Here is a 57,671-nt window from a genome sequence, read left to right as displayed (position 1 = left end):
GCCGTTGACACCGGCTCCGACGCCCGCCTTCTCCGGCGGGATCGCGCTCATGATGGCGTTGGCCATGGCCGGCATCGACAGGGAGACGCCCGCCCCCATGACGACCAGGCCGAGCAGCATCCCGCCGTAACCGCGGGAACCGAGGAGGGCGATCGACGCGAGGCCGCCCGAGACCAGGGCCATGCCGAGGGCGATCGTGAGGGGAGTGCCCAGCTTCGGCAGCAGGCGGGCGCCGACGCCGCTGAGGTTGAGCACCACGACGGTCAGCGCGAGCGGCGCCGTCCGCAGGCCGGCGTCGAGCGGGTCGTACCCGAGGACGAACTGCAGGTGCTGGGTCAGCAGGAACAGCGACCCGGTCATGCCGAACGCGACGAGGACCGCGCCCGCGACGGCACCGACGAACCGCTGGTTGCGGAAGAAGTGCATGTCCAGCATCGGGTACGGGGTGCGCAGCTCCCAGAACGCGAAGGCCCCCGTCGCCAGGAGGCCCACCGACACGGCGACCAGTACGCGGCCGGACAGCCAGCCGTGGTCGGGACCGTTGATGATCGCGTACACGAGGGCGGTCATGCCGATCGTGGACAGCACCGCGCCCAGCAGGTCCGGCCGGTCGCCCTGCCCGTGCCGGGACTCGGGGACCATGACCGCTACCGCGACCAGGCCGAGCGCGGCGACCGGAAGGTTGATCAGGAAGATCGCACCCCACCAGAAGTGGTCGAGCACGAAGCCGCCGAGCAGCGGGCCGGCGGCGAAGCCGAGCGAGCTGACGGTCGACCAGATGGCGATGGCCTTGACGCGCTCGGTGTCGTCGAAGATCTGGACGACGACCGCGAGGGTCGTGGTCATCAGCAGCGCCCCGCCGACGCCCATGCCCGCGCGGGCCGCGATGAGCTGGGCGGAGCTCTGCGCGAGACCGGCGGCGAGCGAGCCCAGGCCGAACAGCGCCAGGCCGGTCAGCAGCATGCGCTTGCGGCCGTAGCGGTCGGCGGCGTTGCCGGCGGTGAGGAGGAGGCCGGACTGGACGAGCGCGTAGGCGTTGATCATCCACTGGACGTCGGCGGTCGAGGCGTCCAACTCCCTGGTGAGGGAGGGGATGGCCACGTTCAGGACGGTGTTGTCGAGCAGCACGGTCAGCTGGGCGAGGCAGATGACGCCGAGGATCAACCAGCGCTGCGGGTGGCCGCCACCGGACGGGGCGGCGGGGTTCGGGTTCTCGGCGGTCGTCGCCGTCAACGGGACTCCTTGTACGGTGTAAGGGAAATCTCCCTTACACCGTACAAGGACTTCCTCCGCACCGCGCGCCGTTATGTCCCCGGCGGTCGGATCAGGCCACTCCGCCCCTCACCGACCGGTCGGGGCGACACCGCCGAACGTCCTGCCCACCGGCGGCCGGCGGGCGGGTGGCGGCGGTTTCGGCGGTTCCGCACACCGGCGACCGGAGGAGGGCCGGGCACCACGCCGCACCGGAGGGACGGGGCCGGCACTCGCGAGGCCGGCCGTCGGCACGGCCGGTGTCAGGATTCCTTGACAAGGATGTCGTGTCAGGGCAGCCTGACAGACATGGGAGCTGAGGAGACCCCCGCCTCGCTGGCCGGAATGGTCACCGACAAGGACCCCGCCGTCGGTTTGCAGGCCGTCGTCGCGTTGCGCCGCCTCCTGGAGGAACTGGAGCGGCTGCACGTCGACAACGCCCGGCAGCAGGGCTGGTCGTGGCAGAGCATCGCCACGCACCTGGACGTCAGCAGGCAGTCGGTGCACGAGAAGCACGCGGGCAGGCGCAAGGCCATGGGCATGGAGGAGTAGCAGTGTTCGAGTTCTTCACCGATCACGGCAAGCAGGCCGTGGTGGCCTCCCAGGACGAGGCGATCGCCCTGGGGCACGACTTCATCGGCACCGAGCACCTCCTGCTCGGCCTGATCGCCGCGGCGGACGGGACGGCCGCCGGTGTGCTGCGCGGGCAGAACGTCGACTTGACGCAGGCCCGGCAGGAGACCGCCCGCGTCCTGGAGGCGGCTGGGATCGTCGCTGCGGGCGGGCAGCCCGCACGCGACGCCCTGTCGTCGATCGGCATCGACGTCGCGGAGATCCAGCGCCGGGCCGACACCTCCTTCGGACCCGGCGCCTTCCGGTTCCCCCGGCCGGCCTACACCCCCGAGGCCCGCCGGGCGCTGGAGAACACCCTGAGCGAGGCTCGGGCACTGGGTCGCGACAGGTTCGGCACGGAACACATCCTGCTCGGCCTGCTGACCGTGCCCGAGGGTCACGCCCTGAAGGTCCTGGCCGCCTTCCGGGTCGACCCCGCCGCCCTGCGCGAGGCGGTCATCGCCCGGGCCGGCTCCGAAGGGCCGTGACCGCAGGCCGCATCACCGCGGCGAGCCGCAGCGCCTCGTACTCGTTCGTCGGCTGTCGCCGCGGTAGACGGTCGGCGTCTCGCCGGCCGGTTCCCCGCGGACGCCGCCGACCGCGACGACCCGCCGTCCGCGGTCCGGGGGCTCCTGCCGTGCTGCGCCCCGGGCCTCACATGGAAGTCGATCGACTTCGACACCGGCGGGCTGTACGCGGATCACCGGATCCACGGGCCGGACGGCAGATCCTCCACCACGAGACCAGGACCGGGGACTCCGACGCCTCCCCCTCGCTGCCGGCGCTCTGCCCCAGGGCGTTCCGAACGCGTCGGGCCCGGCGGACCGGGGGCCGGGAGGCGGCCGGAGTCCTGTGGCAGCACAGCCACCATCCGATCTCCACGATGACGTACGGGACGCCGACTTCACGACGACGTACGGGACGCCGACTTCACCACGACGTACGGGGCGCCGACCGATCCGGACGACCTGACCCGCGTGTTCGCACTGCGGGCCCGCCGCACCGGCCTGCGGAGCTCCCGCTCCGGAACACCCGCCACACGTGCGACTCACCCCTGGTCGCCCTCAAGGTCCACCCCGAGGTGGCGCAGCGCATCCCGCGGCACTCCCGGACCGCGATGACCATGGAGGTGTACGCCGCGGCGAGCGGCGAGGAGGTGCGGGCGGCGATCGGCCGGCTCTCCGGCGCGGTGGGCAACAGGGCCGGCTGAAGCTGGTTGCTGTACTTCGCTGCCGTACGGCCCGGCAACGCAAGAGGCCCGGACTCTCGTCCGGGCCTCTCAGCTGTGTGCACTCGGCAGGATTCGAACCTGCAACCTTCTGATCCGTAGTCAGATGCTCTATCCGTTAAGCTACGAGTGCCTGCCAGTGATCTTACTCTCTGGCTTCCTCCCGGGCTTTTCGGCCCGGTCGGCGTTGCGAGAACAACATTACATGACCTGCGCCGCGACGCGAAATCCATTGGCCGAACCCCTGCAAAACCGGACAAACAACCCGCTCGACCTTCGGGTTCTCCAAAAGGACCGGGGAACGGCGGAAGCCCCGGCCGTCGGGCCGGGGCTTCCGTGGGGCGGAGGCGGAGGGATTTGAACCCTCGATGGGCTTTAAGGCCCAAACCGCATTAGCAGTGCGGCGCCATAGACCGGACTAGGCGACGCCTCCAGCGCACCCGCTCACGCGTGTGGTGCGTGCAGATGATGACACAGTACGGGGCCGCGCCACCAATCGCCGTCCACGGTACTAGGCGCCCGGGCCGCACGGCAAAGGCTTTCGGCTGCGCAACGCGGCGGCCGGTTCGGCGTTAGAGGAGTGGGGAGCCGGTCGCTCGGCGCCCCCGTACGGTTCCCGAGCCTTGGAGTGCACATGCTGCGCCGCCTCGTCCTGACCTCCGTCGCCTCCGCCGTCGCCCTCGGCGTCGGTACGCCCCTCGCCGCGGCCGCCCCCCTGCCGNNNNCCNCNGCCCCAGCTGCCCCCGCTGCTCGCCGCCCCNGACTCCCTGACGATCACCGTGGAGCGGTCCGGGAACCCCGCCGCCGACGGAACGTTCAGGCTGGAGTGCGACGACGACCGGGGCAGCGGCACCCACCCGCGCGCGAGCCGCGCCTGCGCACGGCTGGAGGCGCTGTCCGAGAACGGCCGGGACCCGTTCGCGCCCGTCCCGCAGGGCCGGATGTGCACCCAGCAGCACGGCGGCCCGGCCACCGCCCACGTCACCGGCACCTGGCACGGCCGGAAGGTCGACGCGCACTTCTCCCGGGCGAACGGCTGTGAGATCGCCCGCTGGAAGAATCTCCAGCCCGTGCTCCCGATGGCGCGCTCGTAGTACCGCAACGCGTTCACCAGCGGCTACGGGCAGGGGGTGCACGCCACGCGCACACAACCCCACGCAGAGCTCCCCCTCATCCGCCGCTCCGCGTGCATCCCCAGCCCTTAGACTCCATATCCGTAAGCGGCAGTAGGCAAGTGGGAGGAAGCGTCGTCGTGAGCAGCAGGCCATCCCGAGGCGCTGCTCGCCTCGCAGCCATACTCGACGCCCTGCCCGACGGGCTCGTCCTCGTCAACACCAACGGCACGGTCGTCAACGCCAACACCATCGCGCTCGAAATGTTCGAGACGCCCGGCACGGCGCTGGTGGGGCGCGGCCTGTTGGACCTGCTGCCCTCGTTCGACTCGCGCCTCATCCCCGGCTCCATGCGGCGCCCCGAGGCCGTGGACCGGCTGGGCCGGACGAAACCGGCCCGCATGGTGGCCCGGCGGACGGACGGGAGCGAGTTCCCCGTCGAGGTCACCAGCGCCGGCCTGGAGGACGGCTGCGAGGCGTACGACTCGTACGGCCCCAGCTCGTACAGCGGCCACGAACTCCTGATGATCGTCGTCCGCGACCTCTCCGGGACCATCGACACCGAGGCCGAGCTGGCCCGTTCGCGGCGCCAGACCGAGATGATCCTGCGCGCCGCCTCCGAGGGCGTCGTCGGCACGGACACGGACGGGCGCATCGTCCTGGTCAATCCCGCAGCCGCCCAGATGCTGGGCTGGCGCGCCAGCGACCTGGGCGGCAAGGAGCTCCACCCGCTGATGCTGCACTCGCGTGCGGACGGCGAGCCCTTCCCGTACGACGAGTCGCCGCTCGCGGACACGCTGCGCTCGGGGCGGAAGCACCGCGTCCGGGGGCAGGTGGTCTGGGCGAAGGACGGTTCCGCCGTGCCGGTGGACCTGACGACCGCTCCCGTGCGGGACGGGGACCAGCTCGTCGGCGCCGTCATGACGTTCGCGGACCGGCGGCCGTACGAACAGCTCGCCGAGGAGCACGCCGAGCGGGTCGCCGCGCTCCGGGAGGAGCACGCCGCGGAGGCGGCGGAGACCGCCGAGAAGCACCGGGCGGAGATCGACGCGTACGAGGAGCGGCTCGCCGACGCCGGGAAGCGGTACGCCTCGCTCGCCGGACGGCACGCCCAGCTCGCCGCCGTCCTGGGCGAGTCGCTGCGCGGACCGCTGGAGGAGCTGCGGCGCGAGCTCGGCACGCTCGCCGCGGATCCCGCCGGGCAGCTGTGGCCCGAGGCCAACCAGATCCTCCACCACCTGGCCGCCGGGTACGCCCGGATGACGACCCTCGTCGACAACGTCCTCGGCTTCCAGCGGCTGGACGTGGGCGAGGAGGAGCTCCGCAAGGAGCCGGTGCTGCTCGACGCGGTCGTGGCGGGCGGTGTCGACGGCGCGGTCGAGCTGATCGGTCCGGGGCGCGTGCAGTTCGCGGTGCACGCCCCGCCGATCGAGGCGGAGATCGACGGCGCACGCCTGGCGACCGCCCTGGCGCACCTGATCGCCGATGTCGCGGGCGTCGACTCCACGGGCAAGCGCGTCGTGCCGGACGGCGGCTACGCCGGCTCGACGATCGTGGTGGCCGCGGCGCAGCGCGGTGAGGTCGTACGGATCGAGGTACGCGGGCCGTACACGGGCGGCGACCCGGTGCACGAACCGATCGTGCGCGGGATCGTGCGCGCCCACGGTGGTGTCCTCCAAACCCACGAAGTGCCCGGCACGGGCGGCAGCGCGTACGTCCTGGAGGTGCCGCTGGGCGCGGGGAGGGGAGCCGACGCACCGGCCTCTCCCGAGGAGGAGGGCGACGCCGCCACCGGGTCGGAGCGGACCGCGGGCGGGACGGGGGCCGTGGCGCTGCCCGCCCGGCAGCCGGAGCAGGGCGGCGCCCCCGGGCCGGACTCCGTGCCCGGCGACACCGCCGCGAGCGGGGGGCGCCGACGGGCGCGGCGTTCCTCGACGGACGCGTTCCTCGACAGCCCGGTACGTGCCGAGGACCCCGTGGCGGCGCCGCCGACCGGACGCCGCCGCGCCGCCGCGCCCACGGGCGACACGGGAGAGCAGGCGCTCGTGCCCGCGCAGGGTTCCGGGAGCCCCGAGCCGACCGGGCGCCGTCGCGGACGGCCCAGTCCGGCCGAGGCCGTACCGGCGGAAGGTTCCGTCGTGATGGCCGCCGAATCGGCGCAGCCCCGTCGGGCGGCGCTCGGGGACACCGTCCCGCCGCAGGGCGTCGCTCCGGCGGGTGACGCCGTGCCGGCGCTGCCACCCGCTCCGGTACCGGCGCAGTCGCCCGCGGGACGCCGCGCGCGCCGGGCACTCGCCGTGGGTCAGAACCGCACCGGGGCCGCCGACGGAGGCGCGGCGCGTCCGGCCTTCGCCCTGCCCCCGGCGGAGGCGGACCGCGCCCGGCCCGCGCCGTCCGGCCCGGGCGCTCCGGCCGAGGACGCCCGCCACGACACCGGGCACACGGCACCGGGCGTCCACCGCACGCCGCCCCGCCCCCTTCCGGTACCGCCGGGCGCCGTTCCGCCCCCGGGCGGGGCCGGTGCCGCGGCGGGCTCCGGTGCCGTCGGTGCCCCGGTGCCGCCCGGTGTTCCGGGTGCGCCCGTGCCCACGGCCGCACCCGCCGCTCCCGGATCCGGTGACGCGCCCGTGCCGCCGACCGGAGCCGTTCCGGTGCCCCCCGGCNNNCAGCCCGCACCCCCCGCCGGCNCCCCCGGGTCCACGCAGGGCCGGGCCTTCAGCGTCCGCACCCTCGGCCAGGGCGTGCCCTTCGCGCAGCCGGGCGCCGCGGCCCAGCACCCGCCCGCCCAGAGCGCCGCCACCGGCTCNGGNTNACGCCGCCGCAAACTGGCCGCGCCCCCGGAGACCGATCCGCAGCCCGACGCGGTGGCCGCCGGAACGCCCGCGACCGGAGCCGCGCCGGCGTCACCCCNGTCCCCCGCTCCCCAGCGCCTCGGCGCCCCCGCCGAGGGACGCGCCTACGAGATAGGGGCACCGGACGAGGGCGCGGACGAGGGCCCCGAACCGCTGGACGGGCCGGGTGGCGCCGTCGAGGTCGCCAACGAACCGCAGCCGCAGCCCGTCGACGACGAGATGCCGCCCGAGCCGCTGGACAATCCCCGCCGCCTCCTCGTCTGGCCGGCGCCGGACGTCGCCACGCAGCAGGCGCTGACCGACCGCGGCTACCGGCCGGTGATCGTGCACTCCCGCGAGGAGGTCGACGCTCAGATCGCGGCGTTCCCCGCGGCGTTGTTCGTGGACCCGCTGACCGGGCCCATCACCCGCACCGCCCTCCAGTCGCTGCGCCAGGCGGCGGTCGCCGCCGAGGTGCCCGTGCTGCTGGCGGCCGGACTCGGCCAGGCCAGCCGCGAGGCCGCCTACGGCGCCGATCCCGCCGTACTCCTCAAGGCGCTGGCGCCGCGCGACAGCGAGCAGCACCCGTCGCGGGTCCTGCTGATCGAGGAACACGACGAGATCGCGCACGCGTTGGCGGGCGCCCTGGAGCGGCGCGGCATGCAGGTGCAGCGGGCGGCGGTGGACGGCGAGGCGGTCGCCCTCGCCACACAGCTGCCGCCGAACCTCGTCGTCATGGACCTGATGCAGGTGCGGCGCCGACGGGCCGGGATCATCGACTGGCTGCGCGCCAACGGCCACCTGAACCGCACACCGCTCGTCGTCTACACCTCGGCCGACCTCGACGAGGCGGACCTGCCGCGACTGGCGTCGGGGGAGACCGTGTTGTTCCTGGCCGAGCGGTCCACCCACCCCGAGGTGCAGTCACGGATCGTCGACCTCCTCGCGAAGATCGGCACCAACTGACCCGACGAGTCCCGCCTCATGTGGCGGGCCGGCCGGTCAGAGCCGGGTGACGTCCAGTTCGCCGTCCGCGTACTGCTTGCGGATCACCTTCTTGTCGAACTTGCCGACGCTCGTCTTCGGCACCGCGGGGACGACCGCCCAGCGTTCCGGCAGCTGCCATGCGGCGACGCCCGAATCGGCCAGGAACGCGCGCAGCGCCTCGTGATCGGGGGCCGCGCCCTCCTTGAGGACGACCGTCGCGAGCGGGCGCTCGCCCCACCGCTCGTCCGGGACGGCCACGACGGCGGCCTCGGCGACGTCCGGGTGGCCCATCAGGGCGTTCTCCAGCTCGACCGACGAGATCCACTCACCGCCGGACTTGATGACGTCCTTCGCCCGGTCCGTGAGGGTGAGGTACCCGTCGGGGCTGATGATGCCGATGTCCCCGGTCTTCAGCCAGCCGTCCTCGCTGAACCTGTCCCCGGGGCGCAGCGGCTCGCCCGTCGCACCGCCGTAGTAGGCGCCCGCGATCCACGGGCCGCGGACCTCCAGCTCACCGGCCGACTCCCCGTCCCACGGCAGCACCTCGCCCGCCGGACCTGTCAGCCGCGCCTCGACACCGGCCGGGAAACGGCCCTGTGTGACGCGGTACGGCCACGCCTCCTCGTCGGACAGGCCGGCCGGCGGGAACGCCATGGTGCCGAGCGGGGAGGTCTCCGTCATGCCCCATGCGTGGCAGACGCGGACGCCCAGTCCGTCGTACGCCTCCATGAGGGAGGGCGGACAGGCGGCGCCTCCGATGGTGACGTCGGCCAGGGAGGAGAGGTCGCGGGGGCGCGCCGTCACCTCGGCGAGGAGACCCTGCCAGATGGTGGGGACGGCGGCGGCGTGCGTGGGCCGCTCCTTCTCGATCATCTCGGCGAGCGGGGCGGGCTGGAGGAAGCGGTCCGGCATCAGCATGTTCGCCCCGCTCATGAAGGCGGCGTGCGGCAGGCCCCAGGCGTTCACGTGGAACTGCGGGACGACGACGAGGGTCGTGTCGCGGTCGGTGAGGCCCATGGATTCGGACATGTTCACCTGCATCGAGTGCAGGTAGACGGAGCGGTGGGAGTAGACGACGCCCTTGGGGTCCCCGGTGGTGCCGGAGGTGTAGCACATGGCTGCCGCCCTGCGCTCGTCCAGCTCCGGCCAGTCGAAGGCGTCCGGACGGCCCGCTATCAGTTCCTCGTAGTCGTGCACGCGCGGAGCGGAGCCGTCGAGGACGGAGCGGTCACCGGGGCCGGAGACGACGACGTGCCCGACCGTCGGCAGGTGCGGCAGGAGCGGTGCGAGGAGGGGCAGGAGGGATCCGTCGACCAGGACCACCCGGTCGGCGGCGTGGTTGACGATCCAGATCAGCTGCTCGGCGGGCAGGCGCAGGTTGAGCGTGTGCAGGACGGCGCCCATGGCGGGAACCGCCAGGTACGCCTCGACGTGTTCGGCGTTGTTCCACATGAAGGTCGCGACCCGGTCGTCACCGACGACCCCGAGTTCGTCGCGCAGGGCGCCGGCCAGCCGTGAGGCCCGGACGCCGGCTTCGGCGAAGCTGCGGCGGCGCGGTTCCGGCCCTCCGGTCCAGGTGGTGATCTCCGACTTCCCGTGGATCGTCATCCCGTGACGGAGGAGACGGGTGACAGTCAGCGGTACGTCCTGCATGGTGCTCAGCACGGCGTCCTCCAGATGGGCGCTCGCCACGCGGCGATGCGATCCGGCGATTCTGCGCACGTACCGAGCGCCGTGTCACTATCCGTGGGAACGCGGTTTCACGTGAAACCCCCGCGCGGGCACCCGGTCATCCGGGAGAACGCGGTTTCACGTGAAACGACGCGCACGGGCACCCGGTCCACCGCGTCTCCGTCTCCGCACGGACGCCGCTCTCCTCACCGTGCCGGCGTGAGATCCGGATCCTCCCGGAGCTTGCGGAGCGCACGGGAGACGGCGCTCTTGACCGTGCCCACGGAAACCCCGAGCACCGCCGCCGTCTGCACCTCGCTGAGGTCCTCGTAGTACCGGAGGACGACCATGGCGCGCTGCCGGTCGGGGAGCCGCATGACCGCGCGCCACATCGCGTCGTGCAGGGCCTGCCGCTCGGCCGGGTCGGACCCCGGCGCGCCGTACGGCTCGGGCAGCTCGTCACATGCGAACTCGTCCACCTTGCGTTTGCGCCACTGCGACGTACGCGTGTTGATGAGGGCGCGGCGCACATAGCCGTCGAGGGCACGGTGGTCCTCGATGCGCTCCCAGGCCACGTACGTCTTGGTGAGGGCGGTCTGCAACAGGTCCTCGGCATCGCTCGGGTTGGCGGTGAGCGAACGGGCGGTACGCAGCAGGAGTGGTCCCCGTGCCCGCACGTAGGAGGAGAAGGACGGATAAGCGGTGGTGGCCGTGCGGGCTCCGGCGCAGAAGGAGCCAGTAGTCGCGGTCATGCGACCACGCTAGGAGCGGGCGCCCGCCGGGGGATCGCCCCCAGGTCCCGAAACGGTGTCCCCCTCAGGTCGTAGGGGTGGCGCGGGCCCCACCTCCTGTGGGGGGAGGAGGCGGCCGTACGACCCGAGTCCCGGAGCACGGGCGGGACGCGGAACCTCCCGCGCTGTTGTACGTGCCACCGGATCCCCGCCTCGCCCCGCACCTCGGGACGAAGCCCTACCGGAACCCCGCGGGATCATGATCACTCACCCCGGAGCAGTTCCACTCCGAGGCCGTTCCGCCGGCCTACTCCTGAATCGGCAGGTCCGGATGGGCGGATACGAAGAGCGCGTACGCAACGGCCGCCGCCGTACCCAGGGACGAGAGCGCCAGACCGGCCAGGGGCTGCGCACGGCTGACGCCCTGCCGTGCGGCAGCGCGGTATTCGACGGCACCCAGGACGAGGCCCGTGAAGCCGAGCGGCAGGGCCAGCGCCCAGACGAGCATCCAGAACGGGCAGCAGAACCAGAACGCAACGGAAGCCGCGCCGAAGACGACGGAACGGCTCATCCGCCCAGACCCGTCACCGGCCGGACCTCCGATGGGGGCCACACTCCGGCCGAAACAGCAGGGCAAGGAGACTCAGCCCCCCGGCAATCACCGCACCCCTCACCTGCCTGGTCCAACGGGAAGTCACGCGGCGCATCGGACCGTCACGCTGTCCGGACATGCGCATGGCCCCCGGACCATTCGACCGGTCGAGGGCCATGCGCAGGGCGGTGGGTGTGGGATTTGAACCCACGGTGACTCGCGCCACGACGGTTTTCAAGACCGTTCCCTTAGGCCGCTCGGGCAACCCACCTTCGCCCCGTGTCGCTGCGGAGCGGGCTACAGACTACCGGCTGCCCGGCGGGCGTGGGCGCGCACCGGTCGGCGTGAGGAACGGGGTGAGGGGGCCCGGGGAGCAGTGGCGCGGGGTGCCAGGGAGCCGCGGCGAACTTCCCTGCGCGGGAATCCTGTTGACCTCACGGGGACGGTTCGCCACCGTGCCTCGTGGCCGAGGTGCGTCTCCGAGGTGGGGAGGGCCGCCGTGTGCCCCTCGGCCGGAAGTGGGCATCACGCGACCCGAGCGTCCTGCGCCGGAACGGCTCGTAACCGATGCGGCGGCACACACCCCCGCTCCGGGTGCGTCACCGGGCGGGACGTTCCCCATCCGCCGCCGGCACGCCTCGGCGGTCTCCCCCGCATCCGCCGACCACCGAGGTTCACAGCCCTGTGCCCCGATCGCTCCCACGGGCTCCGCGTCCATGGCGTCCTATGGCTTCCGCGCGTCGGCACATCCGCCCGGGCTCGATCCGTGGATCAGTGCCGGTCGAAACCGAAAAGAAAGCGGCATCGAGCGAACACGCCGCATCCGGGACCCAGGGATACGCCGGCTTCCGAGGCCCGTGGAGCGGGACCTCTCCTATGACATGTTCCACGCCCGTTTCCTCCCTCCGCCCCACGGCGAGAACGTCCGCCGGGCCCGTGGCCGCAGGAGGGGCCCCAGGAACGGAGCCGGACGAGACGGCCACCGCGGGACCCGCGGCCGACGCGGGCACGGCCCCGTGGAACGAACGGGGGTAGGCACGCGAGGTGCGACACGACGGCTCCTCACCGCCCCTCGTTACCGACCTGAGCTGTCCCCCGGTCCGGCAGCAGCGAACGTGACGGACGACGGCGGCAGTGGTCATGGGAGGCGGCGGCGCCCCGCCACCCCCACCCGTCGTATGATGTGTATAGGAGACAGGCCCGACCCCCCCNGCTACCACGTCCGCAGGCCGCGGGCATGCCGCTATCCGGCGTTCCGGGGCGAACACACGGGTCGATGCACACGTACGGGGTGGCGGTACACGAAGCAGCATCATGCGTACGGGTGAGCGTCGGGCCCGGGGAGCGGGGTAGGGGGCCGCCTTCCCGAAGGTTGCCGCGGATCAGGTCCGATGAGCGCTCAAGGAGTGAAAAACCCTCGGAACAAAGGCGTTTCCGAAAAGAAGCGACACCCTGAAACATCTTTCCGGTCGTCTTCGACCAGCAGCGTGCGCGTGTCTACACGGGCGTAAACGTCCTGATTGTTCAGAATGTTGCCAACTGCCCCAGTTGAAACTATGAAGTTTCGTTGCCGAGGAGCATGACATGCAGGTTCGCAGGTGGCTCCCAGACCAGCCCACCCGTATCGGCCGGCACGACTGGCCGGACGAGGGTGACAACGGAACGCACATGCGACTGCGGGCCGGCTCCATCGTGGTACTCGACCGGCAGGCGTGGCGGATCCTGGAGATCAACGGCTATACCGGCGACCGGTGGCCGGACTCCTACGAGAAGGCGTGGCGCGACCACGTGGAGCTGTGGTGGCACGCCAACGAGCTGCGGCGGGCCAACAACCAGGCGGTCAAACCGGCCCCCGAGCGGGCCGAGTTCTACAAGCGCCCGGTGATCCTGGTGCTGCGCAACGAGAACCTGCCCCGGTCCACCCCGAAGCACTGGTGCGCCCCCGCCAGCCACGACTGGCAGGTCCTCCCCGAGCACTACGCCGTCTGCCGGGCCTGCGGCGAGCTGCCGCCCTGCCGCCACGGGGAGTACCGGTGGGAGGGCGGCCCCCGCTGGCCGGAGCAGAACGGCGGCATCCCGCTCATGGTGCCGGAGTACTGCTGCATGGGGTGCGCCGAGCCGATCAGGCCGCGCATGCGGACCGTGCGCTTCCCGGGCCCGAACCTCTGGTACCCGGACCTCGGGGAGGACACGGCCGTCTTCCACGCCCGCACCGCCTGCGCCGACCAGGTCGACTGCTACCGCGTGCAGTGGCAGGCCGAGTACGACCCGCGTTCCTCCGGGCACTCCGCCACCCCGGCGTTCCCGGGTTTCGAGCAGTTCGTACTGCCCCGGACGCGCAACGCGCCGGACGTCCCCCCGCACGGCCGGCCGAACGGCACGGTCCCGGCCGACCCCGAGCCGGCGCACCGGCCCGCCCACCAGGCGTCCGCGGCCTCCGGCGTGCCCGCGGCGGACCCGGCGGCACCGACCCACCCGGCCGCGCCGGGACCCGCTCCGGCGACCGAGACGCCCACCGCGGTCCCCGCCGCCGAGAGCGCCGGGATGGCCCTCCGGGCGGCGGAGGAACTGGGGCTCTCCCTCGCCGAACGCCCGGCCTTCCACAACGCGGAGCAGGCGGCCCGGGTGATCGAGGAGCTCACCGCCGCGGTCCGCAACATCGCGCTCTGCCTGAACGACCCGGCCGCCCGCGCGCGTTCCTGACCGGCGGGGACGGGCGCCACGTCCCCGCCGCCGACCGGTCCCGCCGCGGCGCCGCCGACCGGTCCCGCCGCGGCGCCGCCGACCGGTCCCGCGCCGCGGNNGNCCCGGCGNNNNCGGCGGCCACCGGGCGGAAGGCCCGGCCGCCGGACCCGTCCGGGTCCCCCGCCGACCGGTGCCCGCCGCCCGCCGCGCCGGGCGGGTGCTCCGTACCGGGGACCCCCGCCGGGGAGCCGCGGACCGGGAGGGAACGGCGGGGTCAGTCGCCCTTGCGTTCGCCGAGGGTGACCTGGACCTGCTTCTCCTGGCCGCCGCGCTTGTACGTCAGGGGCACCGTGTCGCCGGGCTGGTGGGTCCAGATCTCGCTGATCAGCGTCGGGCCGCTGTCGATGATGCGGTTGCCGAAGCGGGTGATCACGTCGCCCGGACGCAGACCGGCCTTGGCCGCGGGGCCGTTCGGGGTGATCGACGGCGTGCCGCCCGTGCCCTCCTCGACGATCGTGGCGCCCTCGCCCTCCTCCGACATGTCCACCGTCGCGCCGATCATGGGGTAGACCGGTTCGCCCGTCTTGATGAGCTGCTCGGCGACGTTCTTCGCCTGGTTGACCGGGATCGCGAAGCCGAGGCCCACCGAGCCCGCCTGGGACTGGCCGAGCCCGCCCGAACCGGGCGACTGGATGGCGGAGTTGATGCCGATCACCGCGCCGCGGCCGTCCAGGAGGGGGCCGCCGGAGTTGCCGGGGTTGATCGACGCGTCCGTCTGGAGGGCGCTCATGTACGAGTTCTTGCCGCCGGAGCCGTCGCCGGAGGCGACCGGACGGTTCTTCGCGCTGATGATGCCGGTCGTCACCGTGTTGGACAGGCCGAACGGCGCGCCGATCGCGATCGTCGGGTCGCCCACGGCCACCTTGTCGGAATCGCCCAGCGGCAGGGGCGTCAGACCCTCGGGGGCGTCGCGGAGCTTCAGCACGGCCACGTCGTACCCCTGGGCCCGGCCGACCACCTCGGCGTCGAACCTCCTGCCGTCCGAGAAGGTCGCCGTGACCGTGCCCGCCTCGGCCGCCGACGCCACCACGTGGTTGTTGGTGAGGATGTGGCCCTCCCGGTCGTACACGAAGCCCGTGCCGGTGCCGCCCGTGCCGCCCTCGGCGTCCGAACCGGCGGCCTTCGCCTCGATCGTGACGACGCTCGGCAGGGCCTTGGAGGCGACCGCCGCGACCGTGCCGGGCTCGCGCTTGAAGCTCGCGGGCGTGTCGCCGGCGGAAACCGTCGTCGAGGTGCTCGCGCCGTCGTTGCGCTCCGCCGCCCAGTACCCGATGCCGCCGCCGACGCCCCCGGCCACCAGGGCGGCGGCCAGCATCGTCGCGACGAGCCCGCCGGAGCGCCTGCGCGGCGGCGGGACCGCGGCGGGAACGGCGGGATGCGCGTGCCACTGGTCACCGGGGCCGCCCGCCGGACCGTGGGCGTACGCCTGGGCCGCATGGGCGCCGCCCGGCGTCCCGTACGGCCCGGCGGGCGGCGCGGNCGGGNGTGGGGNCTTTGGGGTAGGGGGTCCCGGACGGACCTGCCGCGGGGACGGTGGGGTCCTGCTCCCGTGCCCCGCTCGGCGTCCCCTCCGGCGTCCGCCCCGCGTCTCCGGGAGGGGGCGCGGACGCCGTGGGCTTCGCCGGGGCGCCCTCCGGAGCGGACGCGGACGGGGCGTCGGGGGCGGACGGAACCGCAGTGCCCTCGTTCTCGGTGCTCACAGCTCGTTCTCCTCGGTATCCACGTCGTCGTATCGGCACGAACCCGCCGTGCAGTCTCCGCCCCCAGCTTTTCCTACCGCTCGTCAGGCCACTGTAAGCGGGACCCGCGCCTTCGCCTCCTCTCCTTTATCTCCGACAATCCGGACGCGAATCCGCGCGGCCGGAGCCGGCCTCCGACCGGTCCCCACCCGCCGGGCGAACGGTGGCACCATGACGCGGTGACCCACCCACGCAGGCACAGCCCCCAAGTCGTCGCCCACCGGGGCGCCTCCGAGGAAGCCCCCGAGCACACCCTCGCCGCGTACGTGAAGGCGATCGAGGACGGAGCGGACGCCCTGGAGTGCGACGTGCGGCTCACCGCGGACGGCCATCTGGTCTGCGTGCACGACCGCCGCGTGAACCGCACCTCCAACGGGCGCGGCGCCGTCTCGGGCCTGGAACTGGCCGACCTGTCCGCCCTCGACTTCGGCTCGTGGAAGGACAGCCGCGAGAGCCCGGACTGGGAAGGACCCGAGTACACCTCGGTCCTCACCCTGGAGCGGTTGCTGGAGCTGGTCGTCGACGCGGGCCGGCGCGTCGAGCTCGCCGTCGAGACGAAGCACCCCACGCGCTGGGCGGGCCGGGTGGAGGAACGGCTGGTCCGGCTGCTGCGCCGGTTCGGCCTCGCCGACCCTCCGGCGCCCGCCGAGTCGGCCGTGCGGGTCATGAGTTTCTCGCCCCGGTCGCTGCAACGGGTCACGGCGCTCGCGCCCGCCCTCCCGACCGTCTACCTCACGCAGTTCGTCGCGCCCCGGCCGCGTGAGGGCCGCCTCCCGGGCGGTGCCCGGATCGCCGGGCCCTCGATCCGGATCGTCCGGAACCACCCCGCGTACGTGCAGCGCCTCCACGACGCCGGGCTCCAGGTCCACGTGTGGACGGTCGACGCCCCCGAGGACGTCGACCTCTGCGCCCGCCTCGGAGTGGACGCCGTCATCACCAACCGCCCGGGCCGGGTCCTGGCCCAACTGGGCCGCGCGCCCCGGTAGCGGCGGCAGCGCTCCGGTGCGCCCGGCGCGCGGCGGATCGTGCCGGATGTGCCGCCGTGCGCGGATCGGCCGGTTTCCGGCCCGGGCCGGAGGGGCATTCACACCGTGGCGTGGGGCGAAGGAGGTCTCGGGGGTGACGTTGGTGGTGGCACAGGGAGTGCCGACGTCGTCGAGCATGGCCGTACCCCACGGCCCTGCGGGCGTGGGCGAGGCGAGGCGCCGCATGCGGGAGCAGCTGCGGCGCGGCGGCGTCCCGGAGGCGGTCGTCGACGACGCGGTGCTGGTCCTCTCCGAACTGCTCAGCAACTCCTGCCGGTACGGCAGGCCGCTGGACGCCGCCGGGATCGGCGAGGGAGCCGTCCGGGCCGCCTGGCGGATCGACGTCCACGGTGCCCTGACCGTCGAGGTGACGGACGGCGGTGGCCCCACCCGGCCGGTCCCGTCCACGCCCTCGGTCACCGCACGCGGCGGCCGGGGACTCAACATCATCGACGCGCTCGCCCGGGACTGGGGGGTACGCGACAGCGCGTCCGGCGAGGTCACGGTGTGGGCCCTCATGGGAGAGGCGCCACCGCGCCACGAGGGCACCACCGCACGCGCCGCCGGCCGGCGCGACGGCTCCGCCGGCGGGCCCCTCCCCCGGGTGAACGGCGCGCGCCACCTGCGCGCGCCCGGCAGGGCGGGCTCCCGGACGGGCGCGGTCGCGAACACGGCGCCTCCGCCGGGCGGGGCGGGGTTCCTCGGCGGGTACGAGGACACGGACTGACGCCCGCCGCCCTCCCGTGCGGCTAGGCTCGCGGCCGACAGACGACCGCGTTCCATCGGGAGACCCACGCATGGCCAAGAAGCGCCCCCAGAAGAAGGCCGCCGGCGCACCGCAGGTGACGGACGGGGAAGTACCGGTCGTCGGCGCCCGCGAACCCTGCCCGTGCGGTTCGGGCCGCCGTTACAAGGCCTGCCACGGGCGGGCCGCCGCGCACGCGGTGACCGAACTCGTGCAGCGCCCGTTCGAGGGTCTGGCCGGCGAGTGCGACTGGGTGGCGCTGCGCGAGCTGGTGCCGGCCGCGACCGCGCCGCTGCGCCTGAAGGGCGGACTGCCCGAGGGCGTCCCGTCCGTCACGCTCGCGACCGTCCTGCCGATGGCGTGGCCCGCGCTGCGCCGCGAAGACGGCTCCGTACTGCTGGCACTGCAGAACGACACGTCCTCCGGTGACCTGAGCCGCGACCTGGCGGACACGCTCCGGCGTGCGCTGGAGGCCGAGCCCGGTACGCCGGTGCCCGCGCGCCGGGTGCCGGCGCAGGGGCCGCGCCTCCAGGACCTCCTCGACCCGGAGGCGGGATTCGAGCCGGTCGTCCACACGGGCTTCGAATTCTGGGTGCCCGAGTCCGCGGAAGCCGCGTCACCCGAGGTCACCGCGTCGCTGGAGCGGGCCAACACCGCCGCGATCCCGACGGTGCGGCTGCCGGGCGCGGAGGCCGCGTACTGGTGCGAGACGCCGGAGAAGAACCACCTGCGCTGGGTCATGCCCCACCCGGAGGAGAAGCTGCTCGACGCGCTCGCCCGGTTGCACGCCGCCGGGGCGTCCTCGCTCGGTGAGGGCACGCGTCTCGTCGGGTCGTTCCGGGCCCACGGCCTGGTCGTGCCGGTGTGGGACCTGCCGAGCGGCATGACGGCGGAGGACTGCGAGAAGCCGGCCGCCGGGTTCGCGGAGCGGCTCGCGGGGGCGCTGGCGTCCGATGCGCCGCTGACGGCGGAGGAGCGGCGGGCGCGCGGCGGGCTCACCAACCGTCAGGTCACCCTCAGCTGAGGTCCCGGCGGGCGGTGGCACCGCCCCGGTGACGGGTCCCGACGGCTTGCGGAACCGAATCCCCGCCGAATCCCCGCCCCTCGATAAAACGGCTGTCCGAATAAGAGAGATCGAATTTGCGAAACACCGATCTCTTGTTACCGTTCTGGAGGCCCGGCCGCTGGTGCATCCCCCGTCGCCAGCGGTCGGGTTCTTGCATTTCCGCAGGATCGGTTCTTCCGATAGCGGTACTCCTCCCGGCCCGTCCGCCCCTGCGGATGGTCGCCCCCGGCATCGGTGACGAACGGCTTTCCCGGTCTTCGCTCCGACGGCTCCACGGCCGCCGCGCGGTCACCGATTTCACCGGCACCGCCGTCACGTGGGATTTCGCGGATGCCGGGCCGCCCCCGGCACGGGACCGCGCGCGGTGCGGCCGGCCGTGCCCGGAGCAGCGCACGGCTTCGCCCCCGGTACCGCCTGCCACCGTCCGCGCCCGCGCGCCGGCTCCCGTCGGCGGAAGCGCACGCCCGCGCCTCGTCCCCGCCCGGAAATGGCGGGCGGAACCGCACCGCACCATGAGGACCACCCCTTCGGACTGCCGTCGGTTTCGGCCAGAAAAACGGCGGAGCCGGACGTACGGCCGGGACGGAGGTTCCGCGAGGGACGAACGGGGCGGATGCGGAAGCGTATCCGCCGACGGGCCGGGTCCGTGCGGAGGTCCTGCGGCCGGAGTCGGCGTGGTGGTCGCGGCGGCGCCGAGCCGGACCGCGGCCGGGCCCTCTGCCGTCCCGTCCGGCCCGCCGCGCTGCCCGACGGCGGAATTCCGGTGGGAGGCGTGTGCCCGGGGGAAGCGCGCCCGTCCTCCCGAGACGGGCCCCGCCTCCGTACGGGTGGCCCGCCGGGCCGCGGACCGACTCGTGTCCGCGGCCCGGCGTGCCGCCACCGCTCAGTACCGCAGCCGACTGCCGCCGTCCGGGGCGCCCGTGCTCGCCTCGACCAGCGCGTCCACGACCGCCTCCACGTCCGGGAGCCACAAACCGCCCGGCGCGGGCGGCCGCTCCCAGCGCACCCCGCCCGCACCCGTCTGCGACGGCGGCAGCACCAGGTACCCGCCCTCGCCGTGGAAACGGAGCGAACTCGGCACGCAGTCCTTCGCGTACAGCAGCTCACCCAGCCTTTCCAGGGAGTACGGCGCCACCAGCAGCGACCAGCGCGTCGGGGTCGCCACCACGGGCCCGATCCGCAGCCCGCGCCGGTCGAGGACGGTCAGGGCGCGGGCCGCGGCGGTGCCCGGAAGGCTCACCGCGCAGGGGGCGCGCCCGCCCGTGGCGAGCAGCACGGGTGCGTCGGGGCGGTTCGTCCACCACCAGCGCACCATCCGGGGGTCCGCGGTGGCCGCGAGCAACCCGGGGTCGAAGGGGTGTGCGCCGGGGACGACGCAGTCGGGGTCGGGGCAGGCACAGGCGCGCACCGGCCCTCCGGAGCCGCCCACCACCTTGCCGGTCTTCGTCGTCCAGGCCGTCCAGGCCGTCCTGGTCGTCCTGGTCGTCTCGGCCGTTTCGAGTCCCACACCGGGGAGCACGGGCCAGTGCCATTCGGTGGCGCAGTGCAGCGCCGCGTCGAGGAGGGCCGGTCCCTTCTTGCGCCCGAACCGGAGCCTGCGCCGCATTCCGAGGATCTCGCGCATGAGCGCTCGTTCCTTTCCGTTGAACGCCGAGGTCCACATCACAACAGGTGTGCGTCAGTTCACTGTGCGTACGGGGCGGCGAAGCGCCACCCGGGCCGCCGGCAGGGATGCCGAGCGGTCGGACAATACCGCCGGGAGCCGACATCGGCCGGGCCCGTCGAGCGGCCGCTGGAGAACGGCGTGCTCAGGACGCCGCTCGCGCCGGGGCCGTGCGCTCCCGGCGGAGAAGACGCCAGGACCCGTGCGGAGTTCCGGGACCGCTCCGGCCTCCCCGACCCCGACGACGCATCCCGTCCGCCGAGGACGCGGCCCCGGACCCACCGGATGTCGTTCGGGGCGGCACCCCTGGTCGAACGCGCTCAGTCGACCGCAAATCCTCTCCATAGAGACTGTTTTTCAGCCAAGTTCGATATCAGACGGACACCACGCCCCTCACCGGACAATGCTGGACATCTCCTTACGTGTACGTGTACATCTGGATGCAGCGGTGGCAGGCATCACGACATGCGGATTGACATGGGGGTTTGCGATGCTGTTGAGCGATGGGGAGCAGTCGGGAAGCCGACTGCCATGAGTGTCCCCCGCCTGCCGAAAGTGGCCGGAATCGGTTCAGTGGTTCCTTCCCCCGCCCACACTGCCTCGTCCCTCCCGGGTATCCCCGCTGCGGCTTGTGAACCCGATGCCCCGAACCTGAACGGGCTCGCGGACCGGGTGTCGGACCTGACGGACCTTCACCGGTTCGCCGAGCGCCTCGCCCGTACGCGCACCCTCGACGAGGCGCTCCGGGAACTGCTGAGCGCCGGTGCGGCCCTCGTCGGAGCCCGGCGCGGCATGGCCGTCCTCGAACCGGCCGACGGACAGGGGCCGACCGCCACCGTCGGGCTCGGGCTCGCCCACGCCGACCTCGGCACCATCGAGACCCTTCCCCGCAGCGCCACCCCCCACGGGCGCATCCTCGACGGCCTGCCCGGCGGTCCGCTCCCCGACCCCCGGCCGTCGCCCCCGGACCACGCACCGCCTGTGTATAAGAGCCAGACCCGGTGGCCCCCCCGCNCGGCATCCCCGGCGCCGTCGCCGTCCCCGACATCCCCGGTGACGAGCGCCTGGACCCCCGTCACCGCGAGGTCGCCGCCCGCCTCGGCTTCGCCGCCAGCTACGCCCTGCCGCTCACCGCCCAGGAGGACGGCCGGCTGGGTGCCGCCGTCTGGCTGTACGACGAGCCGGCCGAGCCCGACGGGCACCGCCGTCACCTCGTCGGCCTCTACGGGCGGTACGCCTCCGAGCACCTGGCCCGGCTCCGGGAACTGGAGCGCGGACGCGTCGAACTCACCGCCCTCACCAAGGAACTGCTGCCCGTCCGGCTGCCGTACCTCCCGGGCGTCCGTCTGGCGGCGCGCCGCGTCGCCGGGGCGCAGGGCGGCGACTGGTACGACGCCCTGCCGCTGCCGGAGGGCGCGTTGGGCCTGGCGGTGGGGTCCGTGTCCGGCACCGGGCCGGACGCCTTGGCGGCGACGGCACGGCTGCGCGCCTCCCTCCGGGCGTACGCCGTGATGGAGGGCGAGGACCCGGTCGCCGTGCTGTCCGACCTGGAACTGCTGCTGCGGCTCACCGAACCCGCGCGGTCCGCCACGGCCCTGTTCGCCTACGCGGAACCGGCGCGGCGGAGGATCACCCTGGCCGGTGCGGGGCACGCGCCGCCCCTGATCGTCGGCGACCGGCGCACCGAGTACGTCGAGACGTCCCTGTCGGCACCGCTGGGCATGCTCGCCTGCTGGGAGGCGCCGAGCGTGGAGTTCGACGTGCGGCCCGGGGAGACGGTGCTCCTCTACACGGACGGCCTGCTGCGCCGGATCGGCGGCTCCGCCGATCGCGCCTCCGTCCTGCTGCACGCCGCGGCGGCGAGCGTGCCGAGAGCCGACCGGGCTGACCCGGGGAAGGTCGCGGACCACGTGCTGCGCCTCGTGCATGCCGGGGGGCGGGGCGGCGAGGACGTCGCCGTGCTCGCCGCCTGCTTCGCCTAGGACCGGAGCGGGACGGCGGACGAACCGCCTCACCTGGGGCGTCTTCCCACACACCCGTACGATGGTGGTACCCCGGGCTCTCGACTCGGGCAGGGGTCCAGTGTCAGTACCGAAGGAGGCGGACCCGTGGCCGATGAGCTCACTGCGCAGACCCCGGACAGCGGTGAGGAGCCGATCGAGCAGCGCAAGAACGGCTTGTACCCGGGCGTCTCCGACGAACTCGCCGAGAACATGAAGTCGGGCTGGGCCGACACCGGGCTGCGCGACCTGAAGCCGATCGCCCAGGCCGCCCATACGGCCGCACGCCGCGACGCGCTCTCGGCCCGCTTCCCCGGCGAGCGCCTGGTGATCCCCGCGGGCAACCTGAGGACGCGCGCGAACGACACGGAGTACCGCTTCCGCGCCGCCACCGAGTACGCGTACCTCACCGGCAACCAGACCGAGGACGGTGTCCTGGTGCTGGAGCCGAGGGCCGGCGGCGAGGGCCATGACGCGACGCTGTACCTGCTGCCGCGTTCCGACCGGGAGAACGGCGAGTTCTGGCTGTCCGGCCACGGCGAGCTGTGGGTGGGCCGCCGCCACTCGCTGAGTGAGGCCGCCACCCTGTACGGCATTCCCACCCGCGATGTGCGCGAGCTGCCCGGCCTGAGCGGGGCCACCGGCCCGGTGCGTGTCGTGCGCGGCTATGACGCGGGCGTCGAGAAGATCCTCGACGGCAGGACCGACGCCGAGCGGGACGAGGAGCTCAGGGTCTTCCTCTCCGAGGCGCGGCTCGTCAAGGACGACTTCGAGATCGCCGAACTGGAGAAGGCGTGTGCTTCCACGGCGCGCGGTTTCGAAGACGTCGTGAGGGTTCTCGACAAGGCCGAGGCGACCTCCGAGCGCTACATCGAGGGCACGTTCTTCCTGCGGGCCCGCGTCGAGGGCAACGACGTCGGTTACGGCTCCATCTGCGCGGCCGGTCCGCACGCCTGCACCCTGCACTGGGTCCGCAACGACGGGCCGGTCCGCTCCGGCGACCTGCTCCTGCTGGACGCGGGTGTCGAGACCAACGAGCTGTACACCGCGGACGTCACCCGGACACTGCCGATCTCCGGCACGTTCACCGACCTCCAGCGGAAGATCTACGACGCCGTCTACGAAGCGCAGGAGGCAGGCATCGCGGCGGTCAGGCCGGGTGCCGCGTTCCGCGACTTCCACGACGCCGCGCAGCGCGTGCTCGCCGGGAAGCTCGTCGAGTGGGGTCTGCTGGAGGGACCGGTCGAGCGGGTCCTGGAACTGGGTCTCCAGCGACGCTGGACCCTGCACGGCACCGGTCACATGCTCGGCATGGACGTCCACGACTGCGCGGCGGCACGTACCGAGGCGTACGCGGGCGGCACCCTGGAACCGGGCATGTGCCTGACGGTCGAGCCGGGGCTGTACTTCCAGGCGGACGACCTGACCGTGCCGGAGGAGTACCGGGGCATCGGCGTTCGGATCGAGGACGACATCCTGGTGACCGAGGACGGGAACCGGAACCTGTCGGAGGCGCTTCCGCGCCGGTCCGACGAGGTCGAGACATGGATGGCGAGCCTGAAGGGCTGATGCCTGCGGAGGGTTCGGCCACCTCGGTGCCCGGCGGGTTCCCCACGACGTTTCACGTGGAACGGACCGGGACGGGCCCACGTTTCACGTGAAACGGCCCGGTGTTTCACGTGAAACGCCGGGCCGGACTCAGGTCGTCAGCGCCAGAGGCGCGTCCGCTCGCCACTTCACGTTCTTGTCGAAGGACACGACGGCGCCGCCCCGCCCCGCCCGGTTCCCGAAGTGGACATGATCGGCGAGTTCCTCGATCAGACGCAGGCCGCGTCCGCTCTCGGCGTCGGCGGGCACCGGTTCCGGAGTGATGACGCAGACCGGTTCCTGGGGAAAGCCGGGGCCGAAGTCGGCCACTTCGATGCGGCACTTCTCGCCGTCCAGGTAGGCCGTCACCCGGAACTCGGCGGATCCTTCTCCGGCGTGCTCCACCGCATTGGCACAGGCTTCGCCGAGTGCCAGCGAAAGGTCGTAGGAGGTGTCCGGATCGACTCCGGCGGTCTCCATGGTGCCGAGCAGGAGCCGCCGGGCGAGCGGAACGCTCGCAGCCTCGCGCCGCAAATGGAGAGACCACCAGATGCTCATGCTCCAGCCTCCTGGCTGCGGCTCGACGTACCGTTACGTATTGCCCCGTATGCGACATATAAGCGCCGCGCCGACGCCTGATCCCTCGATCAGTGGACCCGTTTGCTCCGGACGCCCGGGCACCGGAGTCCCCTTTCGGGACACCGGCACCAAAGAAGACGTACCGGACCTGCCGTCGGGGCCGCCGGACCCTGGTGGGATGATGGCCCGGCCATGTCCTCCCCCCTGTCACGACTGCTGAGGACCGCGGTGTTCACCGCGGTCTGCGTCGTGCTGTCCGCGGTGGGGCACTCCCTCGCCTCGGGCTCGGCCGTTCCCTGGTGGGCGCTGGGCACCGGCTTCGCCGGCATCCTCGTCCTCGCCCTTCCGCTCTGCGGGCGCGAACGCTCGCTGCCGGTGATCACGGCGGCTCTGACAGGCGGGCAGCTGGCCCTCCACGCGGTCTTCGGCATCGGGCAGGGACACGCCGCCCGTGCCGGCGGGCCCGCGGACGACGCACTGATCCGGGCCGCGGCCCGGCTGGTCTGCGGCGACGGAGCAACGGAGCGGATCACTCCCGAAGAGGCGCACCGGATCCTGACGACAGCGGGTCTCGATCCGGCGGCCGCCGGTCCGCTGCCCGCCCCCCTGGATCCGCCGATCCTGCCGAGCCTGTCGATGGTCCTGGCGCACCTGCTGGCGGCGCTTCCCGTCGGCTGGCTGCTGCGCCGCGGCGACCTGGCGCTGCTGCGGCTCCACCGGCTGGCCGAAGCCACGGCCCGGGGCGCCGTCGAGGCCGCCGAGGAGACGCTCGTACGGGCGCTTCGTGCGGCCCTGCTCCTCGTACGGGCGCTGTTCGCCGGGATGCCGCCGCTCGCGGCGGGGCTCCGGGCGGCGCGAGCCGGGGAAGACGACCCGCCGGCCCCGGCGGGCGTGACACTCCAGCACACGGTGGTCAGGCGCGGCCCCCCGCTCGTCCCGGCCTGATCCGGTCCGGCTTTCCCGGCCCCTGCTCCGAGGCACCCGTGACGGCGTGCCCCGGCCCGGCCCTCTCGGCGCACCCGGTCCTCGGCGTGCCCGGCGGGTCGGGCGACGCCCGCGGGGAGGTGTGTCCGCGACCGGACCGACGCCACCGCGCCCGTGCGCGCGGCGCCCTCACGTCCTTCCCCCCGTGGAGTGTTCCGACATGAACGTCACCCGTCCGTCCTCGCGTCTCGCCCTCGTCGGCGGTGCCGCCCTCTCGTCCGTCCTGCTGCTCTCCCCCGCCGCCCACGCCCATGTGACCGTCCAGCCGCAGGGCGAAGCCGCCAAGGGCGGCTACGCGACGGTCAACTTCAAGGTCCCCAACGAGCGGGACGGCGCCTCCACCGTGAAGCTGGAGGTCACGCTGGACCGGGACCACCCGCTGGCGTCCGTGATGCCGCAGCCCGTCCCCGGCTGGACCGTCAAGGTCGAGAAGACCAGGCTCGCCACCCCGCTGGACCTGCACGGCAAGAAGATCACCGAGGCCCCTTCCAAGATCACCTGGACGGCGAGCGGTTCGAAGATCGAGCCCGGCCAGTTCCAGCAGTTCCCGGTGTCGCTCGGCCGCCTGCCCGAGAACACCGACCGGCTCGTCTTCAAGGCCCTCCAGACGTACGACAACAAGGAGGTCGTGCGCTGGATCGAGGAACCGCGGGGAACCGAGCCCGACTCCCCCGCGCCCGTCCTCGAACTCACCTCCGCCGAGGACGGCGAGACGGGCGGCGAGACGGACGGTGAGGCGGAGACCGCGGCGGCCTCCACCGACACGAGCGACACCACCGCCCGGGTCCTCGGCGCCGTCGGCATCCTGGTCGGAGCCGTGGGCATCGCCTACGGCGCCCTGGCCCGCCGCCGTTCCGCCTGAGCCCCGACGACCACCCCTACCGATGTGAGAGAACACGTGATGCGCGACATCCTCGACACCACGCGCCCCCGTCGCACGGCCCGGCGCACCCGGTCGGCCGCCGCGGCACTCGCCGCCGCGGCGGCCCTCGCCCTGTCCGCGTGCGGCACCGGCCCGGCCGCGAGCGGCGGCCCCGTCGCCGACGTGTCGGTGGCACCGGACGCGGGAAAGCCCGGCACGGTGCTGGACCGCCCGTTCGAGAAGCCCGACCTCGTCCTCACGGACACCACCGGCAAGCCGTACGACCTGCGGGAGCGCACCAAGGGCAGGCCGACCCTGGTCTACTTCGGCTACACGCACTGCCCCGACGTGTGCCCGCTGACCATGAGCAACCTCGCCGAGGCGATGAAACGGCTGCCCGCGGCCGACCGCGACAAGCTGGAGGTCGTCTTCGTCACCACCGACCCCGAGCGCGACACCCCCGCCGAACTCGCCAAGTGGCTGCCGTCCGCGGGCGCCCCCGACTTCGTCGGCCTCAGCGGCGAGTTCTCCAAGATCCAGGCCGGCGCCCGCCGGCTCGGCATCGGCATCGACCCGCCGTCCAAGGACAAGGACGGGAAGGTCGTCTCCATGCACGGTGCGCAGGTGATGGCCTTCTCTCCGAAGACCGACCGCGGCTACGTCGTCTACGGCGAGAACACCACCGCCGAGCAGTACGCCGAGGACCTGCCGGAACTCATCCGCGGGGAGAAGCCGTGACCCGCACCGCGGCGCTCTCCACCGCGTTCGCGCTCCTGGCCGGCCTGGTGCTGGGCGGCTGCTCCTCCGCCGGTCCGGCGGACGGCGAGCCGCGCCCAGAGGTCCGCGGAGCCTTCGTCCCGGAGCCGGTGAACACCGACATGGCGGCCGGCTTCCTCACCGTCACCAACACCGGCGACGCCGGTGACACGCTCACGTCCGTCACCAGCGACCTCTCCGACGACGTGCAGATGCACGAGACGAAGGACCGCAGGATGCGGCAGGTCGACTCCTTCGACCTGCCCGCACACGGCGAGCTGAGGCTGGAACGCGGCGGCGACCACCTGATGTTCATGGGGTTGAAGCGCCTTCCCAAGCAGGGCGACAAGATCAAGGTCGAGCTGCGCTTCGAGAAGTCCGGCCCGATCGAGGTCGAGGTCCCGGTGGAGGACAGGACCCACGATCCCCGGCACCCCGGCGAGCACGCGCCGCACGGCGGACACGGCCGCCCGCACCCGTCGCGGCAGCACGACGGCACACGGCACTGAGCGACGAGGACCCCCCATGACGGCCAACGCCCCCNCACCCCGGAGCCGTGCGCCCGGTGCCCCGTCCGCCGGTCCGGCGGAGGGGGCACCGGGTCCTGGCCCTGCTGCTGCTCGCCGCGGTGCTGTTCGGCACCGGGGCCGGCACGGCGTCGGCGCACTCCGTGCTGACCGGCAGCGACCCGGCGGACGGGGCGGTGGTCGCCACCGCGCCGCAGCGCGTGACGCTCACCTTCTCCGAGCAGGTCGCCCTCGGCGACGACGACATCCGCGTGCTCGAACCGGGCGGCAGGCGCGCCGACGGCGGGGAACTGCGCGACCTGTGCGACGGCTCGGTCGTCAGGTACGGCGTGGATCTGCGCGACGACCTGCCGGAAGGCACGTACACCGTGGCGTGGCAGGCCGTTTCGGCGGACAGCCACCCGATCTCCGGGGCGTTCAGCTTCTCCATCGGCAGGCCGTCCGAGACGAAGGTCGTCCTGCCCCGGCAGGAGACGGGGGGCGGGCCCGTCGGCCTGCTGTACGACGTGGGGCGGTACGTGTCGTACGCGGGTTTCGTCGTGCTGGTGGGCGGTTCCGCGTTCGTCCTCGTCTGCTGGCCGCGCGGCGCGTCCGCGCGGCCGGTGCGGCGGTTCGTCGGGTACGGCTGGGCGGCGTTCACCGCGGCCACCCTGGCGCTGCTGGTGCTGCGCGGGCCGTACACCGGGNNCGGGGGGGCCGGGCGACGCCCTCGACCCCGGTGTCCTGCGGGAGGTGCTGGGCACCGGGACCGGTGCCGCGCTCGTCTCGCGGTTGCTGCTCGCCGGGGTGGCGGGGCTGCTCCTCGCGGTGCTCTTCGGGCCGTACGCGCGGCGCGGAGGGCCGGGCGCACGGCGGGCCGCGGCGATCGTCCCGGTGGCCGCCGGAACGGTCGTCGCGGCCGGGGCCGCCGGTACCTGGGCCCTGTCGGAGCACGCGTCGACCGGGGTGCAGACCTGGCTCGCCATGCCGCTGGACGTGCTGCACCTGCTCGCCGTCGCGGGCTGGCTGGGCGGCCTGGCGACGCTGGCCGTCGCGCTGTACCGGGAGCCGTCCGTCGACCGCGCCGCCGTCCACCGGTACTCGCGGCTGGCGTTCGGCTGCGTGGTGGTGCTGGCGGCGACCGGGCTGTACCAGTCGTGGCGGCAGGTCGGCACGTGGACGGCGCTGACCGGCACCGCGTACGGGCGGCTGCTGCTGGTGAAGGTGGGGCTCGTCGTGGTCCTGCTGGGCCTCGGCCTGGCTTCCCGGCGCTGGACGCGGCGGCTCGCGGAGGCGGCGGACGTCCCGGCGGACGTCCCGGCGGACGCGGAGGACGACGGCACCGGGCGGGACGGGGCGGACACGGCACGGGACGCGGCGGACACGGCTCCCCGCGGCGACGTCGATCCGGTACGCGCGGCTCAGCTCGCGCGGCAGCGGGCCGCCGTCGCCGTCGCCCGCCGGCGACGCGCGCGCGACGCCGACCCGGCGCGGGCCGGTCTGCGACGTTCCGTACTCACCGAGACGGCCGTCGTCGTGGTGCTCCTCGGGGTGACCACCGCCCTCACCACGACCGAACCGGGCCGCGCCCAGGAGCGGGCCGACCGGATGCGGGCCGCCACCGCGACCGCCGTGCCGGACCGGCCGGTCGACATCGGCCTGCCCTTCGACACCGGCGGCCGAGGCGGCACCGGCACCGTGCGGCTGGTCCTCGACCCCGGCCGGTCGGGGGGCAACACGCTCCGGATCGCCGTCGACGGTCCGGACGGGCGGCCGCGCGACGTGGCCGAGCTGAAGGTGTCGTTCACCCTCGACGCGCAGGGCATCGGGCCGCTGCCGGCCGTGCTCGACCGGGACGCCGCGGGCCGGTGGACAGCCCGCCCGGTGCGGCTCCCGATGCCGGGGGAGTGGCGCATCCGGGTGACGGTGCGGACGTCCGACATCGACCAGACCACCATCGAAGAGAACGTGAAGATCGGTTGAATCGACATGAGTGACGACCTGGAGATCTCTAGGCGCCGGCTCCTCGGCACCGTGGGCGCCGCCGGGGCGGCGGGGCTCGCGCTCGGCGCGGCCGGCGGCGCGGCCGGGTACGCGGCCCTCGACGACGGCGACGGCGGGCCGGCGCTGACGGCGGTGGGCTCGGCGCGGGTGCCGTTCCGCGGCGCCCACCAGGCGGGGATCGTGCAGCCGCCGCAGGCGCGCGGTCACCTGGTGGCGTTCGACCTGGCGCCGGGCTCGGGGCGCAAGGAGGCCGCCGCGCTGATGCGCCGGTGGTCGGCGGCGGCCGAACTGCTGATGGCGGGCGAACCGGCGGGCGACACCGACGGCGGGGTGGCGCGGGACGCGGGCCCGTGCTCCCTGACGGTCACGTTCGGGTTCGGCGCCTCCTTCTTCGACCGCACGGGGCTGGCGGCGCGGCGTCCGGAGCAGTTGGAACCGCTGCCGGTGTTCTCGTCCGACCGTCTGGACCCGAAGCGGTCCGGCGGCGACCTGTGGGTGCAGATCGGCGCCGACGACGCGCTGGTCGCGTTCCACGCGCTGCGCACCGTCCAGCGGGAGGCGGGCGCGGCGGCGAGGGTGCGCTGGCAGATGAACGGCTTCAACCGCTCTCCCGGCGCGACCGCGCGCCCCATGACGACCCGCAACCTGATGGGGCAGGTCGACGGCACGGGCAACCCGAAGCCGGCCGACCCCGGCTTCGCCGGGCACGTCTTCGTCGCCCCCGGTGGGGCCCAGCCGTGGATGGCCGGCGGCTCCTACGCGGTGGTGCGGCGGATCCGGATGCTGCTCGACGACTGGGAGAAGCTCCCGCTGAAGGACCAGGAGGCGGTGATCGGCCGGCGCAAGTCCGACGGCGCCCCGCTCACGGGCGGCACGGAGACAACGGAGCCGGACCTGGACAGGCGCGGCCCGGACGGCAGCCCGGTGATCCCGGCCGACGCCCACGCGCGGATCTCGGCACCGGAGCAGAACGGCGGCGCGACGATGCTGCGCCGCCCGTTCTCGTACCACGACGGGATCGGCCCGGACGGGACGCCGGACGCGGGCCTGTTGTTCGTCTGCTGGCAGGCGGACCCGTGGAAGGCGTTCGTGCCGGTGCAGCGGAAGCTGGACCGGGGCGACGCCCTGTCCCCGTTCATCCGGCACGAGTCGAGCGCCCTCTTCGCGGTGCCCGGGGGTCCGGCGGACGGGGAGTACGTGGGGCAGCGGCTGCTGGAGGCGTGACGGCGCGCGGCCGGTACGGCGGCGGGACTCCTTGACCGGAAGCACCGGCGGGAGGCAGGCCGGGCGCACTAGGGTGACCGGCATGTCGGCCACGCGATTCACCTACCTCGGCCCCGAGGGGACCTTCACCGAGGCGGCCCTGCGCACGCTGCCGGAGGCCGCGACGCGCGAGCTGGTGCCGATGGTGTCGGTGCCGGCCGCCCTGGACGCCGTGCGGAACGGGGAGGCCGCCGGCGCGCTCGTGCCGATCGAGAACTCGGTGGAGGGCGGGGTCACCGTCACCCTCGACGAGCTGGCGTCGGGCCGGCCGCTGGTGATCCACCGCGAGGTGCTGCTGCCCATCGCGTTCGCCCTGCTGGTACGGCCGGGCACGAAACCCGCCGACATCAGGACGGTGACCGGTCACCCGGTGGCGCAGCCGCAGGTGCGGAACTGGCTGCGCGCCCATCTGCCGGAGGCGGTGTGGGAGTCGGCCGCGTCGAACGCGGACGGCGCCCGGCTGGTGCGGGAGGGCCGGTACGACGCGGCGTTCGCCGGGGAGTTCGCGGCGGCGACGTACGGGCTGGAGGCGCTGTTCACGGAGATCCACGACGCGGAGAACGCCGAGACCCGGTTCGTGCTGGTGGGCCGGCCGGCACGGCCGGCGGCGCCGACGGGCGCGGACAAGACGTCGATGGTGATCTGGCTCCGGGACGACCACCCGGGCGCCCTGCTGGAGCTCCTCCAGGAGTTCGCGGTGCGCGGCGTCAACCTGATGCTGATCCAGTCGCGTCCCACGGGCGCGGGAATCGGCAACTACTGCTTCGCGGTGGACGCCGAGGGGCACATCGCGGACCGGCGGGTGGGCGAGGCGCTGATGGGGCTGAAGCGGATCTGCCCGAAGGTGCGCTTCCTGGGCTCGTACCCGCGGGCGGGCGTGGCGGCCGGCGAGGTGCGGCCCCCTCGGCCCGGTACGTCGGACGCCGACTTCACCGCGGCGGCGGACTGGCTGGCGCGCTGCCAGGACGGCCGGGGCGACTGAGGTGTCCCCACGCCGTCCGAGTTATCCACAGGGAAGGGGGGCGTCCTGGGGACAAGTCGACACCTCGCCTCTTCTCCACTCTCACCAAAAGTGGACGAAATTGATTGATCCGGTCACAAGCTCCATCACCCCCCACGGATCACTTCACCCTCTCCCGTCACCCAAATTCCGTCGATCAACCCCTTAGAGGGAAGAGCTCCCACCCGAAAGGGGCTCCGAAGAGGGTTTGAGCAGGAGCAACCGGCCCGATACCGCCCGTCGGAGAGGTCGATCGCGAAGTCCACACCCTTTCCACACAGCCTGTGGATAACTTTTCCTCACTCGACCATCTCTGTGGACAAGCCGCGCACCCGAAGCCGTCTTTGCCGGCGAATCCACATTTTCCATCGACATCGTGAACAAGACCGGCGAACAGGGTGGAAAGATCCGTTCACGGAGGGGCGGTACTCGTTGGGGTCCGAGCGGTGCGCACCGGTAGCCTGGAGGGGTGATCGACCTTCGCCTGCTCCGTGAGGACCCCGACCGTGTCCGCGCCTCCCAGCGCGCCCGTGGAGAGGACGTCGACCTCGTCGACGCCCTGCTCTCCGCCGACGAGCGGCGCAGGTCGTCCGGCGTCCGCTTCGACGAACTCCGCTCCGAGCAGAAGTCGCTCGGCAAGCTCATCCCCAAGGCCTCCCCCGAGGAGCGTGCCGAACTGCTCAAGCGGGCCGAGCAGCTCAAGGCCGACGTCAAGGCGGCCGACGCCGAGCAGCACGAGGCCGAGGAGGAGGCCCGGCACCTGCTGCTCCGACTCGGCAACCTCGTCCACCCGGACGTCCCGGTCGGCGGCGAGGAGGACTTCGTCGTCCTGGAGACGCACGGCACGATCCGCGACTTCGCCGCCGAGGGCTTCGAGCCGAAGGACCACCTGGAGCTCGGCGAGGCGCTGGGCGCCATCGACGTCGAGCGCGGCGCGAAGGTCTCCGGCTCGCGCTTCTACTACCTGACGGGCGTCGGCGCGCTGCTGGAGCTGGCCCTGGTCAACGCCGCGATCGCGCAGGCCACCGAGGCCGGCTTCGTCCCGATGCTCACGCCGGCGCTGGTCCGCCCGCGCGCCATGGAGGGGACCGGCTTCCTCGGCCAGGCGGCGGAGAACGTGTACCACCTGGAGAAGGACGACTTCTACCTGGTCGGCACGTCCGAAGTGCCCCTCGCCGCGTACCACATGGACGAGATCCTCGACGCCGACAAGCTGCCGCTGCGGTACGCCGGGTTCTCCCCCTGCTACCGCCGCGAGGCCGGCACGTACGGCAAGGACACCCGCGGCATCTTCCGCGTCCACCAGTTCGACAAGGTCGAGATGTTCTGCTACGTCGCCCCGGAGGACGCCGAGGCCGAGCACCGGCGGCTGCTGGAGTGGGAGAAGCAGTGGCTGACCGCGCTGGAGCTGCCGTTCCAGGTGATCGACGTGGCCAGCGGCGACCTGGGCGCGTCCGCCTCGCGCAAGTACGACTGCGAGGCGTGGATCCCGACGCAGGGCAAGTACCGCGAGCTGACCTCCGCGTCGAACTGCGACGGCTTCCAGGCCCGCCGCCTGTCCGTGCGCATGCGTGACGGCAACAGGGTCCAGCCGCTCGCGACGCTCAACGGCACGCTGTGCGCCGTCCCGCGCACGATCGTGGCGATCCTGGAGAACCACCAGCTGGCCGACGGCTCGGTCCGCGTGCCGGAGGTCCTGCGGCCGTACCTCGGCGGACGGGAGCTGCTGGAGCCCGTGGCCACGTGAGCCCCTTCCCCTACCGGCTCGTCGCGACGGACCTCGACGGGACGCTGCTGCGTCCCGACGAGACCGTGTCGCAGCGCACCCGCGACGCGCTCGCCGCCGTCACCGCGGCGGGCGCCGCGCACATCGTGGTCACCGGCCGCTCCGTGTCCTGGACCCGCCACATCCTCGACGACCTGGGCTACCGGGGTCTCGCGGTGTGCGGCCAGGGCGCGCAGGTCTACCACGCGGGCGAGCACCGGCTGCTGACGTCGGTGACGCTGGACCGGCGGCTGGCGGCGCTCGCCCTGGCGAAGCTGGAGGCCGAGATCGGCCCGCCCGCGCTGGCCGCCGCCCGCGACGGCCTGGACGGCGAGATGCTGGTCGGTGCGGGCTACCGGCTCCGGAGCGGTTCGCTGCCGTGCCTGCCCCTGGAGGACCCGGCGGACCTGTGGTCGGCGCCGCTGAACAAGGTGTACGTCCAGCACCCCGACCTGGACGACGACGCCCTGGCGGCCACCGCGCGCCGGGTGATCGGCGACCTCGTGGACGTCGTCGTGGCGGGCGCGGGCATAGTCGAGATCCTGCCGCTGGGCCTCAGCAAGGCGACCGGTCTCTCCCTGGCGGCCCGCCGGCTGGGCGTGACGGCGGCGGACACCATCGCGTTCGGCGACATGCCCAACGACATCCCCATGTTCGCCTGGGCCCGGCACGGCGTCGCCATGGGCAACGCCCACGACGCGCTGAAGGCCGTGGCCGACGAGGTCACCGCGGCCAACGACGCGGACGGCATCGCCGTGGCCCTGGAGCGGCTGCTCCCCCGCTGAGCCCGGACCCGGACCGGGGTCCGGACCCGGGCCGGTCCCCGGACGGGGAGGCCGCCCGGGGACCGGCGCGAAGGGCGTTCAGAGGTTGATCATGTGTCCGGCGAGGCCGTGCACGGCGTCCTTCACCGCCTCGCTCAGCGTCGGGTGGGCGTGCACGTTGCGCGCCACCTCGTGGACCGTGAGGTCCCACCGCTGGGCCAGCGTCAGCTCGGGCAGCAGCTCCGTGACGTCGGGGCCGATCATGTGGGCGCCGATGATCTCGCCGTACTTCGCGTCGCTGATCAGCTTCACGAAGCCCGTCGAGTACCCGAGGCCGTGCGCCTTGCCGTTCGCGGTGAAGGGGAACTTGACGACCTTGACGTCGAAGCCCTTCTCCCGCGCCTGCTTCTCCGTCCAGCCGAAGCTGGCGATCTGCGGCTGGCAGTACGTCGCGCGCGGGATCATCGGGTAGTCGAGCTCCATCGTCTCGGCGCCCGCGATCGTCTCGGCGGCCACGATGCCCATCGACTCCGCGGTGTGCGCCAGCATGAGCTTCGCGGTGACGTCGCCGATGGCGTGGATGTGCGGAACCGAGGTGCGGCAGCGGCCGTCCACGTCGATGGCGCCGCGCTCCGTGAGCCGTACGCCCGTCGCCTCCAGGCCGTAGCCCGTGACGTTCGGCACGAAGCCGATCGCCTGCAGGACCTTGTCGGCCTCCAGCACCCGCTGCGCGCCGTCCTTGCCCGTGACCGTGACGCGGACCTGCGGGCCCGACTCGTCGATCGTCTCCACGCGCGTGGAGGTCAGGACGTCGATGCCCAGCTTGCGGTACTGCCTGGCGAGCTCCGCCGAGACGTCCTCGTCCTCCAGCGGCGCCAGCCGGTCCAGGAACTCGACGATCGTGACCTTCACGCCGTAGTTGCGCATCACGTACGCGAACTCGATGCCGATCGCGCCGGCGCCCGCGATGACGACGGAGCCCGGCAGGTCCTCGTCGAGGATGAGCTCCTCGTAGGTGACCACGCGGTCGCTGAGGCGCGTGCCGGGCAGCAGGCGCGTGGAGGCGCCGGTCGCGATGATGCAGTGGTCGAACGAGATCGTGGTGGTCGAGCCGTCCGCCCCGGCCACCCGCAGGGTGTTCGCGTCGAGGAACGTGCCCCGGCCCGTGAACTCGGTGATCTTGTTCTTCTTCATTAGGTAGTGGACGCCCTTGACCCGGCCCTCCGCGACCCGGCGGCTGCGCCGGATCGCCTCGCCGTAGTCGAAGGAGACCCGGCCCTCGACCCGGATGCCGAACGTCTCCGCCTCCTGGGTGAAGACGTGCGCCAGTTCGGCGTTGCGCAGCAGCGCCTTGGTCGGGATGCAGCCGACGTTCAGGCACACGCCGCCCCAGTACTTCTCCTCGACCACCGCGACGCGCTTGCCCAGCTGGGCCGCGCGGATCGCGGCGACGTAGCCGCCGGGGCCTGCTCCGAGCACGACGACGTCGAAGCGTTCTGACATGACTTGCTCCCAGGGTGTGAGTGCGGGTCGTGCGGGCCGGTGGCGCCCGCGGCCCACAGTAATCCCGCCCGGCCCGCACGACCCGCNNTCNCGNNCNGNCCCCNGGAGGCCCCGGCGGGCCCCTACTCCTCGCCCGCCAGGGTGAGGGTCCGCAGCTTCCGCCCGGCGAACCAGGTGGCGGCGACGGTCACCGCGGCCAGCAGGGCCGCCGCGACCGGCAGCGTCACCTCGGAGGAGACGAGCCCCTCGCCGCGGGTCACCTCGTCGGCGACCGCGAGGGCCCACTGCTGGACGCTCAGCGTGCGCACTCCGGAGACGAGGGTGCCGAACAGGTTCTCCCAGACCAGCGTGTACACGAGGCCCAGGACGACGGCGTGCCGGCTGACCGTCCCGAGCAGGAGGAACAGGGCGCTGTAGGCGATCGAGGAGACCAGCGCGGCGACGGTGTACGCGACCGCGACCTGCTGGCCGTTGCCGTTGAGGACCAGGCCGGCGACCAGGGTCGGGACGGCCGAGAAGACCATGGTCACGGCGACGGCGACCACCAGCTTGGTGAAGACGATCGTGGAGCGCTTCACCGGCTTGGCGAGGAGGTAGACGACCGAGCCGTCGTCGATCTCCGGCCCGATCGCGCCCGTGCCCGCGATGACCGCGATCAGCGGCACCATCACGGCCAGTGCGAACCCGCCGAGCAGGTCGGCGGCGATCTGGTCGTCGGCGCCCTGGAAGAAGCGGACGGCCGCCGAGATGACGATCAGCAGGACGGGGAGGGTGAACAGGACGGCGGCGCGGCGGCGGCCGAGCAGGCCCCGGTAGGTGAGCCGGGCGACTGTGGGGTGGTACATGGTCGAGGGCTCCCTTCAGGCCGCGACGAGGTAGGAGAAGACCGACTCGAGGGACTCGTCCGAGGGCGAGACCGTCAGCAGCCGGATGGAGTGCTCGCGGGCCACCCGCGGCAGCAGCTCCGTGAAGCGGCCGAAGTCCACCGCCTGCACGCGCAGGACGCCCTCGCGCACGTCCACCTCGATGCCGGCGGTCGACGGGTCGGCGATGAGCGCGGCGGCCAGGGCCCGGTCGTCGCTGGAGCGCACCAGGTAGCGGTGCGGGCGGTCGGTCATCAGGCGGCGGATGCGGCGGAAGTCGCCGCTGGCCGCGTGCCGTCCGGCGACGACGACCTCGATGTGGGAGGCGAGCTGCTCGACCTCCTCCAGGATGTGCGACGAGAACAGGACCGTCCGGCCGTCCGCGCCCATCCGCCGCAGCAGGTCCATCAGCTGCATGCGCTGGCGCGGGTCCATGCCGTTGAACGGCTCGTCCAGGAGGAGGACGGAAGGCTCGTGGACGAGGGCGGAGGCCATCTTCACGCGCTGCCGCATGCCCTTGCTGTACGTGCCGATCTTCCGGTCCTGCGCGTACTCCATCTCCACGGTGGCGAGCGCCCGCCGCGCCTCCGCCTCGCCGAGGCCGTGCAGCTCGGCGTTGGCCACGACGAACTCGCGGCCGGTGAGGAAGTCGTACATCGCCTCCCGCTCCGGCACGACGCCGATGTGGCGGTAGACGGACTCGTTGCGCCAGACGGGTCGCCCGTCGAGGGTGACGGCGCCGGTCGAGGGGGCGAGGAAGCCGCCCATCATGTTGATCAGGGTGGACTTCCCGGCGCCGTTCGGGCCGAGGAGGCCGGTCACGCCGGGGCCGACGGTCATCGTGACGTCGTTGACGGCGACGACGTTCCCGAACCAGCGGGACACGCGGTCGATGTGGAGGGTGGTCACAGCCCGACCTTTCGGTAGCGGCGCATCAGCACGGCGTACGAGCCGGCGACGAGCGCGAGGACGACCAGCAGGTAGACCGCGCCGACGGCGGCGCCGGGGCCCTCCCCGCCGGGGAAGGAGGTGGAGGCGCCGAGGAAGGCGGTCTGCACGCCGTCGACGAGGGTGGTCGGAGAGAACAGGCCCAGCCAGACCACGGCGTCCGGGTTCCCGGTGCCCCAGGCGATGGCCTGGACGGTGGTGACCGCGCCGTACGAGACGGACAGCACCGCGATCACGGCGGCGACGCCGAAGCCGCGGCGGGGCGTCAGGGCGGCCAGCACCAGGCCCACCCCGCCGAAGAGGAGGGACATCAGCGCCACGGACACCATCCCCTGTGCGAAGTCCTCCGTCTGGTCGGCGAAGTCCATCTTCGCCAGCAGCGACCCCGCGTAGAGGACGAGCAGCGGCGACGCGGTCAGGACGAACAGCGCGGACGCCATCGCGCCGTACTTGGCGAGGACGTAGTCGACGCGCTCGATGGGGCGGGAGAAGTACAGCGGGACGCTCCGGAAGCGCAGGTCGCGCGAGACGGACTGCGGCGCCTGGGAGGCCACGTACAGGGCGATCACCAGCTGCATGAAGATCGGGTAGCTCGTGTAGTCGACGCTCAGGGAGCGGGACTTCATCGTGATGGCGATCGCGACGACGATCAGCGCCGGCACGCACATCACGCCGAACAGGAGCACCGGCAGCACCTTCGACCTGGCGCTGCGGCCGAGCCCGTACGCCCCGCGCAGGGACTGGACGTACAGGGACCTGCGGGCGTAGGCGCGGCCGAGGCGGGGGCCCTCGTACGCGCGGTACCCGATGTCGTGGATCCGGGTCTCGGTACTCACCGGGACTGCACCTCCGGGGACTGGCCGGCCGCCGGGTCGGGGCGGAACACCTCGGCTATGTGGTGGCGGCGCTGCTCCATGCGGACGAGGCCGAGCCCCAGTCCGGCGACGGTGTCGCGCACGATGTCGTGGGTCTCCTCGCCGGCGGCCTCCAGCAGCAGGACGTGGCCCGCGCCGGGCAGGCCGTCCTCCACGCCCGCGTGGAGCGCGACCCCGGCGGCGGCGAGCGCCGCGCGCAGGGCCGCCGTGCCGTCGGGGTGGGCGTCGGAGTCGGTGACCTCCACGGCGAGGGTGGTGGTGGCCTGCGTGAAGTCGCTGGTGGAGCTGGAGCGCAGGAGGCGGCCGCCGTCGATGACGACGACGTGGTCGCAGGTCCGCTCCAACTCGCCGAGCAGGTGCGAGGTGACCAGCACCGAGATGCCGAAGTCCGTCCAGATGCGGCGGATCAGGCCCAGCATCTCGTCCCGGCCGACCGGGTCGAGACCGTTCGTCGGCTCGTCGAGGAGGACCAGCCGGGGGTCGTGGACCAGCGCCTGGGCGAGCTTCACGCGCTGCTTCATGCCGGTCGAGTAGCCCCCCATGGGGCGGTACCGCTCCTCGTACAGGCCGACGTGGCGCAGCGTGTCGGCGGTGCGCTCGCGGGCGGCGGTGGGCGGGAGCCCCGACATGCGGGCCATGTGGACGACGAACTCGGTGGCCGAGACGTCCGGCGGCAGGCAGTCGTGCTCCGGCATGTAGCCGACGCGCTCGCGTACGGCGGGGCCCTCCGTCGCCACGTCGAGGCCGAGGACCTCGGCGCGGCCCTCGGTGGCGGGGGACAGCCCCAGCAGGATCTTGATCATCGTGGACTTGCCGGCTCCGTTGGCACCCACAAGTCCGGTCACACCGGGCCCGATGTCCAGGGAGAGCCGGTCGAGGGCGGTCACCCGGGGGAACCGCTTGCTGAGGCTTTCGGTGGCGATCACAGTCACGTTCCGACCGTAGGGGCGGGCGCCGCGGACCGCGTCAGCCCTGACGGCTGGATTCCCGTCCGACTCCAGGAGGACCCGCCCGTACGGGAGGGCCGGCCCCCTCCGGGTCCTTCGCGGGCCGTTCGCGCATCCCCGCCGCCGTCGCCGGGCACGGTCATGTCCGTCGGGCAGGACGGAGGCGGGCCGCACGCGGGCCCGCGGGACGGAGGTGGCGGCATGGGGCCGCTCGAAGGCGCCCGGGAGCGCCGGGTCCGCACGGGCGGGGTCGAGCTGTGCGTCGCCGAACTGGGCGACCCGGACCGCCCCGCCGTGGTCCTGGTGCACGGCTACCCGGACTCCAAGGAGGTGTGGTCGAAGGTCGCCGCGCGGCTGGCCGGACGGTTCCACGTGGTCCTGTACGACGTCCGGGGGCACGGCCGGTCGACGGCGCCGGAGCCGCTGCGCGGGGGTTTCACCCTGGAGAGGCTGACGGACGACTTCCTGGCGGTCGCGGACGCGGTCGCCCCCGGCCGCCCGGTCCACCTGGTGGGGCACGACTGGGGTTCGGTGCAGGGCTGGGAGTTCGCCACGGCCGGGCGCACCAGGGGCCGGGTCGCCTCCTTCACCTCGGTGTCGGGACCCTCCCTGGACCACCTCGGCCACTGGATCGGGGAGCGGGTGGGGCGGCCGACGCCGCGCCGCGCGGCCCAGGTGCTGGGGCAGTGCGCCAGGTCCTGGTACGTGTGCCTGCTGCACGTGCCGGCGCTGCCGGAGCTGGTCGGCCGGCTTCCGGGCGTGCCGCGGCGGACGGGGAGGGCGTCCGCGGAGGGCTACCCGACCGGGTCGCTGCCGTCGGACGCGGCACACGGCGCGTGGCTGTACCGGGACAACGTCCGCCCCCGGACGCGGCGGCCCCGCCCGGACGCGTACGCGCACGTGCCGGTGCAGCTCGTCGTGCCGACCGGTGACGTGTTCCTGTCGGAGCGGCTCTACGACGACCTGGACCGGTGGGCACCGCGGCTGGTGCGGCGCACGCTGCGGGCGGGGCACTGGGTGCCGCGCACCCACCCGGACCGGTTGGCCGCGTGGATCGCCGAGTTCGTCGCGGAGCACGAGGGGGAGGGTGCGGGGGGCCGCCGGTGAGGGGGTGGCCGGACGGCGGGGCACGGGCGGCGGAACGGCCGGTTCCGCAGGAGGCGGAGCGGCTCCGGCACCACCGGGGAGCAGGCAGGTTGTCCACAGAATCGCCAACAAACCTGTGGATAAGCAGAGTTGGTTGTGGACCAAACCTGCTTCGCGGTTTTTCTGTGGCAGAACGGCGTGATCCCTGCCACGCTGCCGCCATGGACGCACGACGCACCGTGAAGGTGTCGAAGTACCTCGCACGGCATCTGCGCCACCAGCCCGAGCGGATCGGCCTCGTCCTCGACCGGCAGGGCTGGGTCGCCGTCGACGACCTGCTGCGGGCCCTGGCCCGGCACGGCATGCCGCTCAGCCGCGCCGAGCTGGAGCACGTCGTCGCGGTGAACGACAAGCGGCGCTTCGCCATCGACGGCGACCGCATCCGGGCGAACCAGGGCCACACCGTCGACGTGGACCTCGGCCTGCCGCCCGCCGTTCCGCCCGCGCACCTCCACCACGGCACCGTCGCCGCCCGCCTGGACGCGATATGGGCCGAGGGCCTGCGCCCCATGGGCCGCCGCCACGTCCACCTCTCGACCGACCCGGAGACCGCCGCCCGGGTCGGGGCCCGGCGGGGCCGGCCGGTCGTCCTCACCGTGGACGCGACCGCCATGCACGGCGACGGTCTCGTCTTCCGCGTCAGCGCCAACGGCGTCTGGCTCACCGACGCCGTCCCTCCGCGCTACCTGCGGTTCTCCGGGTGGGCGGCGGCCTCCATCGCGCCCCCGTGTGCCTCCAGGTCCACGAGAGAGGTCTCGTAACGATCGCCCCATGAGCGGCGGACATCGACCAGACCCTGCCGTTCCGCGACAACGAGCTCGTCCACTCGAAAGCGAAGATCCTCGCCGAGGACGTCGAGCACTCGTTCACGCGCCGGGTCTGCCGCGTGATGCGAAGACTGCCTGCCGTCAGCTGCGGCCCACCGGTCGACCACTCCGGAGAAGCCCCGGACATCCGGGCTTCCGAGGTGGTCCTGCCGGCTTGACCACCATGCGGCGAAGGCCCCGGTCAGCTGGTGTCGATCCGGAACTCCAGCCGGCAGCAGGGGATCAGAGCGCGATGAGCCGGACACGACCACCGCACAGCTTGGCCATGTCGTCGATGTCCGAGGTGAGCATGGCCGCCGGGCCCGGCCGGCGGAGCGCGAGCTCGGCGACGGTGGCGTCGATCGCGTACTCGTGGCCGTGCAGGCCGGCCTCTTTCAGCAGGCTGGCGGCGGCTCTGGCCGCCTGCTCGGTCACCGCTTCCACCTTGACCTGGGAGAGCACCCAGTCCAGTCGGGCGGTGTTCACCCGGGCGTGCACGACTTCCGTGATGGTGTTGGCACAGACCACGAGATCGGCGGCCATCGAGTGGAAGGACCGGATCATCGCGAGCACGGCCCGGTCCCGTGAGACCCAGGCGGACAGTCCTCGGGAATCCAGCACGACGGTCTCGATGCGGTGGTTCACGCGGCGCTCGCCGACTCCTCGTGTTCGGCCGTGCCGAAGATCCTGGCCCGGGCCGCGGCCAGCTCCTCGTCGGTGAACGCGCCGTGCTCGTCCTCGTAGCGGCGCAGCTCCTCACCGAGAAGGTGGTGCCTGATCTGGCGGGCAACCGCCTCCGCGACGTAGCCGGAGACGTTGTCCGTGAGCCTCTTCAGCTCCGCCACCTGCGCCGTGGGCAGAGTGACCGTGATGCGGGTCGTATCAGCCATGAAGCCAGCATGCTGCGGTATGCGCCTCATCCGCCGGGCCTCTCCCCGTACGAGCTCAGCGCCGTGCCGCGGTGCGTGCGCAGCAGGTCCCGGTGCTGTCTGCGGCCCCGCCCCACGTGCCCACGGCGCCGCGGCAGCCGCCTCCGCCGCGACCCCGGGGCGGCACGGCCGGCCCTCCGCACGGCCACCGGCGCGTCCGCGGCGGCGGGAGGTCCGACGTATCGTCGGGGCATGCGTCTGAGCACGGTGATCCTCCCCGTCCACCGGTGGGCGGAAGGACAGAAGATCTGGCAGCGGGCCGAGGACCTCGGGTTCCACGCCGCGTACACGTACGACCACCTGTCCTGGCGGTCCTTCCGGGACGGACCGTGGTTCGGCGCCGTGCCGACGCTGGCCGCGGCGGCGACGGTGACGCGGAACATGCGCCTGGGCACCCTCGTCACCTCGCCGAACTTCCGCCACCCGGTCACGCTCGCCAAGGAGGTGATCTCGCTCGACGACGTCTCCGGCGGCCGGATCACCCTCGGCATCGGCGCGGGCGGCAGCGGCTTCGACGCGACGGCGCTCGGCCAGGAGGCATGGACGCCGCGGGAGCGGGCGGACCGGTTCGCCGAGTTCGTGGCGCTGCTCGACCGGCTCCTCACCGAGGGCGCCGTCACCCACCAGGGCAGTCACTACTCGGCGGTCGAGGCGCGCAACGTGCCGGGGTGCCTCCAGCGGCCCCGGTTGCCGTTCGCCGTGGCGGCGACCGGTCCGCGCGGGATGCGGCTCGCCGCCCGGTACGGCCAGGCGTGGGTCACCACCGGGGACCCGAAGCTGGCCGAGACGGGCACGCCCCGGCAGTCCCGCGCGGCGCTCCGCGAGCAGCTGGACAAACTGGGCAAGGCGTGCGCCGAGGTCGGCCGGGACGCCACGGAACCGGACAGGATCCTGCTGACCGGTTTCACCCCGGAGGGGAACGGCATCCTGGAGTCCGTGGACGCCTTCGTGGACTTCGCCGGACACCACGCGGAGCTGGGCTTCGACGAGATCGTGGTGCACGCGCCCGTACCCGACTCGATCTTCGCCGCCGACGAGGCCGTCTTCGAGCGGATCGCCCTCGAAGGGGCGGCGCAGCTGAACCGCTGACCCGGTGCCCGGCCGACCCGCCGCCGCGCCCGGCGCGGGCGCGCGGCTCGAATGTGCGGTGCTCCGCACGTCCGTGCGCCGGAGGAGCGGTGTGTCCGGGACAATGGGCATGTGACCTCACCGACCGTTTCCCCCAGCCGTCCGACGTCGAGGCGGCGCCCCCGGCTGATCGCCACCGATCTCGACGGAACGCTCCTGCGTGACGACAAGTCCGTGTCGGACCGGACGGTCGCGGCACTCGCCGCCGCCGAGGAGGCCGGGATCGAGGTCTTCTTCGTCACCGGGCGGCCCGCCCGCTGGATGGACGTGGTCAGCGAGCACGTCCACGGCCACGGCCTGGCGATCTGCTCCAACGGCGCGGCCGTCGTCGACCTCCACGCCGGGCGGAGGATCATCGAGGTGCGGGAACTGGAGCGGCACATCGCGCACCGCGTCGTCGAGGCCCTGCACCGGGAGACCCCCGGCGCGGCCTTCGCCCTGGAGTTCACCGACGGCATCCGCCACGAGCCGGACTATCCGCCCCTCCACCTGGACGCCGCCGTCACGGTCGGCCCCGCCGAGAAGCTGCTCCACGAGGACGTGCCCGGCACCGGGGCGCCGCTGCTGAAACTGCTGGCCCTCCACCGCGAACTCACACCCGACGGCTTTCTCGCCCTGGCCCGTACGGCCGCCGGGCACCACGCCACGATCACGCGCTCCAGCCCCACCGCCCTGCTGGAGGTGAGCGGCCTCGGCGTCTCCAAGGCCAGCACGCTCGCGCTGTGCTGCGCCGAGCGCGGCATCTCGGCCGACGAGGTCGTGGCCTTCGGCGACATGCCCAACGACATCGAGATGCTCACCTGGGCGGGGCGGTCCTACGCCATGGGCAACGCCCATCCGGACGTCGTCGCCGTCGCCTCCGGACGGACCGCCGCCAACGAGGAGGACGGCGTCGCCGCCGTCATCGAGGCCATCCTCGCCGACGACTGAGGCGCCGGACCGCCGGGCGCGGCACCGGGCGCCGGCCCGGGGCGGGCGTCACCGCCCGCTCCGGGACGGCACGGACGGATCCACCGGTGCGAGGCGCGGGTCCGTCGCGCGTTCCCGCTCCCGCATCCGCCGCAGGGGTCCCTCGGCGGCGGCCAGCTCCCGGTAGGGGCCCCGCTGCACGACCCGGCCGCCCGACAGGACCACGACCTCGTCGACGGCTTCGAGCCCGTGCGACCGGTGCGTGATGAGGACCGTGGCACGGCCGCGCGTCGCCCGCAGCAGGTCCTCGGTGAGCGCGTCGGCCGTGGCCGGGTCGAGGTGCTCGGCGGGTTCGTCGAGGACGAGGACCGGGAAGTCCGCGAGGAGCGCACGGGCCAGGGCGAGCCGCTGCCGCTGCCCTCCGGAGAGCCGGGCGCCGTGCTCGCCGACCGGCGTGTCCAGGCCGTCCGGCAGCGCGTCGACCCAGTCCAGGAGCCGCGCTTCCGCCAGCGCCCCGCGCAGTTCACCGTCGCTCGCACCGGTCCTGGCCAGCCGCAGGTTCTCGCGGACGGTGCTGTCGAAGAGGTGGGCGTCCTGGGCGCACAGCCCGACGAACCGGCGTACGTCGTCCCCGTCGAGCGCCGTCGCGTCGGCACCACCGAGGCGGTACGTACCGGCCCCGACCTCCACGAAACGCAGCAGGACCTGGGCCAGCGTCGTCTTGCCGGCCCCGGACGCCCCGACCACGGCGACCCGCCGCCCCGCCTCCAGGCGCAGGTCGAGCGAGACGAGGGCGTCCCGGTCCTGCCCGGGGTGGCGGGCCGAGACCCCGCGCAGCTCCAGGGGGAACGGGCTGTCCGGCGCCGGCGCGGGCCGCTCCGGTTCCGTCACGGGAACGGGCGCGTCGAGCACCTCGAAGACACGCTCGGCACTGCGCCGCACCCGCCCGCGGTACCGCACCGCCGACGGCATCCCGGCCACGGCCTCGAACGCGGCCAGCGGGGTGAGGACGACGACCGCCAGGGCCACCCCGTCGAGCCGCCCGTCCCGCACCGCCTGGACCCCGGCCAGCGCGGCCGCCGTCACGGTCAGCCCGGTGACCAGCGCGGTGAGACCGCCGTCGAGCGCCGACGCGGCGGACTGGCGTGCGGCGATCCGGGTGAGCTCGCCGTCCGCCTCCCGGGCCCGTCCCATGCGGTCGCGCAGCGCGCCGGCCACCGTCAGTTCGGCGCACCCGCGCAGCAGGTCGGCCACCCGGCCGGCGAGGACGCCGCGGGCGGGGGCGAGCCGCTGCTCGGCGCGGCGGGCGACGGCACCGCCGAGCACCGGGACGACGGCGCCCGCGACGAGCAGGCCGACCGCGAGGACGGCACCCGCCTCGGGCAGCAGCCACGCCGTGAACCCCGCGGCACCGGCACCGACCAGCAGCGCCGTCCCGGCGGGCAGCAGCCAGCGGAGCCAGTAGTCCTGGAGGGCGTCCACGTCGGAGACCAGCCGCGACAGCAGGTCGCCGCGGCGGGTGCGGCGCAGCCCTGCCGGCGCGACGCGCTCCAGGCGCCGGTAGGCGGCCACCCGGAGGTCGGCCAGCATGCGCAGTACGGCGTCGTGCGACACGAGCCGTTCGGCGTACCGGAACACCGCCCGGCCGATGCCGAAGGCCCGGGTCGCGGTGACGGCCACCATCAGGTGGAGGACCGGCGGCTGCTGCGAGGCCCGCGAGATCAGCCAGCCGGACACGGCCATGAGCCCGACGGCCGAGGCGAGGGCGAGGGCGCCGAGCAGCAGCGCCAGCGCGAGGCGGCCCCGCAGTTCGCCCGCCATCGCCCGGACCCGGGAAAGGGCGCGCCGCCCCGGTCCCGGGACGGGCCCGGTGTCCCCCGGGCGGGCGGCCCGGCCGCCGTACAGGCCGCCGACGGCCCCGAAGGCGTCGTCGACCATGCCGGTGCCCGCGTCGGCCACCGGCGGCGCGCCCGCCCCCGCCCCGCTCNCCGCCGNGCCCGCGCCGCTCCCCGCCGCTCCCGGACGCAGCGCGACCACCCGGTCCGCCACGGCGAGCAGCGCGGGCCGGTGCACGACCAGGAGCACCGTCCGGCCGGCGGCGAGCCGGCGCACCGCCTCCACGACGGCTTCCTCGGTCGCGCCGTCCAGCGCGGCGGTCGGCTCGTCGAGGAGCACCACGGGCCGGTCCGCGAGGAACGCCCGCGCCAGGGCGAGCCGCTGCCGCTGCCCGGCCGACAGCCCGGCGCCGTCCTCGCCGAGCACCGTGCCGATGCCGTCCGCCAGGTCGGCGACGAAGTCGGCGCCGGCCTCCCGCAGCGCGGCCCGCACGGCGTCGTCATCCGCACCGGGCCTGGCCAGGCGCACGTTCTCGGCGATCGTCCCGGCGAACAGGTACGGCCGCTGCGGCACCCAGGCCACCCGCTCCCGCCACCGCTCCGGGTCCAGCGCCGCGACGTCCACGCCTCCGGCCCGCACGGTCCCCTCGTCGGGAGCGGTGAAGCCCAGCACCACGTTCAGCAGCGTGGACTTGCCGACGCCGCTCGGCCCGACCAGGGCCACCGTCTCACCCGGCTCGACCACGAACGACGCCCGGTCCGGCGACGGCTCGGCGCGGCCCGCATGCCGCACGGTCACCGCGTCCAGCTCGATCCGCACCGGCCCCTCGGGCAGCACCTCCGTCCCGGCCCGCCGCACCGGCGCCTCCAGGACCGCGAAGACCTCCTCGGCCGCCGCCAGCCCCTCCGCCGCGGCGTGGTACTGCGTACCGACCTGGCGCAGCGGCAGGTACGCCTCGGGCGCGAGGACGAGGATCACCAGGCCGGTGTAGAGGTCGAGGGTGCCGTGGACGAGGCGCATGCCGACGCCGACGGCCACCAGCGCCACCGACAGCGTCGACAGCAGTTCCAGCGCGAACGACGACAGGAAGGCGATCCGCAGGGTGCGGAGCGTCGCCTGCCGGTACTGCTCGGTGATGGAGCGGATCGACTCGGCCTGCGCCTTCGCCCGGCCGAACACCTTCAGGGTCGGCAGCCCGGCCACCACGTCGAGGAAGTGGCCCGCCAACCGGGACAACAGCCTCCACTGCCGGTCCATGCGCGCCTGCGTGGCCCAGCCGATGAGAATCATGAAGAGCGGGATCAGCGGCAGCGTCACCACGATGACGGCGGCCGACACCCAGTCCTCGGTGACGATGCGCGCGAGGACGGCCACCGGGACGACGACGGCGAGGCCGAGCTGGGGGAGGTAGCGGGCGAAGTAGTCGTCCAGCGCGTCCACGCCCCGTGTGGCCAGCGCCACCAGGGACCCGGTCCGCTGACCGCTCAGCCAGCCGGGCCCGAGGGCGGCGGCCCGCCCCAGCAGCCGGCCGCGCAGCTCGGACTTGACCGCCGCACCGGCGCGGTGGGCCGCCAGTTCGGTCAGCCAGGCCACCAGTCCCCGGCCCACGGCGACCGCGGCGAGCAGGAGGAGCGCGGGAGTCAGGTCGTCGACGGCCGCGCCGCCCTGGAAGGCGCCGACGACGATCTCGGCGACGAGCATCGCCTGGGCGATCACCAGCACCGCCCCGACCAGGCCGAGGAGGACCAGCGCCAGCAGGAGGAAGCGGGTGGCCCGGGCGTACCGGAGCAGTCGCGGGTCGATGGGTTTCACGTGAAACATCCCCTGCCGGTGGTGCCTAGTCGGCGATGTGCTGCACGCCGATGCGCTTGCGGAACACCCAGTAGGTCCAGCCCTGGTACAGGAGGACGAGCGGGGTGGCGACCGCGGCGCACCAGGTCATGATCTTCAGGGTGTACGGGCTGGAGGAGGCGTTGTCCACGGTCAGGCTCCAGTCCGGGTTGAGCGAGGACGGCATGACATTCGGGAAGAGCGTCAGGAACAGCATGGCGACCGCCGCGGCGATGGCGATGCCGGACAGCGCAAAGGACCATCCCTCGCGCCCCGCCCTGACGGCCCCGACCGCACCGGCGAGCGCGGCCACGGCGGTGGTCATCGCGACCAGGCTCGTACCGTCGCCGCGCGCCGCCTGCGTCCAGGTGAGGAAGGCCACGGCGGCGACGGCGGCGACCAGGCCCACGGCCCACGCCAGCTTCCTGGCCCGCGCCCGGATGTCACCGACGGTCTTCAGTGCGGTGAACACCGCCCCGTGGAAGGTGAAGAGGGTCAGGGTGACCAGCCCGCCGAGCAGGGCGTACGGGTTGAGCAGGTCGAAGAGGGTGCCGACATACTCCTTCGACGCGTCGATCTCGACACCCCGCACGATGTTGCCGAAGGCCACACCCCACAGCACGGAGGGGACGAGGGAGGTCCAGAAGATGGCCCGCTCCCAGTTGTGCTGCCAGCGGTGCTCGGGCCGCTTGGCCCGGTACTCGAAGGCGACGCCCCGCACGATCAGGCAGAGCAGGATGACGAGGAGCGGCAGGTAGAAGCCGGAGAAGAGGGTGGCGTACCAGTCCGGGAAGGCCGCGAAGGTGGCGCCGCCGGCGGTGAGCAGCCAGACCTCGTTGCCGTCCCAGACGGGGCCGATGGTGTTGATGAGGACCCGCTTCTCGGGCCGATCGCGGGCGAGCAGCCTGGTGAGGATGCCGACGCCGAAGTCGAAGCCCTCCAGGAAGAAGTAGCCGGTCCACAGGACGGCTATGAGGACGAACCAGACGGTGTGGAGTTCCATGCCTCGCTCCCCTTCCTCAGTACGAGAAGGCCATGGGGCGGTCGGCGTCACGGTCGTGGCCGCCGATCCTGGTGGGCGGGTCGAGGTCGGCTGCGGTGAGCTCCGGGGGACCGGCCTTGACGTACTTCACGAGCAGCCGGACCTCGATCACCGCGAGCGCCGCGTAGAGCAGGGTGAAGGCGATCATCGAAGTCAGGACCTCGGCCTGGGAGGTGCCGGGGGAGACCGCGTCGCGGGTGCGGAACACGCCGTACACGGCCCAGGGCTGGCGGCCCATCTCGGTGAAGATCCAGCCCCAGGAGCTCGCTATCAGGGGGAAGGCCAGCGTCCACAGGGCGGTGAGCCAGTACATCCTGGTCAGCCGGTGGGAGAGGGGCTTTTTGAAGAGGACGAGGTGGGGCACGTCGTCCTCGCCGACGCGCAGGGCCCGCGGCAGGAGGAACCTCCTGCGGGTCAGCCAGAGTCCCAGCAGGCCGAGCCCGAAGGAGGCCATGCCGAAGCCGATCATCCAGCGGAACGACCAGTAGGCGACGGGGATGTTGGGCCGGTAGTCGCCGGGCCCGTGCTTCTCCTGCTCGGCCGCGTTGGTGTCGTTGATGCCGGGCACGTACGAGGAGAGGTCCCCGTTGGCCAGGAACGACAGCACTCCCGGGATCTCGACGGCGACCTTGTTGTGGCCCTCGTCGACGTCGCCGTAGGCGAAGACGGAGAACGGGGCGGGGGCCTCGCCGTTCCACAGCGCCTCGGCGGCGGCCATCTTCATGGGCTGCTGCTTGAACATCACCTTGCCGAGCAGGTCGCCGCTGATCGCGGTCAGCAGTCCCGCGACCACCACGGTGACCAGGCCCAGGCGCAGTGAGGTCTTCATCACCGGGACGTGCTTCCGGCGGGCCAGGTGGAGGGCGGCGATGCCGACCATGAACGCGCCGCCCGTCAGGAAGGCCGCGGTCATGGTGTGGAAGACCTGGGTGAGGGTGGTGTTCTGGCTCAGCACGGCCCAGAAGTCGGTCAGCTCGGCGCGCCCCGACTCCTGGTCGATCCGGTAACCGACCGGGTGCTGCATCCAGGAGTTGGCGGCCAGGATGAAGTAGGCGGAGAGGACGGTGCCCGCCGACACCATCCATATGCAGGCGAGGTGGACGCGCTTCGGCAGCTTGTCCCAGCCGAAGATCCACAGGCCGATGAAGGTCGACTCGAAGAAGAACGCGATCAGCGCCTCGAAGGCGAGTGGTGCGCCGAAGACGTCACCGACGAATCGTGAGTAGTCCGACCAGTTCATCCCGAACTGGAACTCCTGCACGATGCCGGTGACCACACCCATCGCGATGTTGATCAGGAAGAGCTTTCCCCAGAACCGGGTGGCCCGGAGGTACTTCTCCTTGTCGGTGCGCACCCACGCGGTCTGGAGACCGGCGGTGAGCGCGGCGAGCGAGATGGTCAGGGGGACGAAGAGGAAGTGGTAGACGGTGGTGATGCCGAACTGCCACCGCGCCAGCGTCTCCGGCGCCAGAGCCAGATCCACGACGATCTTCTCCTTACGGCTCGGCCTGCGGTCTCTCGACCCTGCGGCCTTTCGGTCCGTTCGCCGATTCCGGTCGATCCCCGGAGGAACCCGGCGAGCTTGTGAATGCGTTCACATTCACAAATAGTATGACCCACCCGGAAACCGAACCTCGACCCGGGGTCCCCTTCCCCGGAATCCGCACGCTCCGCACCGGACCGGGCACACCGGATCAGGCCCCTCGGCCCGCCGGACGTACGGGCGCAAGCGCGCGAGGACCCCCGTGAGCCGAGTGCTCACGGGGGTCCCGGTCCGTTCCGCCGCCCGCGCCGGGCCCGGCCGTCAGGGCTTTCGGCCCGCAGGGCCCGACCGCCCGCCCCGACCGGTGCCCCGGCGCCGATCCGTGCCGGTCAGAACCTCTCCTTGCGGAACTCCTCGGCCACCCGCAGGAAGATGTCGTTCCCCTCGGTCTCGCCGATGGTGACCCGGACGCCGTCGGACGGGAACGGCCGCACGACCACTCCCGCCTCCTCGCAGGCGGCGGCGAAGTCGAGGGAGAGCTCGCCGAGCGGCAGCCACACGAAGTTGGCCTGCGTCACCGGAAGCTGCCATCCCTGGGCCGCCAGCGCCTCGGCCACCCGCGCACGCTCGCACACCAGCGAACCGACCCGGCCCTGCAGCTCGTCCTCGGCGCGCAGGGAGGCCACCGCCGCGTCCTGCGCGACCTGCGAGACACCGAACGGGACGGCCGTCTTCCGCAGGGCGGCCGCCACCGGCTCGTGGGCGATCGCGAACCCGATGCGCATTCCGGCGAGGCCGTACGCCTTGGAGAAGGTCCGCAGCACCGCCACGTTCGGCCGGCTCCGGTACAGCTCGATGCCGTTGGGCACCTCCTCGTCCCGGATGAACTCGATGTACGCCTCGTCGATCACGACCAGGACGTCCGACGGCACCCGGTCCAGGAACCGCTCCAGTTCGGCCCGGTGCACCACCGTTCCGGTGGGGTTGTTGGGATTGCAGACGAAGATCAGGCGCGTCCGCTCGGTGATCGCGTCGGCCATCGCCTCCAGGTCGTGTACGCACCCTTCGGTGAGGGGGACCATGACCGGCGTGGCCCCCGCGATCTGCGTGATGATGGGGTACGCCTCGAAGGACCGCCAGGCGAATATCACCTCGTCACCCGGGCCCGCCGTGGACTGGACCAGCGACTGGGCGATCCCGACGGAGCCCGTACCGGTCGCCAGGTGCGTCACCGGCACCCCGAAGCGCTCGGACAGCTCGTTCATCAGGACCGTGCACGCCATGTCCGGGTAGCGGTTGAGGTTCGCCGCCGCGGCCAGCGCCTTCTCCATGACGCCCGGGAGCGGCGGGTACGGGTTCTCGTTGGAGGACAGCTTGTAGGCAACGCGGCCCTCGGCGGCGGCCGGCTTCCCCGGCTTGTAGGTGGGGATGTTGTCCAGCACAGCGCGCAGCTTGGGACTTCTCTCGCTCACTGTGGTCCTCCTCGACCGTGTGTGCACCATGGATACTGCACACCTTATGAGGATTCCACCCGCCTGCGAACGGCCGAGCGCGACTGGTGTGCGGGACGAACCGGAGCTGTGATCGCGCTCCGCCGCCCACCGCCACCGAGGGGGCGCGTGCCGTATTGGTGTGAGCGGGTGGTCCGCGCCGTGGCGCGCGTCCCTCGTAGAGGTGAGTTGGAAACCCTCCCCCTTCACGTCCGGGGGCCCGGCTCACGGGCGCGGACGACTACCCGGTCGCCGAAAAACCCGCCAACCCCCTTGTATTTCAATGCTTTTGGAGGATCTGGACCTTGCAGAAACGTGCCTGCCAATACCGAGCAGCAGGGTCGTCGCACTCCGTCGCCGTCCGCCTACTATCGGCACGCCATGACAGCAGCAGGGAAGCACCAGGTGAGCCGGGCACAGTCCCGGGGGAACCGGCAGGGGCGCGCGGGCATCCGGGACGTGGCCGCCGCGGCCGGCGTCTCCATCACGACCGTCTCCGACGCGCTCAACGGCAAGGGCCGGCTCCCGGACACCACCCGCCGCCACGTCCGCGAGGTGGCTGACCGGCTGGGCTACCGCCCTTCCGCGGCCGCCCGCACCCTCCGTACCGGCAAGTCGGGCCTCATCGGCCTGACGGTGACGACCTACGGGGATGAACCTTTCACCTTCACCGAGTTCGCCTACTTCGCCGAGATGGTCAGGGCGGCCACCTCCGCCGCGCTCGCCCGTGGCTACGCCCTCGTCATCCTGCCCGCTACCTCGCGCCGCAGCCCGGCCGACGTCTGGTCGAACGTGGCCCTCGACGGCACGGTCGTCGTCGCCCCGTCCGACCACGACCCCGTCGTCGCCGAACTCGTCCGGCAGGGTCTGCCCGTCGTCTCGGACGGCCGGCCCGCCGACTCGCTCCCGGTGACCGCCTGGGTCGACAACGACCACGAGGCCGCCGTCCTCGGCCTCCTCGACCACCTCGCCGAGGCCGGCGCCCGCCGCGTCGGCCTGCTCACCGGCACCACCACCGACACGTACACGCGGCTGTCCACCACCGCGTACCTCAACTGGTGCGAGCGTGTCGGCCAGGAGCCCGTGTACGAGGCGTACCCGGCGCACGACCCGGGTGCCGGCGCCGTCGCCGCGAACCGGTTGCTGGCCCGCCCCGACCGCCCCGACGCCGTCTACGGGCTGTTCGACCCGAACGGCACCGACCTGCTCGCCGCGGCACGGCGCCACGGGCTGCGCGTCCCCGACGACCTGCTGCTCGTCTGCTGCAGCGAGTCGACCGTGTACGCCGCGACCGAACCGCCGGTCACCACCCTGTCGCTCAAGCCCCGCCACATCGGCACCGCCGTCGTCCAACTGCTCATCGACGCGATCGAGGGCGTCGAGCACGACCGGCCGATCGGCCACGTCATACCGACGGAGCTGATCGTCCGGATGTCGTCGCAGCGCAGGCCGCCGCGGACGACGGTGAACCCGCCGCGCCGACCGCGCCAGGAGTAGGGCGCCTCCGGTCGTTCTCGAACGGAACGGGCAGAAGTCCGGGGCCCTGGAAGGGTCGGCGGGCGCCGGGCGGAAGTCCCGGCCCCGCCCGAATCGAACTTCGACAATCGACACAAAACACCCTATGAGTCGGATGTGCTCCTCGATTCATCACCCCTGGTGCGTCACACAGCACAAGCCTCATTCCTATGATGGGCGCACGACATCGCGGACCGCTCCGACCAGGCCGGGCCGTGATGTGAGGGCGTCGCGACGGTGGTGGAGGGGTCGATGACTCAGGGGGCCGGTCAGGGACCCGTGGTGCGGACGGCGACGTTGCGCGACTTCCGCGTGCCGCCGTACGCCCAGGTGCCCGTGCAGGGTCACTCCGAACACCAGCCGCCCCAGGCGACGCAGCCGCCGCACCCGGGCAACGCCCTTCCCGACGACGGCGGACACCCGGACGGCTACACGCCGACCGAACGCGACCTGCCCGTCATCAACCGGGGGGACACGCTCCAGGTCTCCGTCACCACGCCGCCCGAGCCGGTGGCCGGTCCGCTCGTCGGCCAGGGTGCCGGTCCGGGCCCGCTGTACGTCGTGGGCGACGTCCACGGCTACCTCGACGAACTCCTCGTCTCCCTGCGCGAACAGGGTCTCGTCGACGAAGACGGCCACTGGACGGCCGGCAACGCCCGCCTGTGGTTCCTCGGCGACTTCACGGACCGCGGTCCGGACGGCATCGGCGTCATCGACCTCGTGATGCGGCTGTCCGCGGAGGCGGCGGCCGCTGGCGGCTACTGCAAGGCCCTGATGGGCAACCACGAGCTGCTGCTGCTCGGCGCGAAGCGGTTCGGCGACACACCGGTGGACTCCGGGGCCGGGACCGCCACCTTCCAGGCCGCCTGGCTGCTCAACGGCGGCCAGAAGAGCGACATGGACCGCCTCCAGGACGTCCACGTCCAGTGGATGTCCCGCCTCGACGCGATCGTCGAGCAGGACGGCCATCTGCTGCTGCACTCCGACACCACGGCGTACCTGGAGTACGGCGAGACCATCGAGGACGTGAACGACACCGTCCACGAGATCCTCACCCGCAACGACGCCGACGAGTGCTGGGACCTCTTCCGCAAGTTCACCAAGCGGTTCGCGTTCCGCGACGAGGGCGGCGCCAACGCCGTGCGCGAGCTGCTCGCGACGTACGGCGGGGAGCGCATCGTCCACGGCCACAGCCCCATCCCGTACCTGCTCGGCGAGGTCGGGACCGAGGACGCGGACGGTGAGAGCACGGGCCCCGTGGTCAGGGGTCCGCACGTGTACGCGGACGGCCTCGCCATCGCCATGGACGGTGGCGTGACCATGGCCGGAAAACTGCTCGTCCAGCAACTGCCGCTGCCTCACTGAGCCCGGCGGCGGCGAGGGGTTCCCGAGCCTCCGTCGGCCCTCGGTGCGCCGGAAGCCCGGAACGTCCCCCACCACCGCTCCTCCGGGGACGGCGTCGCCGGCGCGGGGGGACGTGCCGCGAGGGCGGCAGCGCCCCGGTCCGAGAACGCCCCCCGGCCCGGCATCACGTCCCGCGGAATCCCCGGCGACGGCCGTCGAGCGCCGGTTTCCCGAGCCCCGCCGGGCCCCGGCGGGGCCACGCTCCCGCGCCCTGCCGGGCCGCGTGGCGTTCCTCCCCGGGTCACGCTCGGAACGAAGCGGCCGGTCCGGCCCGCGGATCGCGGGCCGGACCGGCCGTCGAACAGGACGGAGGGCCGCCCGGATCAGTCCGCCAGCGGCAGGTAGACGCGGTTGCCCGCCTCGGCGAACTCCTTGGACTTCTCCGCCATCCCGGCCTCGATCTCCTCCTGCCCGAGCTCGCCGCCGTGCTCCCGCCGGATGTCCTGCGAGATCCGCATCGAGCAGAACTTCGGTCCGCACATCGAGCAGAAGTGCGCGGTCTTCGCGGGTTCCGCCGGCAGCGTCTCGTCGTGGAACTCACGCGCCGTGTCGGGGTCCAGGGCCAGGTTGAACTGGTCCTCCCAGCGGAACTCGAAGCGCGCGTCCGACAGCGCGTCGTCCCACTCCTGAGCGCCGGGGTGCCCCTTGGCGAGGTCCGCCGCGTGCGCCGCGATTTTGTACGTGATGACACCGGTCTTCACGTCGTCGCGGTTGGGCAGGCCCAAGTGCTCCTTGGGCGTGACGTAGCAGAGCATCGCGGTGCCCCACCAGGCGATCATCGCCGCACCGATACCGGAGGTGATGTGGTCGTACGCCGGCGCGATGTCCGTGGTCAGCGGGCCGAGCGTGTAGAACGGCGCCTCCTCGCAGATCTCCTGCTGAAGGTCGATGTTCTCCTTGATCTTGTGCATCGGGACATGGCCCGGACCTTCGATCATGGTCTGGACACCGTGTGCCTTGGCGATCCGGTTGAGCTCGCCGAGTGTGCGCAACTCCGCGAACTGCGCCTCGTCGTTGGCGTCGGCGATGGAACCGGGCCGCAGACCGTCACCGAGCGAGAACGTCACGTCGTACGCGGCGAGGATCTCGCAGAGCTCCTCGAAGTTCTCGTACAGGAACGACTCCTTGTGGTGCGCCAGGCACCACGCGGCCATGATCGAGCCGCCACGCGAGACGATGCCGGTCTTGCGGCGGGCCGTCAGGGGCACGTACCGCAGCAGCACGCCCGCGTGGACGGTCATGTAGTCCACGCCCTGCTCGGCCTGCTCGATGACGGTGTCCTTGTAGATCTCCCAGGTCAGCTCCTCGGCCTTGCCGTCGACCTTCTCCAGCGCCTGGTAGAGCGGCACGGTGCCGATCGGCACGGGGGAGTTCCGCAGCACCCACTCGCGCGTGGTGTGGATGTTGCGGCCGGTGGAGAGGTCCATGACCGTGTCGGCACCCCAGCGGGTCGCCCAGGTCATCTTCTCCACCTCCTCCTCGATGGAGGAGGTGACAGCGGAGTTGCCGATGTTCGCGTTGACCTTCACCAGGAATCGCTTACCGATGATCATCGGCTCGATCTCCGGGTGGTTGACGTTGGCGGGCAGTACGGCACGGCCCGCCGCGATCTCCTCCCGTACGACCTCCGGCGACACGTTCTCGCGGACCGCGACGAACTCCATCTCCGACGTGATCTCGCCCCGGCGGGCGTATGCGAGCTGCGTCACCGCCCGCCCGTCCCGTCCGCGCCGCGGCTGACGTGCCCGGCCCGGGAAGACGGCGTCGAGGTTGCGCAGGCCCTCTCGCGACGAGGCGTGCTTGATGCCGTCGTCCTCCGGACGGACGGGACGGCCCACGTACTCCTCGGTGTCGCCGCGCGCGGCGATCCAGCTCTCCCGGAGGGGTGGGAGACCGCGGCGTACATCGGTTTCGACGTTCGGATCGGTGTACGGCCCGGACGTGTCGTACAACGTGACGTCCCGGCCGTTGGTGAGGTGCACCTTCCGGACCGGCACGCGGATGTCGGGGCGCGAGCCCTCGACGTACCCCTTGTGCCAGCCGATGGACTTCCCGCTCTCCTCGGTGCCGGAGGCAGGCGTGCGTGCGTCCTGAACGGTCATCCTGACCTACTCCCTACGCCGGCATTACCCGGTAACAGGTTCGGCGGTCGACGCAGCGGCTCCGTCGGCGATGTTTCACATGAAACATCGCAAGGACGGAGGTCAGCGCCCTCTCAGCCCGGTGCTCCGAGCTCCCGCGTGTGCAAAGGTGTCACCACGCTAGCGCCATTCCGGCCACGCTGAACAGAGGGCCCCTGCCGTTCTTGCGATGATCGGTCGGTGACTTCCTCGCATCAGCACCCGGAAAACGGGTCGGGACACCATCCGGATCCCGAAGCGCTCGCTCATGTCCACGCGCACGCCCACGGACCGGCCGAACCCGTCTCCAAGCATCTGCGCAAGGTCATCGCCGCAGTGCTGATCCCCTTCGCCACGGCGGTACTCGTCGGCCTCGCGGTGCTGTGGCCGGGCGGCGCCCCGGCGCACGAACGCACCGGCGTCGGGTTCGACCGGCAGACCGAGACGGGTGAGGTGGTCCGCGTCGAGCGGATCGACTGTAAGGACGTGAACGCCGCCCAGGTACCACCGACCGGTGACACCAGCACACCGCAGGGCCGGGAAGCGATCAACGCCCAACAGGGGCAGTGCAAGCGCGCGACCATCGAGGTGACCAGCGGCCAGGACAAGGGGCGGCAGTTCGTCGAGATCGTCCAGCCCGATGCGCCAAGGCAGTTGGAGCAGGGCCAGGGCGTGGTCGTGGCGTACGCACCGGATGCCCCGGAGGACCTCCAGTACTCGGTGACGGACGTCGACCGGAAGTTCCCGTTGCTCCTGCTGTCGGCGGTCTTCGCTCTGGCGGTGGTGGCGGTGGGCCGGCTGCGTGGTGTCATGGCGCTGATCGCCCTCG

General features: G+C 73.0%; 43 protein-coding genes, 3 tRNA genes and 7 pseudogenes (2 of these 53 cut by a window edge). 30 read left to right on the top strand and 23 right to left on the bottom strand.

Annotated elements, in window-relative coordinates; translation table 11 throughout:
* On the bottom strand, positions 1-1,233 hold the 5' portion of the coding sequence (locus tag MW084_RS14440; RefSeq protein ID WP_010467949.1) for an MFS transporter. It extends 273 nt beyond the left edge of the window; only the first 1,233 of its 1,506 coding nucleotides appear in the window; it begins with the start codon at positions 1,231-1,233; the stop codon falls past the left edge of the window.
* A 327-nt stretch (positions 1,234-1,560) separates the two neighbouring features.
* On the opposite strand from MW084_RS14440, the gene MW084_RS14435 reads away from it, so the two are divergent.
* The 3 genes from MW084_RS14435 (at position 1,561) to MW084_RS14425 (ending at position 3,073) form a co-directional block, all read left to right on the top strand.
* Positions 1,561-1,803 (top strand): hypothetical protein, encoded by a 243-nt coding sequence (locus tag MW084_RS14435; protein WP_050986697.1) that lies wholly within the window; start codon positions 1,561-1,563, stop codon positions 1,801-1,803.
* A 2-nt stretch (positions 1,804-1,805) separates the two neighbouring features.
* Positions 1,806-2,351, top strand: coding sequence for a Clp protease N-terminal domain-containing protein (locus MW084_RS14430; protein ID WP_010467946.1), 546 nt, complete (start codon positions 1,806-1,808; stop codon positions 2,349-2,351).
* 593 nt (positions 2,352-2,944) lie between these two features.
* Entirely contained in the window at positions 2,945-3,073 is a 129-nt protein-coding gene (locus MW084_RS14425; RefSeq protein ID WP_010467944.1) for a hypothetical protein, read from the top strand.
* A 78-nt stretch (positions 3,074-3,151) separates the two neighbouring features.
* Here MW084_RS14425 and MW084_RS14420 read toward each other — a convergent pair.
* A tRNA-Arg gene (locus MW084_RS14420) sits at positions 3,152-3,224 on the bottom strand.
* A gap of 209 nt (positions 3,225-3,433) precedes the next feature.
* Positions 3,434-3,524: transfer RNA gene (locus tag MW084_RS14415), tRNA-Ser, on the bottom strand.
* Between the two features lie 328 nt (positions 3,525-3,852).
* Between MW084_RS14415 and MW084_RS14410 the strand changes: the two genes are divergently transcribed.
* From MW084_RS14410 to MW084_RS14400, 3 genes and pseudogenes are all read left to right on the top strand, one after another.
* Positions 3,853-4,185, top strand: a 333-nt coding sequence (locus MW084_RS14410) for an SSI family serine proteinase inhibitor (RefSeq protein ID WP_275563624.1), incomplete at its 5' end; no start/stop codon positions are given.
* A 158-nt stretch (positions 4,186-4,343) separates the two neighbouring features.
* Positions 4,344-6,866 (top strand): annotated as a pseudogene (locus MW084_RS14405) (PAS domain-containing protein); the annotation flags it as partial.
* A gap of 248 nt (positions 6,867-7,114) precedes the next feature.
* On the top strand, positions 7,115-8,000 hold an 886-nt coding region (locus MW084_RS14400), incomplete at its 5' end, for a response regulator transcription factor (protein ID WP_476718371.1).
* A gap of 36 nt (positions 8,001-8,036) precedes the next feature.
* Here the strand turns inward: MW084_RS14400 and MW084_RS14395 are convergent.
* The 4 genes from MW084_RS14395 to MW084_RS14380 all read right to left on the bottom strand — a co-directional run bounded on the left by MW084_RS14395 (position 8,037) and on the right by MW084_RS14380 (position 11,286).
* On the bottom strand, positions 8,037-9,686 hold the full coding sequence (locus MW084_RS14395; RefSeq protein WP_010467937.1) for a long-chain fatty acid--CoA ligase: 1,650 nt from the start codon (positions 9,684-9,686) through the stop codon (positions 8,037-8,039).
* Between the two features lie 212 nt (positions 9,687-9,898).
* Positions 9,899-10,444 (bottom strand): SigE family RNA polymerase sigma factor, encoded by a 546-nt coding sequence (locus MW084_RS14390; RefSeq protein ID WP_029553225.1) that lies wholly within the window; start codon positions 10,442-10,444, stop codon positions 9,899-9,901.
* Between the two features lie 286 nt (positions 10,445-10,730).
* Positions 10,731-10,994 carry a hypothetical protein gene (locus MW084_RS14385; RefSeq protein ID WP_010467933.1) on the bottom strand — a complete coding sequence of 88 codons (264 nt, stop codon included), beginning with the start codon at positions 10,992-10,994 and terminating at the stop codon, positions 10,731-10,733.
* Positions 10,995-11,201: 207 nt separating this feature from the next.
* Positions 11,202-11,286, bottom strand: a tRNA-Ser gene (locus MW084_RS14380).
* A 1,313-nt stretch (positions 11,287-12,599) separates the two neighbouring features.
* On the opposite strand from MW084_RS14380, the gene MW084_RS14375 reads away from it, so the two are divergent.
* The gene (locus MW084_RS14375; RefSeq protein ID WP_010467931.1) at positions 12,600-13,718 is read left to right on the top strand and encodes a hypothetical protein; all 1,119 of its coding nucleotides are present in this window, start codon (positions 12,600-12,602) and stop codon (positions 13,716-13,718) included.
* Between the two features lie 256 nt (positions 13,719-13,974).
* Here MW084_RS14375 and MW084_RS14370 read toward each other — a convergent pair.
* Positions 13,975-15,239: pseudogene (locus MW084_RS14370) on the bottom strand (S1C family serine protease); the annotation flags it as partial.
* A 439-nt stretch (positions 15,240-15,678) separates the two neighbouring features.
* Here MW084_RS14370 and MW084_RS14365 point away from each other — a divergent pair.
* The 3 genes from MW084_RS14365 to MW084_RS14355 all read left to right on the top strand — a co-directional run bounded on the left by MW084_RS14365 (position 15,679) and on the right by MW084_RS14355 (position 18,293).
* The gene (locus tag MW084_RS14365; protein WP_010467927.1) at positions 15,679-16,485 is read left to right on the top strand and encodes a glycerophosphodiester phosphodiesterase; all 807 of its coding nucleotides are present in this window, start codon (positions 15,679-15,681) and stop codon (positions 16,483-16,485) included.
* 46 nt (positions 16,486-16,531) lie between these two features.
* Positions 16,532-17,251, top strand: a complete 720-nt coding sequence (locus tag MW084_RS14360) for an ATP-binding protein (RefSeq protein WP_078571294.1) — start codon at positions 16,532-16,534, stop codon at positions 17,249-17,251.
* Between the two features lie 70 nt (positions 17,252-17,321).
* Entirely contained in the window at positions 17,322-18,293 is a 972-nt protein-coding gene (locus tag MW084_RS14355) for a DUF5926 family protein (RefSeq protein ID WP_010467923.1), read from the top strand.
* A 925-nt stretch (positions 18,294-19,218) separates the two neighbouring features.
* Here MW084_RS14355 and MW084_RS14350 read toward each other — a convergent pair.
* Positions 19,219-19,959, bottom strand: a complete 741-nt coding sequence (locus MW084_RS14350) for a bifunctional DNA primase/polymerase (protein ID WP_010467920.1) — start codon at positions 19,957-19,959, stop codon at positions 19,219-19,221.
* A gap of 570 nt (positions 19,960-20,529) precedes the next feature.
* On the opposite strand from MW084_RS14350, the pseudogene MW084_RS14345 reads away from it, so the two are divergent.
* The 3 genes and pseudogenes from MW084_RS14345 to MW084_RS14335 form a co-directional block, all read left to right on the top strand.
* Positions 20,530-21,012, top strand: a pseudogene (locus tag MW084_RS14345) (hypothetical protein); the annotation flags it as partial.
* A gap of 1 nt (position 21,013) precedes the next feature.
* Positions 21,014-21,980: PP2C family protein-serine/threonine phosphatase (locus tag MW084_RS14340; RefSeq protein WP_275563623.1), on the top strand; the 967-nt coding region annotated here is incomplete at its 5' end.
* Between the two features lie 126 nt (positions 21,981-22,106).
* On the top strand, positions 22,107-23,567 hold the full coding sequence (locus tag MW084_RS14335) for an aminopeptidase P family protein (RefSeq protein ID WP_010467916.1): 1,461 nt from the start codon (positions 22,107-22,109) through the stop codon (positions 23,565-23,567).
* A gap of 129 nt (positions 23,568-23,696) precedes the next feature.
* On the opposite strand, the gene MW084_RS14330 is transcribed toward MW084_RS14335, so the two are convergent.
* The gene (locus MW084_RS14330; RefSeq protein ID WP_029553224.1) at positions 23,697-24,143 is read right to left on the bottom strand and encodes an ATP-binding protein; all 447 of its coding nucleotides are present in this window, start codon (positions 24,141-24,143) and stop codon (positions 23,697-23,699) included.
* A gap of 213 nt (positions 24,144-24,356) precedes the next feature.
* On the opposite strand from MW084_RS14330, the gene MW084_RS14325 reads away from it, so the two are divergent.
* The 10 genes and pseudogenes from MW084_RS14325 (at position 24,357) to MW084_RS14280 (ending at position 34,089) form a co-directional block, all read left to right on the top strand.
* Positions 24,357-25,109: a hypothetical protein gene (locus MW084_RS14325; RefSeq protein WP_010467912.1), complete on the top strand. Its 753-nt coding sequence runs from the start codon at positions 24,357-24,359 to the stop codon at positions 25,107-25,109.
* A 199-nt stretch (positions 25,110-25,308) separates the two neighbouring features.
* Complete coding sequence (locus tag MW084_RS14320; protein ID WP_010467910.1) at positions 25,309-26,010, top strand: YcnI family copper-binding membrane protein; 702 nt, start codon at positions 25,309-25,311, stop codon at positions 26,008-26,010.
* Positions 26,011-26,049: 39 nt separating this feature from the next.
* Positions 26,050-26,748 carry an SCO family protein gene (locus MW084_RS14315; RefSeq protein ID WP_010467908.1) on the top strand — a complete coding sequence of 233 codons (699 nt, stop codon included), beginning with the start codon at positions 26,050-26,052 and terminating at the stop codon, positions 26,746-26,748.
* Entirely contained in the window at positions 26,745-27,275 is a 531-nt protein-coding gene (locus MW084_RS14310; protein ID WP_010467907.1) for a copper chaperone PCu(A)C, read from the top strand. The genes MW084_RS14315 and MW084_RS14310 overlap by 4 nt, the downstream gene beginning before the upstream one ends.
* A 56-nt stretch (positions 27,276-27,331) precedes the next feature.
* Positions 27,332-27,979 (top strand): annotated as a pseudogene (locus MW084_RS14305) (copper resistance CopC family protein); the annotation flags it as partial.
* A gap of 2 nt (positions 27,980-27,981) precedes the next feature.
* Positions 27,982-29,255, top strand: a pseudogene (locus tag MW084_RS14300) (CopD family protein); the annotation flags it as partial.
* A 6-nt stretch (positions 29,256-29,261) separates the two neighbouring features.
* Positions 29,262-30,500, top strand: a complete 1,239-nt coding sequence (gene efeB, locus MW084_RS14295; RefSeq protein WP_010467903.1) for an iron uptake transporter deferrochelatase/peroxidase subunit — start codon at positions 29,262-29,264, stop codon at positions 30,498-30,500.
* 82 nt (positions 30,501-30,582) lie between these two features.
* Positions 30,583-31,521 carry a prephenate dehydratase gene (gene pheA / locus MW084_RS14290; RefSeq protein ID WP_010467900.1) on the top strand — a complete coding sequence of 313 codons (939 nt, stop codon included), beginning with the start codon at positions 30,583-30,585 and terminating at the stop codon, positions 31,519-31,521.
* Between the two features lie 487 nt (positions 31,522-32,008).
* On the top strand, positions 32,009-33,286 hold the full coding sequence (gene serS, locus MW084_RS14285) for a serine--tRNA ligase (protein WP_010467898.1): 1,278 nt from the start codon (positions 32,009-32,011) through the stop codon (positions 33,284-33,286).
* Complete coding sequence (locus MW084_RS14280) at positions 33,283-34,089, top strand: HAD family hydrolase (protein ID WP_010467896.1); 807 nt, start codon at positions 33,283-33,285, stop codon at positions 34,087-34,089. Before serS ends, MW084_RS14280 begins: the two co-directional genes overlap by 4 nt.
* Positions 34,090-34,167: 78 nt before the next feature.
* Here MW084_RS14280 and lpdA read toward each other — a convergent pair whose 3' ends face one another.
* The 5 genes from lpdA to MW084_RS14255 all read right to left on the bottom strand — a co-directional run bounded on the left by lpdA (position 34,168) and on the right by MW084_RS14255 (position 39,183).
* Positions 34,168-35,571, bottom strand: a complete 1,404-nt coding sequence (gene lpdA, locus MW084_RS14275) for a dihydrolipoyl dehydrogenase (RefSeq protein WP_010467894.1) — start codon at positions 35,569-35,571, stop codon at positions 34,168-34,170.
* A gap of 122 nt (positions 35,572-35,693) precedes the next feature.
* Positions 35,694-36,416, bottom strand: a complete 723-nt coding sequence (locus tag MW084_RS14270; RefSeq protein ID WP_010467892.1) for an ABC transporter permease — start codon at positions 36,414-36,416, stop codon at positions 35,694-35,696.
* 15 nt (positions 36,417-36,431) lie between these two features.
* A complete protein-coding gene (locus MW084_RS14265; protein ID WP_010467891.1) occupies positions 36,432-37,343 on the bottom strand; it encodes an ABC transporter ATP-binding protein in 912 nt (303 codons plus the stop codon).
* Positions 37,340-38,218 (bottom strand): ABC transporter permease, encoded by an 879-nt coding sequence (locus tag MW084_RS14260; protein WP_010467889.1) that lies wholly within the window; start codon positions 38,216-38,218, stop codon positions 37,340-37,342. Before MW084_RS14260 ends, MW084_RS14265 begins: the two co-directional genes overlap by 4 nt.
* Positions 38,215-39,183 carry an ABC transporter ATP-binding protein gene (locus MW084_RS14255; protein WP_010467887.1) on the bottom strand — a complete coding sequence of 323 codons (969 nt, stop codon included), beginning with the start codon at positions 39,181-39,183 and terminating at the stop codon, positions 38,215-38,217. The genes MW084_RS14260 and MW084_RS14255 overlap by 4 nt, the downstream gene beginning before the upstream one ends.
* Positions 39,184-39,405: 222 nt before the next feature.
* Between MW084_RS14255 and MW084_RS14250 the strand changes: the two are divergent.
* Both MW084_RS14250 and MW084_RS14245 read left to right on the top strand, forming a co-directional pair.
* Positions 39,406-40,296, top strand: a pseudogene (locus MW084_RS14250) (alpha/beta fold hydrolase); the annotation flags it as partial.
* A 215-nt stretch (positions 40,297-40,511) separates the two neighbouring features.
* Complete coding sequence (locus MW084_RS14245; RefSeq protein WP_010467883.1) at positions 40,512-41,111, top strand: RNA 2'-phosphotransferase; 600 nt, start codon at positions 40,512-40,514, stop codon at positions 41,109-41,111.
* A gap of 288 nt (positions 41,112-41,399) precedes the next feature.
* Here MW084_RS14245 and MW084_RS14240 read toward each other — a convergent pair whose 3' ends face one another.
* Both MW084_RS14240 and MW084_RS14235 read right to left on the bottom strand, forming a co-directional pair.
* Entirely contained in the window at positions 41,400-41,801 is a 402-nt protein-coding gene (locus MW084_RS14240) for a hypothetical protein (RefSeq protein WP_010467882.1), read from the bottom strand.
* On the bottom strand, positions 41,798-42,046 hold the full coding sequence (locus tag MW084_RS14235) for a type II toxin-antitoxin system CcdA family antitoxin (RefSeq protein WP_029553223.1): 249 nt from the start codon (positions 42,044-42,046) through the stop codon (positions 41,798-41,800). Before MW084_RS14235 ends, MW084_RS14240 begins: the two co-directional genes overlap by 4 nt.
* Before the next feature lie 231 nt (positions 42,047-42,277).
* On the opposite strand from MW084_RS14235, the gene MW084_RS14230 reads away from it, so the two are divergent.
* Together MW084_RS14230 and MW084_RS14225 are read left to right on the top strand one after the other, a co-directional pair.
* Complete coding sequence (locus MW084_RS14230) at positions 42,278-43,174, top strand: LLM class flavin-dependent oxidoreductase (protein WP_010467880.1); 897 nt, start codon at positions 42,278-42,280, stop codon at positions 43,172-43,174.
* Between the two features lie 111 nt (positions 43,175-43,285).
* A complete protein-coding gene (locus MW084_RS14225) occupies positions 43,286-44,143 on the top strand; it encodes a Cof-type HAD-IIB family hydrolase (RefSeq protein ID WP_010467879.1) in 858 nt (285 codons plus the stop codon).
* Positions 44,144-44,191: 48 nt separating this feature from the next.
* Here MW084_RS14225 and cydC read toward each other — a convergent pair.
* From cydC to hisC, 5 genes and pseudogenes are all read right to left on the bottom strand, one after another.
* Positions 44,192-46,109 (bottom strand): annotated as a pseudogene (gene cydC, locus MW084_RS14220) (thiol reductant ABC exporter subunit CydC); the annotation flags it as partial.
* An 8-nt stretch (positions 46,110-46,117) separates the two neighbouring features.
* On the bottom strand, positions 46,118-47,779 hold a 1,662-nt coding region (gene cydD, locus MW084_RS14215), incomplete at its 3' end, for a thiol reductant ABC exporter subunit CydD (RefSeq protein WP_420833741.1).
* Between the two features lie 16 nt (positions 47,780-47,795).
* Positions 47,796-48,791 carry a cytochrome d ubiquinol oxidase subunit II gene (gene cydB, locus MW084_RS14210; protein ID WP_010467877.1) on the bottom strand — a complete coding sequence of 332 codons (996 nt, stop codon included), beginning with the start codon at positions 48,789-48,791 and terminating at the stop codon, positions 47,796-47,798.
* A gap of 16 nt (positions 48,792-48,807) precedes the next feature.
* Positions 48,808-50,313 carry a cytochrome ubiquinol oxidase subunit I gene (locus tag MW084_RS14205; RefSeq protein WP_010467876.1) on the bottom strand — a complete coding sequence of 502 codons (1,506 nt, stop codon included), beginning with the start codon at positions 50,311-50,313 and terminating at the stop codon, positions 48,808-48,810.
* 389 nt (positions 50,314-50,702) lie between these two features.
* Positions 50,703-51,785: a histidinol-phosphate transaminase gene (gene hisC / locus MW084_RS14200; RefSeq protein WP_029553221.1), complete on the bottom strand. Its 1,083-nt coding sequence runs from the start codon at positions 51,783-51,785 to the stop codon at positions 50,703-50,705.
* Between the two features lie 399 nt (positions 51,786-52,184).
* On the opposite strand from hisC, the gene MW084_RS14195 reads away from it, so the two are divergent.
* Entirely contained in the window at positions 52,185-53,300 is a 1,116-nt protein-coding gene (locus tag MW084_RS14195) for a LacI family DNA-binding transcriptional regulator (RefSeq protein ID WP_029553220.1), read from the top strand.
* Positions 53,301-53,555: 255 nt separating this feature from the next.
* Positions 53,556-54,683, top strand: coding sequence for a metallophosphoesterase (locus MW084_RS14190; RefSeq protein WP_255129653.1), 1,128 nt, complete (start codon positions 53,556-53,558; stop codon positions 54,681-54,683).
* A gap of 362 nt (positions 54,684-55,045) precedes the next feature.
* Here MW084_RS14190 and thiC read toward each other — a convergent pair whose 3' ends face one another.
* Positions 55,046-56,824 carry a phosphomethylpyrimidine synthase ThiC gene (thiC, locus tag MW084_RS14185; protein ID WP_010467868.1) on the bottom strand — a complete coding sequence of 593 codons (1,779 nt, stop codon included), beginning with the start codon at positions 56,822-56,824 and terminating at the stop codon, positions 55,046-55,048.
* A gap of 219 nt (positions 56,825-57,043) precedes the next feature.
* Here thiC and MW084_RS14180 point away from each other — a divergent pair, with 219 nt between their 5' ends.
* Positions 57,044-57,671, top strand: partial view of a YibE/F family protein gene (locus tag MW084_RS14180; RefSeq protein ID WP_050986693.1) — the 5' end (the start) only. The gene runs 713 nt beyond the window's last position; only the first 628 of its 1,341 coding nucleotides appear in the window; the start codon lies at positions 57,044-57,046; its stop codon lies off the right edge, out of view.

Source organism: Streptomyces sudanensis, from assembly GCF_023614315.1.
Lineage (GTDB): Bacteria > Actinomycetota > Actinomycetes > Streptomycetales > Streptomycetaceae > Streptomyces > Streptomyces sudanensis.
The sequence above is the reverse complement of the archived record's forward strand: the minus strand, read 5'-3'. Positions and strand labels throughout refer to the sequence as shown.

Coding starts and splice junctions, on each gene's coding strand:
- MW084_RS14435 (WP_050986697.1), top strand. CDS start 1,561: ATGGGAGCTGAGGAGACCCCCGCCTCGCTGGCCGGAATGGTCACCGAC.
- MW084_RS14390 (WP_029553225.1), bottom strand. CDS start 10,444: ATGACCGCGACTACTGGCTCCTTCTGCGCCGGAGCCCGCACGGCCACC.
- MW084_RS14385 (WP_010467933.1), bottom strand. CDS start 10,994: ATGAGCCGTTCCGTCGTCTTCGGCGCGGCTTCCGTTGCGTTCTGGTTC.
- MW084_RS14375 (WP_010467931.1), top strand. CDS start 12,600: ATGCAGGTTCGCAGGTGGCTCCCAGACCAGCCCACCCGTATCGGCCGG.
- MW084_RS14360 (WP_078571294.1), top strand. CDS start 16,532: ATGTGCCGCCGTGCGCGGATCGGCCGGTTTCCGGCCCGGGCCGGAGGG.
- MW084_RS14355 (WP_010467923.1), top strand. CDS start 17,322: ATGGCCAAGAAGCGCCCCCAGAAGAAGGCCGCCGGCGCACCGCAGGTG.
- MW084_RS14350 (WP_010467920.1), bottom strand. CDS start 19,959: ATGCGCGAGATCCTCGGAATGCGGCGCAGGCTCCGGTTCGGGCGCAAG.
- MW084_RS14330 (WP_029553224.1), bottom strand. CDS start 24,143: ATGAGCATCTGGTGGTCTCTCCATTTGCGGCGCGAGGCTGCGAGCGTT.
- MW084_RS14325 (WP_010467912.1), top strand. CDS start 24,357: ATGTCCTCCCCCCTGTCACGACTGCTGAGGACCGCGGTGTTCACCGCG.
- MW084_RS14320 (WP_010467910.1), top strand. CDS start 25,309: ATGAACGTCACCCGTCCGTCCTCGCGTCTCGCCCTCGTCGGCGGTGCC.
- MW084_RS14315 (WP_010467908.1), top strand. CDS start 26,050: ATGCGCGACATCCTCGACACCACGCGCCCCCGTCGCACGGCCCGGCGC.
- efeB (WP_010467903.1), top strand. CDS start 29,262: ATGAGTGACGACCTGGAGATCTCTAGGCGCCGGCTCCTCGGCACCGTG.
- pheA (WP_010467900.1), top strand. CDS start 30,583: ATGTCGGCCACGCGATTCACCTACCTCGGCCCCGAGGGGACCTTCACC.
- lpdA (WP_010467894.1), bottom strand. CDS start 35,571: ATGTCAGAACGCTTCGACGTCGTCGTGCTCGGAGCAGGCCCCGGCGGC.
- MW084_RS14270 (WP_010467892.1), bottom strand. CDS start 36,416: ATGTACCACCCCACAGTCGCCCGGCTCACCTACCGGGGCCTGCTCGGC.
- MW084_RS14245 (WP_010467883.1), top strand. CDS start 40,512: ATGGACGCACGACGCACCGTGAAGGTGTCGAAGTACCTCGCACGGCAT.
- MW084_RS14235 (WP_029553223.1), bottom strand. CDS start 42,046: ATGGCTGATACGACCCGCATCACGGTCACTCTGCCCACGGCGCAGGTG.
- MW084_RS14230 (WP_010467880.1), top strand. CDS start 42,278: ATGCGTCTGAGCACGGTGATCCTCCCCGTCCACCGGTGGGCGGAAGGA.
- cydB (WP_010467877.1), bottom strand. CDS start 48,791: ATGGAACTCCACACCGTCTGGTTCGTCCTCATAGCCGTCCTGTGGACC.
- MW084_RS14195 (WP_029553220.1), top strand. CDS start 52,185: ATGACAGCAGCAGGGAAGCACCAGGTGAGCCGGGCACAGTCCCGGGGG.
- thiC (WP_010467868.1), bottom strand. CDS start 56,824: ATGACCGTTCAGGACGCACGCACGCCTGCCTCCGGCACCGAGGAGAGC.